Below are 55813 nucleotides of genomic sequence, written 5' to 3'. Positions count from 1 at the left end.
CCCGGGGCGCTCCGAGCGCACCCCCTTCCGGGTCTGCGCAAGCCCGTCCGCTCGCCCCGGCGCGCCCCTAGGGTGAGGCCATGACCGATCCCGGCGCGGCCCGCCACGACGTCCTCATCATCGGCGGCGGCAACGCCGGACTCTCGACCGCGGGACGGCTGCGGCGCTCCGGAGTGGACGACGTCGCGGTGATCGAGCCCCGGTCGACCCACGTCTACCAGCCGATGCTCTCCCACGTCGCGGGCGGCACAGCACCCGCCTCCGCGGCGACCCGGCCCCAGGGCTCGGTGACGCCGAAGGGGGTCGTCTGGATCCAGGACCGCGTCGAGACGCTCGACCCGGTCGCGCACACGGTCACCCTCCTCTCCGGCCGCACCGTCGGCTACGGGCAGCTCGTCGTCTGCCCCGGGATCCAGAAGGACTGGGCCGCGGTCCCCGGGCTCCAGGAGGCGATGGACTCGCCGTTCGGAGTGTCCAACTACGAGTACGAGTACGCCCGCAAGGCGTCGCAGGTGCTCCGCGAGGTCCGCTCCGGCACCGTCGTCTTCACGCAGCCCGGCGGCCCCGGCACCTGCTCCGGCGCCTCGCAGAAGCCGATGTACCTCGCCTGCGACTACTGGCGCGCGACCGGCGTCCTCGACCGCATCCGCGTCGTGCTCGTCGTGCCGACCCCCACCCTGTTCGGGATGCCGCTGATCGACTCCGAGCTCGAGCGGAAGGTGGCGGAGTACGGGATCGAGGTCCGCTACGGCCGCGAGCTGGTCGAGGTCGACGCGGCCGAGCGGAGGGTCGTCCTCGCCGTCGACGAGCGCGCGACCGCCCTCCCCGGCCCCGACCGCGCGCGGCGCTCGACCGACGGCCCGCGCGAGACGCTGTCGTACGACGTGCTGCACGCCGTGCCCCCGCAGTCGGCCCCCGACTGGCTGGCCGGCACCGGACTGGCCGCCGAGGGCGACGAGGGCGGCTTCGTCGAGGTCGACCCGCTGACCCTGCGGCACCCGCGGTTCCCCGACGTGTGGGCGCTCGGCGACGCGGCGGCCACGGTCAACTCGAAGTCCGGAGGAGCACTGCGCCAGCAGACCACCACGCTCGCGAAGAACCTCGTCGCCGCGCAGAAGGGCCGCCCGCTCCCCCGCGTCTACAACGGCTACTCCGTCTGCCCCTTCGTGGTCTCGCGGTCGAGCGTGGTGTTCGCCGAGTTCGACGACCGCTACCGCCCGAAGCCGACCGTCCCCTTCTGGACGGGCCTGGCGAAGGAGCGGCGCCTCACCTACCTCGCCGACCGCCGCGTCCTGCCGTGGGTGTACTGGAACCTGATCCTGCAGGGACGGGCCTGAGCGTCCTCTTCCGGACATGTCCGGAAGAGGCGCTTGCCGCTGCCGGAGGCGCTCCCGAGACTGAGGGGTCGGCACCACCGTCAGACGTGCCCCCTCGTCTCCTGGAGGACCCGATGCGGCCCAGCCCGACTCCCGACCGCTCCGGCACCGCGCGATGACGACCGCGCAGGACTGGGGGCCCTCGACCGACGCGGACTCCGCCGGCGGTCCGCCCGCGTCGCGGAGGCAGCGCGTGCGCGCCTGGATGCGCGGCGGCTCCTTCGGGCCGACCGGCCTCACCCGGCGCGGCTGCCTCCTGGTGCTGGCGTCGGTGCTCGTGGTGGCGGTGCCGGTCGTCGCGCTGACGCTCGCGCATGTCGATCCGCACGCGTCGCTCAAGGTCTGGATCCTGGCGATCACGCTGATCGCGCTGGTCGGAGCGCTGCTCCGGGTCGTCGCCGACGCCGGTCCGGACCCGCAGGCCGACCTCGACCGCGCGGGCAAGGCGGTCGGAGCAGTGGCCGCGGCCTACACGGCGCTGGCCGTGATCATCGACTGGGGGATGCTGCACCTCTGAGGCGCGGTCAGCGGGCCTCGTCGCGCGGGTCGTCCGTGCCGTCGGGAGCGCTGCCGATCACGTCCGGTGTGCCGCCGGTGCCGCCCTGCGCGCTCCCGGTCCCGCCCTGCGCCGCTCGCTCGTCCTCGCGCCGGCTGAGCCAGCCCGGGCCCTCGCGCCGCAGCCGCTCCGCCTCCGGACTCGGGACGGGCGGCGCCGCCGGCCGCCGCAGGAGCCGCACCTGCCGGACCGCGCCGAGCACCACTCCGGCGCCGAACAGCGGCAGGCCGAGCAGGAGCACCAGCCACAGCGGCGCGTGCCGGCGTCCGCCGCCGACGACCGCGCCGAGATCCCAGCCCGCGTCCGCCGCCAGCCAGAGCATCCCCGCCACGAAGACGGCGCTGACCAGCGAGAGCGCCCAGGGCTGCGCGAGGAGGAGCGCCTGCGTGCGCTCCGTGCGGAAACCCTTCGCCATGCGCCGATCCCAGGCGGGCTTCAGCCGGCGAGGATCCGGTCGACCAGCCCCTGCGCGTCGCCCTCCGCGGGAACGATCTGCACGGTGTCGCCCTCGATCGGCTGCATGACGGAGAGCGCCGACTCGACCCGGTCGCCCACGCGGAGGAGGAGCCGGGCGTCGGCCCCCTCGTCGATGGCCGCCTGCGAGCCGCGGCGCAGGAGGGCGGCGCCCGCCTCGTCGAACCGGACGTCGACGACCCCCGTGCTCGGATCGGCCTCGACCGCGGCGACGCCCGCGCGGGTGAAGTCCTCGGGATCGACGAGGACGTCCTGCCCGCCGACCGGGACGCACTGCGGATCGGAGCCGGGCTCGCAGAGCGCCGAGACGGCGACCCCGAGGCCGCCGACGGGCTCCGGAGTGGCGGACGGGGACGCCGCGGGCGACGACCCGGCGGAGCAGCCGGTCAGGGCGAGCAGGAGGAGCGCGGCGGCTCCGGGGGCGGTGCGGCGGATCACGGGATCTCCTCGGGTCGCGTCGGAGCGCGCCACGATACCGAGGCTCCGGCGATGCGGCCACTCGGCGGCACGGCTCGGGCGGAGCAGCTGCGGGCGGAGCAGCTGCGGGCGGAGCGGCCGGTCCGCGGCACGGCGGGGCAGGCGGCGGCGACCCGCCCCTCAGAGGCGGACGACCAGCTTCACCGCCGACACACCCTCGTGCAGCTGGTCGAGGGCGGGCTGCAGCGCGGCGAGCCCCTCACCCACCACCTCGGGCGCCGGGGCGCAGACGTGACGGCCCTCGGCGAGCGCCGCCGGCAGGTGGTCGCGCCACAGCATCGGCCCCACCTCGTTCGTCATCAGCGAGCCTCCCCAGACGAAGCGGGCGCGGATGCCGCGGCGCCGGGCCGCGATCTGCAGCGCCGCGGTGCCGCCCACCACGCGCAGCATCGTCCGCACGAAGGCGGCGCTGAGACCGCGCCGACGCGGGAGCGAGCCGAACGAGACGGAGGGGCTGGCCAGGGCGACGCGTCGCGCTCCGGTGCCCGCGGCCACCGCCACCGACGGGGCACCGGAGCCCGTCCCGATCGCGAGCACCCCCGCGACCTCGTGGCCCGCGAGCGCCGCCACCAGGTCGGCGACGACGGTGGGGCTGCGGTAGTCGAGCACGATCTCGGCGCCCAGCTCGCGCATCCGATCGTGGTTGCGGGGCGACGCGGTCGTCGCCACGCGGTGCCCGGAGGCGACGGCGAGCTGGATCGCGTTGCTCCCCACGCTCGTCGTCCCACCCCAGACCACGACCGTCCTGCCCGTCGGCCGGACCGGCACGCTCGGGTGCGGCAGGGCGAGGTGGTCCCGCTGGAACAGCGCCGTCGCCGCCGTCGAGACCGCGAGCGGCAGCACCGCCGCCTCCTCGAAGCCCAGCCGGTCGGGGATCGGCGCCGCCAGGTCCTCGCGCACGACCGTGTACTCCTGGAAGGCGCCCTCGTCGCGGTTCCGCCGCCCGCGCTCCATCCCGACCGCGTACGCGACGACCCGGTCGCCGACGGCGAAGCGCGTCGCTCCAGGGCCGACCGCCTCGACCACTCCGGCCACGTCCTCCCCGAGCACCGCCGGGTACGGCACCCACCGGAACATCAGATCGCCCGTCCACTGCTTCATCTCGTCGACCGGGTTCACGGCCAGGGCGCGGTTGCGCAGCAGGACCTCCCCCGGACCGGGGACGGGCATCGGAGCGGGGCGGACGACGAGGTCGGCCCGCGGGGCGGTCAGCAGGGCGGCGGCGTTCTCGGGCACGGGCGGCTCCAGTCGGAAGTGATGGCAGGACGTGTCGTCACACTACTCCTGATGACACGTCGTGTCGTCAGCTATCCTGGGCGGATGTCACGCTGGGCCCCCGACGCCGCCCTCCGCCTCGAGCAGGCGGCGATGGAGCTCTTCGCCGAGCACGGCTACGCGGGCACCACCGTCCCCGCGATCGCGGAGCGCGCCGGGCTCACTACCCGCACCTTCTTCCGCCACTTCGCCGACAAGCGCGACGTCCTCTTCCTCCGCGAGCGCGAGTTCCCCGAGATCGTCGGCCGCCTGCTCGCCGGCGCCCCCGCCGGCCTCGCGCCGATGGACCTCGTGATGCACGGCCTCGAGGCGGCCGCCTCGGGCGACCTCCAGACCTGGCGCGCTCCGATCGCCGCCCGCCGTGCCGTCGTGCGCTCCGAGCCGCAGCTGCGCGAGCGCGAGCTCCTGAAGTCGGCCGCCCTCGCCGAGAGCATGCGCGCCGCCCTCGTCGACGCCGGAGTCGCGCCGGAGGACGCGGCCCTCGCCGCCCTCGCGGCCTCCGCCCTCTTCGACCTCGCCCTGGAGCGCTGGCTCGCCGCGCCCGAGGGCTCCCTCCTGGTCGACGTCCTCCGCGCCGAGCGCGCACGCCTCGGCGCGCTGCTCGCGCGCTGACCCCGCACGACGCTGTCGAGGCGTCGCGAACGGTCGTCCTCCGCGGCGGGAGGCGACCGTTCGCGACGCCTCGGACCGGCGAGCGGGGGACGATCCGCTCAGAGCGCCCAGGGGAACGCGGGGGCGTTCGAGCGGGCGCCCTGCGCGGCCTTCGAGCGGCCGGGCTCGCCGAGCTCGGCGAGCAGCGCCTCCGACTCGCCGACGAGGACCGCCAGCGCGCCGGGCGTGAACCAGTCGGGGCGCAGGGCGAACAGGAGGTCCTCGGTCGCCGTGTTGCCGCTGGCGCCCGGCGCGAAGGGGCAGCCGCCGAGGCCGCCGAGCGCGCCGTCGACCACCGCGGCCCCGGCCTGCACGGCGGCGATCGCGTTCGCGACGCCCGAGCCCCAGGTGTCGTGCCCGTGGAACACGATCTCGCGAGGCGGGGTCTCCGCGGCCACGCGCGAGACGAGCGACGCCACCTGGCCGGCGTGCGCCTGCCCGAGCGTGTCGCAGACGACCACGTCGGCCGCTCCCTCCGCTCGCGTGTCGCGCGCGATCGCGAGCACGCGCTCCGGGTCGACCGGGCCCTCGAACGGGCAGGTGAAGGAGGTGGCGATGCACAGCTGGATCCGCCCGCCGACGCTCTCGGCGAGCGCGACCGCCTCCGGCATCGCGGCCATGCTCGCCTCGGTCGGCCTGCCGACGTTGGCGAGGTTGTGCGAGTCGGACGCCGAGAAGCAGTACTGGAAGCGGCGCGCCCCCGCGGCGGCCGCACGCTCGACGTGGCGCGGAGTCGCGACCCACACCCAGCACCGCTCCAGCTCCTCGGGAGTGAGCGCGGCGATCACGTCGAGGGTGTCGGCCATCGGAGGGACGAGGTCGCCGCGCGCGAGCGAGCCGATCTCGAGCTCGGGCACTCCCGCGGCGAGCAGCGTGCGCGCGAGGTCGACCTTGCGCTCGGTCGTCAGGAGCTTGCCGGTGAGCTGCAGGCCGTCGCGGAGGGTGACGTCGCGCAGGCGCGCGGAGGCGAGCGCGGTCACCGGCCGGCCTCCTCGGCAGCGGCGGCGGAGGGAGCAGCAGCAGCCCCGCCGGCGGAGGGAGCAGCGGGACCGGTGCGCCGGAGCATCCCCAGCACCTCCTCGGTGTCCTGGCCCAGGTCGGGCGCGAGCGAGCGGATGGGGAGGGAGCGGCCGCCGAGCACCGGCACGATCCCCGGGAAGCCCACGCCGCGCAGGGTGCCGCCGGCGTCCTCGACGTCGAAGGCCTGGATCATGTCGCGCGCCGCGTACTGCTCGCTCGCGCTGATGTCGGCGGCCGTGTAGATCGGGCCGGAGGGGACGCCCTCGTCGTCGAGGACCGCGAGCGCCTCGGCGGCGGTGCGGCCCGCCGTCCACGCGCCGATCGCCGCGTCCAGCTCGTCGCGCCGGGCCCAGCGCTGCTCGTTCGAGGCGAGCGCCGGGTCCCCGCCCAGGTCGGCGCGGCCGATCACCGCCATCAGCCGCTGGAAGATCGCGTCCGCGTTCCCCGCGATCACGATGCTCGCCCCGTCGGCGCAGGTGTAGGCGTTGGTCGGGGCGATGCCCTCCATCCGCCCGCCGACGCGCTCCCGGACGATGCCGTGCGCCTGGAAGTCGGGGATCAGCGACTCCGTCATCGAGAACATCGCCTCGTGCAGCGCCACGTCGACGACCCGCTCCGCCAGCGGTGCCGGATCCAGCCCGGCGGAGCGGCGGGTCTCGCGCTGGAACAGCGCCATCATCACTCCGTAGCCCGCGTACAGCCCGGCGATCGAGTCGCCGATCGAGACGCCGACGCGCACGGGCGGCCGATCCGGGTCGCCGACCAGCTCGCGGAACCCGCCCATCGCCTCCGCGACCGCCGCGAACCCGGGCCGGGCCGACAGCGGGCCGGTCTGCCCGAACGCGGAGATGCGGCCGATCACGATGCCGGGCCGGGCCTCGTCGAGCACGTCCGGTCCGATCCCCCAGCGCTCGAGCGTGCCGGGCCGGAAGTTCTCGAGCACCACATCGCACTCGGCGACCAGGCGGCGGACGGCGTCGCGCCCCTCGTCCGTGCGCAGGTCGAGCGCGATCGAGCGCTTGTTGCGGTTGATCGTGTGGAAGAGGAGCGAGGTTTCGGACCCCTCGTGCAGCCGCCAGCGGCGCAGCTCGTCCCCCGTGCCGGGCCGCTCCACCTTGATCACCTCGGCGCCGAAGTCGGCGAGCAGCCGGCCCGCGGTGGGCGCCGCGATGAAGTTGCCGAGCTCGAGGACGCGGACGCCCGCGAGCGGGAGGGGTGCGGTCATGGCACGGCCTTTCGCTCCCGTCGAGGCTAGCGCGGAGGACGGCGCCACCCCCTGCCCTCACGCGGACGCCCGACCTACACTTGCCGGACATCATGCGCAGACACACCCTCACTCCGCGACCGGACTGGCGAGCCCGCTGCGACGAGATCGGCTTCAGCTTCTACGACCTCCCCTCCGAGGGCGGCCGCCCCTACTGGAACGAGTCCGCGGCGTACTCCTTCGAGCCCGCCGAGATCGACCTGCTCGAGCGCACGACCTCGGAGCTCTTCGACCTCTGCATGGAGGCGTGCGAGCTCGTGGTGCGGAAGGGCCGCTTCGCCGAGTTCGGCATCCCGCCCCGCTTCCACGAGCTGGTGCGCACCTCGTGGGACGAGGACGACCCCACGGTCTACGGCCGCTTCGACCTCGCCTACGACGGCGCGGGCGCGGTGAAGCTGCTCGAGTTCAACGCCGACACTCCGACCTCGCTGGTCGAGACCGCCGCGGCCCAGTGGCAGTGGCTCGTCGAGACGAAGGGGCCCGACGCCGACCAGTTCAACAGCCTGCACGAGCAGCTCGTCGAGCAGTGGCGCCACCTCCGCCTCGAGCGCTGGAGCCTCGACGAGGGCGCCCGGCTGCACCTCGCGTCGCTGCACGACTCCGGAGACGGCGAGCTGATCGTCGAGGACGCCGACACCGTCGCCTACATGGCCGAGACCGCGGCGCAGGCCGGCTTCGACCCCAAGCTGATCTTCGTCGAGGACATCCGCTACGAGCTCGACGGCGCCGGCTTCCTCGACGGCGACGGCGAGCCGATCCGCCACGTCTTCAAGCTGTACCCGTGGGAGTGGATGCTCGGCGAGCAGTTCGGCGGCCTGCTCCTCGACCGGCGCGAGCGCACCCGCTGGGTCGAGCCGGCGTGGAAGCTCCTGCTCAGCAACAAGCAGCTGCTGGTGGTGCTGTGGGAGATGTTCCGCGGCCACCCGAACCTGCTGCCCGCCTCCGTGCATCCGCTGCCCGGCACCGCCCAGGTGCGCAAGCCGCGCCTGGGCCGGGAGGGCGCCAACGTGACGGTCCTCGACGCCGACGGCTCGGTCGTCGCCGAGAACGGCGGGAGCTACGGCGCCGAGGGCTTCATCCACCAGGAGCGCGCCGAGCTGGCCCGGGTCGACGGGAAGACCGTCGTCATCGGCAGCTGGATCGTCGGCGAGACCCCGGCCGGCATCGACGTGCGCGAGACGAGCGGCCTGATCACCGGCGACCTGGCGGAGTTCGTCCCCCACTACATCGAGGGCGGACGGAGCGACGGGGCAGCGACGGACGCGGACGCCGCGTCGGCCGCCTCCCGCCCCGGGCACGGCGCCGCCCCCGCCTACGGCGCTCCCGCGCCCGGCACCCCCGCGCCCGAGTACGGCGCCCCCGAGCACGACCGGCCGCAGGACACCCGCGCGGCCCGCCCGCAGGACGAGGAGACCCGATGACGGACGACGACCGCACCCCCGGCGATTCGGGGACGCCGAGCTCCGGGAACGACTGGGGCAGCCGCGAGCCCGCGGCGGGCTCCGGCACGCCGAGCGGCGGCTCGAGCGGCGGCACCGGCCGCGGCGACGGCTCCACCCGCACCGCTCCCCACCGCTCCCGGAGCGTCGGCATCAGCGGCATCGCGAAGAACCGCCGCGGCCTGCTCATCGGCGGCGCGGTCGCGGTCGGCGCGGTCGGCCTCGCCGTGGCCCTCGCGAACGGCGGCCCCTCGACCGACGGCGTCGTCGCCACGGGAGCCGACGGCCAGGACTACGTCATCCCCGAGAACGCCGAGCGCCCCGTCTACGCGAGCCGTGAGGACTGCCTCGCCGACGTGCGGGAGCAGATCGCCCAGCTCCAGGCGCAGGGCGAGGAGGTCGGCGACGACCCCGAGCAGCTGTGCGAGGCGACCGACGAGTACCGCGGGCACTACGCCGGCGGCTTCTGGCTCGGTCCGCTGATCTTCGCGTCCTCGCGCTGGAACTCGACGCGGGCGACCAGCTGGGCGCCCGTCGCGTCCGGCGGCTTCGCGGCCCGCGGAGCGACCCAGCCCGACGTCGTGCAGCGCGCACCGGCCGGCTCGACCGTCGGCTCGAAGGCGACCCTCTCGGGCGGCTTCGGCTCCTCCGGCAAGTCCGGCTTCGGCTCCACCGTCGGCGGCTGACCGCGGCGCACCTCCGCCCTCGCGCCCGAGACGCGCGGCGAGGCGTCCGCGTGCCGCCGAGAGACCGCTCGCAGGCCGGCGTCTCGACGATGACGGGGACGGCTCGCCGCCGCTCCCTCTCTCAGGAGGAGGGTGTCGCGCTCGGGAAGAAGTGCCGCTCGACGGGATCGCCGTCGGCGTGGGTCAGCGCCGCCGCGCGGATCTCGCGGTCGCGGCCGGTCAGCCGCTGGGTCTCCTGCCGCCGGAACTCGCCCCACGAGGGCACCATGAACGTCTCCAGCTGCACGTCGGCCTCCTCCCCGCTCCGGTAGAGCGCCCACCGCGAGGCGCCGGTCCGGCGGCGGGAGCTCTCCAGCAGCCGCATGGCCGATCGGAAGTCCGCGAGGGAGTCGGGGCGGACCGTCCACGAGATCTGCACCATCACCGGCCCGTCCGTCGGCTCCGGCTCGAACACCAGCGTGGGCGTGGGCCACGACATCGAGATGCTGCGGTCGACGGTGCCCGTCCCCGGCAGCAGGGGCAGCACCCGCACGCTGGCCGCCACGAGGAGGAGCAGAGCGGCCGCCGCGGCGTACGCGGGCGCGGTGCCGAGCACCTGCGCGGCTAGGCCCCAGCCGATCGAGCCGACCGCCATGGTCCCCATGAAGACCAGGATGTAGATCGAGGCTCCGCGGGACCGCACCCACTGCGGCAGCGTGAGCTGCAGCGCCGCGTTCAGCACGGTGAGGGTGCCGATCCAGGCCAGCCCCGCGAGGACCAGCAGCAGCAGCGCCGGGACGAGGGGCAGGAAGGCCGCCGCGAGCGTCCCCGCCGCGAACAGCACGGCGCTCGCCCCGATGACGACGTCGTCCGAGAGCTTCCGGCGGGCGAGCGGCAGGGCGAAGACGCCGAGCACGGCACCGGCCCCGAGGGCCCCGAGGAGGAAGCCGTAGCCGCTGGAGTCGAGCTGGAGGCGCTTCGCGGTGAGCGGCAGCAGCGCCCAGAGCGCACTGGCCGGCAGGGCGAAGAGCGCGGAGCGGAGGAGGATCCGGCGGACGAGGTGCGCGGAGGCGACGTACCGGATCCCTCCCTTCAGCGCGGCGCCGAACTGCTCGCGGTCGTCGAGGCCGGTCTGCGCCGGCCGCTTCCACCAGAGCAGAGCGAGCACCGCGCCGATGAAGCTCAGGGCGTTGATGCCGAAGACCACCGGAGCGCCGAACGCCGAGAGGACGACGCCCGCCAGGGCCGGGCCGACCGCGCGCGCGCCGTTCACCGTCACCCCTCCGAGGGCCGACGACGCCGCGATCAGGTTCCGGGGCACGAGCTCCGGCTGGATCGCCTGCCAGGCGGGCGAGGTCAGGGTGGAGGTGATGCCGAGGAGGAAGGTGAAGGCCAGGATCGTCCACGGCGTCAGCGCGCCGACCGCCGCCACGACCGTCAGAGCGGCCGCCAGCAGCGCGCTGGCCGACGACCCCCAGATGAGCAGCCGCCGCCGGTCGAGCGAGTCGGCCAGCACGCCCGCGGGGAGGGCGACGAGGATCGAGGGCGCCAGGCTCGCCGTCTGCACGAGCGCGACGACCGCCGCGCCCGCGGCCGCCTCGACCAGGTACCACTGGGCTCCGACGGTCTGCATCCAGGTGCCGATGTTGCTGCCCAGCTGGGCGAACCACAGCACCCGGAAGGCGGTGATCGCCATGGGCGCCCAGGCCGACGGCTGCGCCGGCGCGGACGTCTGCGCCGGGGCGGCGGGTGCCGGAGCGACGTCCTCAGTCACGGGGCACGGCCTGCCGCACCGAGAAGAGGTTGCCGAACGGGTCCAGCAGCTGGCACAGCCGCTCCCCCGTGAACACCGTCTTCGGACCGCGGTGGGCGACGGCGCCGTTCGCCGTCCAGTCGGCGACGACGGCGTCGACGTCGGGGACCGTCCAGTACGGGCTCGTGCCGTCGGGTCCGGGCCGGTTCAGCTCGTCCCGCTCGTGCAGCGTCAGGCGGGTGCCGTCCAGGTCGTAGGCCACGAGCGCCCCGCCGCGGACGACGGGCTCGCGCCCGAGCCGCGCCGAGTACCAGGCGATCGCGGCGTCGAGGTCGTCGACGAAGTAGAAGACGTTTCCGACTCCGGCGAACTCCGTCGTCGTCATGCTCGGGCCGGCGGGAGGGCGTCGCGGAGGAAGGCGAGCGAGGGGCCGATGGCCGCCTCCGTGTACCCCTCGGCGTGACGGGTGCCCGGGATCAGCTGCAGCGTGCTGGCGACTCCGACCGCGGAGAGCGCCGCCTGCATAGCCTGCGCGTCGCTCACGGGGACGAACTCGCCGAGCGAGTTGGCCAGGAACACCGGCCCGCCGTCCGGGGAGGCGTGGCGCGTCGTGGAGGCGGCGGTGAGCAGCCCGCGGTCGCCCCCGACCTCGTTGAGGATCGTCCAGCGCAGGAAGGCGTCGTTCCGGCCGGTCTGGTTGATGTCGGCGCTCTTCATGGCGTCGAGGTCCTGCGTCGTCGGCGTGGCCGGGAGGTCGTCGGTCGCCTCGACGATGCCGAGGAGGTCGAACATCCCCGACCAGCTGACGGCGGGCCGGCCGGTGGCGATCGCGGCCTCCACGACCAGGTTCCCGCCCGCCGATCCGCCGAAGAACGCCAGCCTGCTCCGGTCGAACGCCCACTCGGACGCGACCGCCCACCGCTCCGCGGCGAGCACGTCGTCCCTGCTGGCCGGGAAGACCGAGTCCGGAGCCTCGCGGTAGTCCGCCGCGAACACGAGGTAGCCGGCGTCGACCAGCATCGTCGCGAGCGCCCGCTCCTTGCTCTTGTCCCCCCGGAACCACCCGCCGCCGTGGATCAGCACGACGGCCGGCCGAGCGGCGTCCTCGGCCGGGGACACCGACCTGCTGTACACGTCCAGCACCTGCGGCGACGACCCCCCTTCGACGTACGGAACCCCGATGCTCACTGACGGCTCGTCCGACACGGTGACCCCCTCCGGTCCAGATTCTCGACTGCAGTCAGACCGTAGGAGCCGGGGGCGGCGCGAGCCAGGCCCTGCCGGGGTCACCCAGGAGCGCGCCCGCAGGCCCGCCTCCCGCGGCTGGGCGGATCGCGACTAGCCTCGGAGGGTGTTCCTGACCGAGCCGTACGGCTTCCGCGACCGCTCCGCCCTCGACGAGCGCCGTGCCCTGCTCGAGGACGAGCCCTCGGTGCAGCCCCTCCGGGCGTTCCGCGAGGAGCTCCTCGCCCGGCGCACCCGCAGGCATCCGGGTGCCGTGGTGCCCGACTTCGACCCTGCCGAGGCCGGCGTCGAGGCGCGTGCGCTCATCGTGCTGGAGGCCCCGGGACCGATGTCGACCGGCCCCGACGGCTCCGGCTTCGTCTCGGTCGACAACGACGACGCGACTGCCGCCTCGACCTGGACCCTCCGCGACGAGGTCGGACTGCACGCCCGCACCCTGGTCTGGAACATCGTGCCGTGGCAGCTCGACGGCGCCCCCGACGCGGACGAGGTGCGGCAGGGCGCGATGGAGCTGCGCCGGCTCCTGCCGCTGCTCCCCGACCTGCGGGTCGTCGTCAACGCCGGGACCGCGCCGACCAGCGGCTGGAAGAAGAACATCGAGCCGTACCTGGTCGACGGCCCGACGGTCATCGACTCGTGGAGCCCCGGCCAGCGGGCGATGAGCCAGCCCCGCAAGCGCGACGAGCTGAAGCGCGCCTTCGAGCGCGCGACGCACCTGGTCGGCTGAGCCCCCGGGGCTTCGAGGCGTCACGAACGGTCGTCATCGGAGCCGGGAGGCGGCCCTTCGCGACGCCTCGACCGCCGGCGGGCGGTCCGCTCAGGCCGAGCGGGCGTCCCGCAGCGCGTCGGCCGACTGCTGCGCGGCGCGGCGGACGTCGCGGTCCGGGTCGCGGAGCATGCCCGTCAGGACGGCCTCGACGCTCGCCGCGAACTCGCCCTTCGCATCGCGACCGGAGGAGATCCCCGCCAGAGCGGCCGCCACGAGAGCGCGCGCTCCTGCCGCGCGGACCCGGGGGTGCTCGTCGGTGGTCAGGCGGGACAGCTTCTTCTGCCCGCCCAGCACGCGCTCGGCGCAGACGCGGGCGCACATCTCGCGGACGCGCCAGGAGGGGTTCGCGAGTCCGGCGGTCACCGCGTCGGCTGCGTCGTCGTCCCAGACGTAGAGGAGCGCGCGGGCGCCCCAGAGCTCGGGCCAGTAGAGGGAGGGCGCTCCCTTGAGGATCCCGTCGGCGTGCTCGCCGCCCACGGTGAGGAGGAAGGACTCGCCCTCGTACCCGCCGGTGAGCAGGGCCGCGGATCGCAGAGCGACGTTGCGCTCCCCCTCGCGGGCGACCTGCGCGCGCAGGCGCTCCTCGAGCGGATCGGTGAGGGTGACGGTCGGTTCGTTGTCGCGTGCCATGAGGCTCCCGAGAGTACTCGCCCGCCCCGCGCCTTCGAAGACCCGCAGCGTTCGGCGCCGCGGCGGTCGGCCCTCTCCGTCCTGCGGCGATGGTCCGATCAGCACTCGTGCCACCTGCTGGTCGAGTGGCGCCGCAGGGACCACGGCTGAGGGACGCCTGGTAGATTCGATCCGATCGACCCCCTCCCAAGCCTCTCCGCGATGCTCACATGGGAGGGGCCTTTTTCTTCGGCACCGAGGTACTGCGATGGCACGGAAACCGAGCCTGTCGTGGAAGCAGCAGGTCCAGCTCCTCCGTGACCGCGGGCTCGGCATCGCCGACGGGGAGGCCTGCACGAGCTACCTGGCCGCGCAGAACTACTACCGCTTCTCCGGGTACGCCCGCTACTTCCAGCGGGCTCCGCACGACGGGGACGACTCGTTCGCGGACGGAGTCTCGTTCGAGGACGTCCGAGCGGTCTGCGACGCAGATGAAGCGCTGCGGCAGAGCCTGCGTGCTCGACTGGCTCGTGCCGAGATCCTTCTCCGCAGCCGTACGGCTCATGTCATCGCTCGTGAGCACGGCCCGTACGAGTGCTATCTCGAGAAGAGCTTCTACTCCGAGTCTCCGAACGCGGAGTCGACAGTCGATTCGTGCCTCCGCGACATCGAGCGCAGCAGGCAACGGCATGTCCTCCGCTTCACGGAGCTCCCCGGCGGCAGGGGCGCGGCCGCCTTCGGCGAGCTACCGGTGTGGTCGGCCGTCGAGGCCTGGTCCTTCGGAACTCTGTCGAGATGCATCGAGCGAGGGGCACGAGGATCGCTTGCGGGGGACGTCGCGTCCGGTCTGGGAGTCGCCCGAGCCGGTTTCGCCTACCGGGTCCGCGCACTCGTCTACCTGCGCAACCGGTGCGCTCACCACAGCCGGCTCTGGAACCACTCCGTGATCGATGCGGGCCCCACGCCCAACAACGTCCGCGCGAAGGCGAAACGTCTCGCCGGGCAGTTCACTCCGCGCTCGGTCGTGGACGTCATCGCTTCGTTGGACGACATCCTCCTACGAGGAGCGGACGCGGCCCCGATCCTTCCGGAGCTCGTCGCCGAGCATTCCCTGCACGACGTGTTCTGGCGAGGGCTCACGACGCCCCGGAGCCCCCTCGATCATCGAGGACCGCAGTGAGAGCGACGCGACCGGGACGGTCCCGCCCGCCCCGCGCCACGGCGGATCCCGCAGCGGAACGGACGATGCCCGCCCGCTCAGGAGGCGCCCACCGGGAGGTCGGCCCCGCCTGACTATGCTGGTGCCACCCCCGGCAGCCGAGCCCTCTGAGCCTCGTCCGCGCCGGGGTGGCGCGGCTCACCCGCCCGGGGAGCGGAGGAGGTCCTCTCATGGCCGATCGGCCGAACCTCCGCCATGTCGCGGCGGTCGCGGGCGTCTCGCACATGACCGTGTCGCGCGTGCTCAGCGGGCACCCCAACATCAAGGAGTCGACCCGCCAGAAGGTCCTCGAGGCGGTCGACGAGCTCAACTACCGGCCGAACATCGCCGCCCGCTCCCTCGTCACGCAGCGCACCGACCGCATCGGCGTGATGATCGAGAGCGGCGCCGAGTACGGGCCGTCGAGCACCCTCCGCGCGATCGAGCGCGCCGCCCGCGAGAAGGGGTACTCGATCACCTCCGTCGCGCTGCGGCCGGACCTCGAGATGACCCCCACCGACGCGATCGACCACCTGATGGGCCTCGGGATCGACGCGCTCTGCGTGATCGCGCCGCGCTCCTCCTCCGTGGCGACCCTCCGCACCGTCGAGATCGGCGTGCCGACGCTCGTGGTGAAGAGCGACAAGGATCCGAGCTTCCTCACCGTCTCGGTCGACCAGCAGGCCGGCATGTTCCAGGCCGTCGACCACCTGGGCAACCTCGGCCACCGCGACGTGCTGCACCTCTCCGGCCCCCTCGACTGGCTCGACGCGCGCGCCCGCGAGCGCGCCTTCCACAGCCGCGCGAAGTCGTGGGGGATGCACGAGCGCCCCATCGTCATCGGCGACTGGACCCCGGACTCCGGGTACGACTTCGCCGCGAGCCTGCAGTCGGTGCCCGACTTCACCGCGATGGTCGTCGCGAACGACGAGATGGCGCTCGGAGTGATCCACGGCCTCGTCGAGCGCGGGATCCGCGTGCCCGAGGACGTGAGCATCGTCGGCTTCGACGACCTGCCCACCGCCCGCCACTTCCTCCCGCCGCTGACGACGGTCCGCCAGGACTTCGACAAGCTGGGGACGACGGTCGCCGAGGTGATCCACGCGAGGATCCGCGGCCAGGAGATCCCGCAGCGCACCCGGATCCCCACGGAGCTGGTGATCCGCTCCTCCACGGCCGCTCCCCGATCGTGACCCTCCTGTTCCCGTCCCGCCGCATGCGCTCGCGTATCATCGGCGGCAGCCCCTGGCACGCCGGACCCTGACGGCGCGCCGCACACGAACCGAGGACGGCACGTGGCGATCTCATCGAGGACGACCCGGAGCTCCGCGGCACCCGTCGTCGAGATGACCGGCATCCGCGTCTCCTTCGCCTCCGGACCCGCTCTGAAGGACGGGAACCTGCGGCTGGTGCCGGGCGAGATCCACGGGCTGATGGGCGAGAACGGCGCGGGCAAGTCCACGCTGATCAAGACGCTGACCGGCATCCACCAGCCCGACGCGGGCGAGATCCTCGTCGACGGCGTCGCCCGGCGCTTCAGCGGCCCGGCGGAGGCGAAGGCAGCGGGCATCACGGCCGTGTTCCAGGACGAGCGCCTCACCGACAACCTCAGCATCGGCGAGAACGTGATGCTCGGCCACGAGGTCCGCGGCCGCTTCGGCATCTCCTGGTCGCGCACCCACCACCGCGCGGCCGAGATGCTCGCCGAGCTGGGCCTGGAGGACCTCGATCCGCACCTGCCGCTGCGCTCGCTCTCGCCGGCGATCCGCCAGCTGGTCGCGATCAGCCGCGCGATGGTCGACCGTCCGCGCGTGCTCGTGCTCGACGAGCCCACCTCCAGCCTCGACCTCAGCGACGTGGCCCGCCTCTTCACGGTGCTGCGGAGGCTGCGCGACCAGGGCGTCGCGATCCTGTTCGTCTCGCACTTCCTCGAGCAGGTCCTCACCCTCAGCGACCGGCTGACGGTGCTCCGCGACGGCGGCACCGTCGGCGAGTACCCGGCGCACACCATGGACCGCGCCGAGCTGATCGCGAAGATGATCGGCAAGGACATCGACGCGCTGCGGCAGATCGGCTCCGACCGCCGCGAGCACCGCCGCCAGCCGGTCGGCCCGGCGATCTACCGCGCGCACGGGATCGGCCGCCGCGGCGCCGTGGGCCCGACCGATCTGGAGCTGCACCGCGGCGAGATCGTGGGCTTCGCGGGCCTGCGCGGCTCGGGGCGCACTGAGCTGGCGTCGCTGGTGAGCGGGGTCGAGAAGCCGGACACCGGCGAGGTGCTGATCGACGGCCAGCCCGCGCACATCTCCGACCCGGTGTCGGGCCTGCGCCACCGCATCGCCCACTCGAGCGAGAACCGCCGCGAGGACGGGATCATCGGCGACCTCTCCCTCCGCGAGAACCTCGTGCTGGGCCTGCAGGCTCTGCGCGGCTGGGCGCACCCGCTGTCGGCCGCCGAGACCGACACCCTGGTGCGCACCTACGTCGAGGCGCTGAACATCTCGCCGGCCGACCCGGACATCCCGGTGAAGTACCTCTCCGGAGGCAACCAGCAGAAGGTGGTCCTCGCGCGGTGGCTCGCGACCCGTCCGCGGCTGCTCGTGCTCGACGAGCCGGCGCGCGGGATCGACGTGGCGTCGAAGGTCGAGATCCAGGCGCACATCGCGCAGCTCGCGAAGGAGGGGGTGACCGTCGTCTACATCTCGTCCGAGCTGGAGGAGGTGGTGCGCCTCAGCGACCGCATCGTCGTGTTCAAGGACCGCGAGAAGATCGGCGAGGTCAGCAACGGCCCCTGGCTCACCGTCGACACGATCGTCGAGATGATCGCCGCCGACCGCGACGACGACCTCGACGACGACGACGACTGACCTCCCCCGCCGGCCGAGCGGCCGCACCGTCCACCGGGTCTCGATGAGCCGTCCGGGCTGCTCGACCGCCAGGACCTCGACGCGCCGGCGGGTCCCGCTCGGGCGCCGGGCCTGCGAGGATCCGGGGGTGGACGATCAGCGACCGGACGAGCTCGCGGAGCTGCAGCGGCGCGCGTACGGCCGAGGCTCCGACATCGAGCGGGACCCCGGCGCGCTCGCCCGGCTCTCCGCGCTCGAGGCCCGCGTCCGTCCCGCCCTCGGCACCGCACTGCCGGACGCGGTGGTTCCCGTGGACTCCGGGGACGCGGCGCCGGAGGACGCGGCACCTCCCGCGGACGCCTCCGCCGACGAGGCGTCCGACCCCCTCGGCCACGTCCCGCCCCGCCGCTCCCGTCGGCGCGGCCTCCTCCTCCTCGCCGCGCTTGCCGCGACGGCCGCCGTCGCCGCGGGGGCCACCCTCCTCGCCACCGCCGGAGACGGACAGCCCGGCCGCGAGGTCGCCGTGCTGCCGCTGTCGAACGGCACCGACCTCCCCGGCTGGGAGGGACTGGGTTTCGACGGATCGGTCACCACCGAGGACTTCGGCGGGCTCACCGTCGTGCGGCAGAGCCTGCCCGCCGACACGGGGCTCACCGTCGTCCGGCAGCGCCGCTCCTCGAGCGCCGGCTCGTGCCTCTTCATCGTGCGGACCGCCGAGCCGCAGGACGGCCTGTTCTTCCAGGGCTGCACGGCCGGAGCGTTCCCCGCGGTCGCGCAGTTCACCGTGACGTCGGCGGCGCCGGAGGCCCTGCGCGAGCGGTTCCCGATCGGCACGTCCCTGCGGTTCGCCCTCGAGGGCGACGAGATCCGCGTCCGATCCGACGCACCCTGACCACTCAGATCCCCGTCCGCCCGTGCGGATCGCCCACCTTCTTCGACTCGCTCGACCCGCGCTCGCGCAGGAACACGGCGAGCGCCGCCATGCTGCCCACCGCGAGGAACTCCGACTGCCAGTTCTGGAGCGTCCGGTTCCAGAAGTCGGCGGAGGAGACGTAGCCGAGCCAGTCGACGGGCGCCTCCAGGCTCGTCAGCTGCTCCTCGTTGTAGGCCACGACGCCCGTCACCGACTGCGCCGCCCAGGACAGCAGGAACACCGCCCCCATCACCAGCAGCAGCGAGTGCGAGAACAGCGCCTGCCGCAGGCCGCCGGCAGAGGCCGAGGGCGGCGAGTCGTCCTCCGCGGACGCCCCCGCCTTCTGCTGCTCGTCGGTCTCGAGGCCCTCCTCGCCCACCCGCTTCGACTCGGGCGAGCCGCGCTGCACGAGCCAGACGGTCGCGCCGATGTAGAGGAAGAACTGGAGGTACTCCGACTGCCAGTTCTCGGCGACGTCGATCGCGAAGTCGGAGGAGGTGACGAAGCGCCAGTAGCCGACCTCCCGCAGCCCCTCCGCGACCTGGGTGTCGTTGTAGGCGGCGAGCCCGGCGAACGACTGCCCGAGGAGAGCGAGCAGGAAGATCGCGAGGAAGAACAGCGAGAGCCCGTTCTCGCGCAGGAAGCGGCGCATCCGGCTCACCTCCCGAGGATCCCGACGGCGAAGAACCCGATCAGGCCGAGCACGATCACGGCGTAGTACAGGGCGGAGGCGGTGCGCACGTCAGCTCCCGTCCAGGACGCAGTCGAAGGGCGCGTCCGCCACCGGCGTGCACCCCGCCGCGCGCACCAGCCAGCCGTCGTCGCCCGGGGTGAGGAACACCGCGCTGCCGCCGGAGCGCACGATCGCCGCCCGGCCGTAGACCTCGGCGTCCCCTGCTCCGTCTTCCGCGATCCGGAGCTCCAGCACGCCGCCGGGGCAGTCGCCCTCCCGGTCCTCCACGGCCTCGCGGGCGGAGTCGGTGAGCAGGGCGCATGCCGCGCGGCCGTCGCCGTCGGCGAGCGCGGAGAGGAAGGCGTCGGCCGCGTGGCGGGCCGCCGTGCCGTCCGCGGAGCATCCGCAGAGCGCGAGCACGAGGGCCGCTGTCGCGGCCGTCGCGGGGACGGAGCGCGATCGAGGGAGCATCATGGCCAGGGAAGCTACTCCCGGGCCCGACCACCGGGCAGAGGGTTGCCATCGGGCCCTGCGGGGCCCCGCGACCGGATCGTTACCGAAGCGCACCGCCGTGCTGTTGCGTCACAAGAATTGTTCACGGTAACATTTCGACGCGGCGCTGCTTCGGCCGGCGCCCACTGCACATCCTGCACTCACCGCACCTCGGGCCGCTAGGCCCGCATTCGAGGCCCTTCGGGGTCCACCATCTCGGGCGCGCTCTTCGTGCCCGCGATCTCAAGGAGGAGATCTATGTCCAAGACGAGGCGTATCGGCCAGTTCCTGGGTTTCGCAGCAGTCGGCGCACTCGCGTTCGGACTCGCAGGCTGCTCGGGCGGTTCCGGCTCCGATTCGGGCTCCGGCTCGAGCGGTGACCTCACCACCGTCGGCTTCGTGGCCGTCGGCCCCGAGGGCGCGTGGCGCCAGGCGAACGAGACCAACATCGAGGACACGTTCACCAAGGACGCCGGCTTCGACCTGAAGTACGCACCCGCCACCAACGGAGACCAGAAGTCGCAGATCGACTCCTTCACCTCCTTCGTGGACGAGGGCGTCGACATCATCCTGCTCTCCGCCACGGAGGGCTCCGGCTGGGAGGACTCGCTCGAGCGCGCCCAGGAGGCCGAGATCCCGGTCATCCTGATCGACCGCGGCATCGAGCCGGACAACACCGACCTCTACGTGACCCGCATCGCGCCCGACAACATCGCGGTCAGCACCTCGGTCGCCGACTGGGCCAAGACCACCTTCCCGAGCGGCGCGAAGTACTTCACGCTCGAGGGCCCCGCGGGCGTCTCGGTCGTCAACGAGCGCAACGAGGGCTGGGACGAGGTCATCGGCGCCGACTCGAAGTTCACCAAGATCGGCGCGCAGACCGCGAACTGGTCCACCGAGGAGGCCAAGAGCGTCTTCGAGACCGTCCTGAAGTCGAACAACAACGACGTCCAGCTGGTCTTCGCCCAGAACGACGAGATGGGCCTCGGCGCCGTCCAGGCCGTCCAGGAGGCCGGCCTCACCCCCGGCACCGACGTCAAGATCGCCACGATCGACGGCACCAAGAACGCCCTGCAGGCGCTGGCCGACGGCGAGCTGAGCTTCGTCGCCGAGTACAACCCGCTGTTCGGCGAGACCGCCCTCGACGCGGTCGAGAAGACCCTGGCCGGCGAGACGGTCGAGTCCTCGATCGTCGTCCCGAGCGAGACCTTCGACTCGCCCGAGGCCGCCGCCACCGCGCTGCCCGACCGCAAGTTCTAGTCGCTCAGCACCACCGGTCGCCCGGCGTCGTCCTCGACGCGGCACCACTCCCCCGGAGCGACCGGGGCCGGCCCTCCCGCCGGTCCCGGTCGCTCCGACCCTTCGGCGCACCTGTTCGGCTGCGCCCCGCTCGAGAACGGAACGACGCGACATGACAGGTTCGCCTCCGATCGTCGAGATGAAGAACATCTCGATCAGCTTCCCCGGCGTGAAAGCCCTCGACGGCGTCGACTTCCGCCTGTTCCCGGGCGAGGTCCACACCCTCATGGGTGAGAACGGCGCCGGCAAGTCCACGCTCATCAAGGCCCTCACCGGCGTCTACCGCATCGATAGCGGAGACATCGTGATCGACGGGGAGACCCGTCGCCTGACCGGCACCGCCGACTCGCAGGCCGCGGGCATCTCCACCGTGTACCAGGAGGTCAACCTGGTCACGAACCTCTCCATCGGAGAGAACGTGATGCTCGGCTACGAGGTCCGCGGACCCTTCGGCATCAACTGGAAGGCCACCCACCAGGCCGCGAAGGTCGCGCTCGAGAAGCTCGGCCTCGGCCACCTCAACACGCGCCAGTCGCTCGCCTCGCTCTCGATCGCGATGCAGCAGCTGGTCGCGATCAGCCGCTCGACGGTGAGCGACTCCAAGGTGCTCATCCTCGACGAGCCGACCTCGAGCCTGGACGCGAACGAGGTCGAGAACCTCTTCGTCGTCATCCGCCGCCTCCGTGCGGAGGGCGTCGCGATCCTCTTCGTCTCGCACTTCCTCGACCAGGTCTACGCGATCAGCGACCGCCTGACGGTGCTGCGCAACGGCACCTTCGTCGGCGAGTACCTGACCCACGAGCTCGACCGCACCTCGCTGATCTCGAAGATGATCGGCAAGGACATCGCCGCGCTGCGCTCCCTCGACTCCGAGCGCGAGAGCCAGGACCACCTCTACCGCGACGCCCCGCTCTACACCGCGAAGGGCATCGGCAAGAAGGGCTCCATCGAGAGCACCGACCTGACGCTGCACCGCGGCGAGGTCGTCGGCTTCGCCGGGCTCCTCGGCTCCGGCCGCACCGAGCTCGCGCGCCTGATCTACGGCGTCGACAAGCCCGACACCGGCGAGATCACGATGCACGGCAAGAAGATCGACGTCCCGACGCCGACCGCCGGTCTCGCCCACAAGATCGCGTTCTCGAGCGAGAACCGCCGCGACGAGGGCATCATCCGCGACCTCTCGGTCCGCGAGAACCTCATCCTCGGCGTGCAGGCCAAGCGCGGCTGGGCCCGCCCCCTCTCCAAGAAGGAGAAGGACGAGATCGTCGGCAAGTACCTCGTCGAGCTCAACGTGCGCCCGGCCGACCCCGACCGCCCGATCAGCAAGCTCTCCGGCGGCAACCAGCAGAAGGTCCTCCTCGGCCGCTGGCTCGCCACCGCCCCCGAGATCCTCATCCTCGACGAGCCGACCCGCGGCATCGACGTCGGAGCGAAGGCCGAGATCCAGGAGAAGGTCGTCGCCCTCGCCGGCGAGGGCGTCGCCGTGGTCTTCATCTCGTCCGAGCTCGACGAGGTCGTCCGCCTCAGCGACCGCATCATCGTCCTGAAGGACCACCGCGTGATCGCGGAGATCCTCAACGGTCCCGCTGTCACTGCGGAGTCGATCGTCACTACCATCGCCGCAGAGGGAGTCGTCGACGAGGACGTCGTCGTCCTCGAGAGCGCCACGCAGGAGGCCGCATCATGAGCAGCGACACCCGACCCGCCCGGGGATCCGTCCTCGGCGGGATCATCCGCCGCCAGTACTTCTGGGGAGTCGTGGCTATCGCCCTGCTCCTCCTCGTCAACGTCGTCAAGGACCCGGGCTACCTGGCCGTCTCGGTCAGCCCGACCACCGGCTACCTCGTCGGCAACGTCATCGACATCGCCCGCGCCGCCGCTCCGATCCTGATGATCGCCGTCGGCATGTGCCTGGTCGTCGCGACCGGGGGCATCGACCTCTCGGTCGGCTCGATCATGGTCGTCGCCGGCGCCGTCTCGATGGAGTTCCTCAACTCCGCGGGAGCGCCCGACTCGCTCGGCGCCGCAGCGGGTGCCTTCGCACTCGCCCTCCTCGTGGCCGCCGTGCTCGGAGCCGTGAACGGCGTCCTGGTCTCGGTGGTGGGCCTCCAGCCCTTCATCAGCACGCTGGTCGTGATGCTCGCGGGCCGCGGCCTGGCGAAGGTCATCACCGGCGGCCAGAACACCGCCGCCACCAACGAGCCCTTCCGCTGGCTCGCGAACGGGTACGTCTTCGGGCTCCCGGTCGTGTTCCTCCTCGCCATCGCCATCGTCGTGGTCGTCGGAGTCCTGGTGCGCCGCAGCGCCCTCGGCCTGATGATCGAGGCCATCGGCATGGACCCGAAGGCGGCCCGCCTCGCGGGCATCAACCGCCGGGGCCTGCTGATGACCGCCTACATCGGCAGCGGCATCCTCGCCGGAGTCGCGGGCGTGTTCGCCACGGCGAGCGTGATGACGGTCGACGTCTCGCGCACCGGCTACCAGCTCGAGCTCGACGCGATCCTCGCGGTCGTCATCGGCGGCACCTCGCTCGCCGGCGGCAAGTTCAACATCACCGGTGCCGCCGTGGGCGCGATCCTGATCGCCACCCTCGACAAGACCGTCGTGTTCCTCGGAGTCTCGTCCTCCGCGACGCCCGCCTTCAAGGCGATCGTCATCGTCGCGCTCTGCCTCCTGCAGTCCGAGCGCGTCCGCTCCGCCTTCAAGTCCCGTCGCGAGGCGCGCCGCAGCGTCCCGCAGAAAGAGGCGATCCCCGCATGAGTGCCGTGATGACCCGCTCCGCCCCTCCGGCGAGCACCAAGCGCACCTCCGGGGCGCGCGGCTGGCTGAGCCAGCACCTGGACAAGCTGCCCACCCTGGCCGCGCTGATCATCTTCTTCGGGATGATCGTCTACGGCGAGGCCGCCTACGGCCGGATCCTGCAGGCGAGCACGATCTCGAACCTGCTGGTCAACAACGCGCACCTGATCATCCTCGCCGTGGGCCTCACCTTCGTGATCCTCACCGGCGGCATCGACCTCTCGGTCGGCGCAGTGATCGCGTTCAGCAGCGTGAGCGGCGTGCTCCTGATCAACGCCGGCTGGAACCCCTGGCTCGTGATGGTCCTGATGGTCGTGATCGGCGCCCTGTTCGGCGTGATCTCCGGCGTCCTGATCCAGTACTTCAACGTGCAGCCGTTCATCGCGACGCTCGCGATGATGTTCCTGGCCCGCGGTCTCGCCTCCATGCTGAGCACCGTCCCGGAGCGCCTCCCCGAGGACTCGGCCGTGCTGAGCCTGGCCACGCCGATCAAGCTGATCGACGGCCCCAAGGTCAACGACTTCGTCATCAGCCCCGGCGTGATCATCGCGATCCTCGTCGTGGCCGGCGCGTTCTTCGTGCTGCACCGCACCCGCCTGGGCCGCACGGTCTACGCGATGGGCGGCTCCGAGCAGTCGGCGGCCCTGATGGGCCTCCCGGTGGTGCGGACCAAGCTGTTCATCTACATCATCAGCGGCACGCTCGCCGGTCTCGCCGGTGTGGTCTACACCGCCCGCCTCGGCAGCGCGCAGAACATCACCGGCACCGGCTGGGAGCTCGACGCCATCGCGGCGACCGTCATCGGCGGCACGCTGCTCACCGGCGGCGTCGGCTTCGTGCTCGGCTCGGTGGTCGGCGCCCTGGTGCTCGGCCTGATGAACGTCCTGATCACCCGCGACGGCGGCATCCCGCCGGAGGCGACCACGATCATCACCGGAGGCATCCTCCTGGTCTTCGTCCTCCTCCAGCGCGCCGTCATGGCCCGCAGCAAGACCTGACCGGGCTCCCGCCCGATCTCCCCCGGCGCCCCCTCGTCCCTCCGCGGACGAGGGGGCGTCGTCGTGTCCGACGGCGCTCCGCCGACCTCAGGAGGCGGAGCGGCTGAGCGTCAGTGCGGCCTGCTCGCGGGTGCCGTAGCCGCACTCCTCGGCGAGGCGGGCGAAGTCGGCAGGGCCCCGCCGCCGCAGGCCGATGCGGCGCCGGAGGGTGCCCGCCCGTCGTGTCGCGATCTCCTCCGCCGGCGTGCGGCCGAGGAACGCGAACGCCTCCGCGAGCATGCGAGGGGAGACGAGCAGCTCCCGGGCGAGCACCGCGGCGGAGAACGCCGGGTCGCGGTGGCGTGCCTCGATCACCGGGATCGCCTCCGCGTAGACCTGGTCGGCGCCCCGGGTCCGGACCCGCGGAGCGCTGTGCTCGACGATCCCCTCCAGCAGCAGCTCGCTCGCCCGCCTCACGCCGGCGGCCCCGAGCACGGCCGGATCGCCCTCGATCAGACTGTTCGCGAGGGCGCGGGCAGGCGTCCAGACCGACTCGCGCACCGGCACGACCTCGTTGATCCGCTCGCGGACCCACCGGTGCTCGAGCACGGCGGCGTCGAAGCTCCAGGTGTACGAGAGGGTGGGCCGCCGGCAGTCGATGCGCACCGGGACCCTGGCGTCGAGGAGCAGGACGCTGTTCGGCGTCGCCTCGAGCACGCCCTCGTCGAGGACGACCTCGCCCCCGCCCTCGACGATCAGGGAGATGTGAACGCCCGCCGGCCTGTCCGCCCTGTCGACCGACGGCGAGAGGGCGACCCTGATCCCGTTCGGCCCCCACACTCGCGTCAGCGCGAGTCCCGGTCCGTCCGCTGCGTCCATCCGCAGACCGGGAGCGCCCGTCCCGCGCTCGTCCCCTGCGCGAGCGAACGCCTGCATCCGCTCCTCTGCGGCCCCCATCTCCCGCCTCCTCCGCGTCGAACGAACAGAATCCCTCATCTGTCGATCACCGCCGGACGTTCGCACGGATCTCCCAGGCCTCCGCGCCTCGCGCTCGGAATCCGGCCGCTCGCCGTCGCCGGACCGGGAGGTCGGCCGCGAGGACCGCACGGTCAGCGGCGCTGGGAGAGCCGCCGCAGCGCGCGGTGAGCGCTCCCCTCGGAGGCGAAGCCCGCCTCCTCGGCTGCGCGCGCGAAGTCGACGGTCGCCAGGGACCGCCCGCCGATCAGGAGCAGGAGGGACCCCGCCCGGCGCCGCTCGAGCTCGTCGTCCGCCGTGCGTCCGAGGAAGGAGAACGCGCGAGCCAGCGTCAGCTCCGACACCAGGAGCTCGCGGGCGAGCCGGGCGGCGGTGAAGGCAGGATCGCGGTGGCGCTCCTCGATCAGGGCCATGGCCTCCCCGTAGACCTCCTCGACTCGGGGACGCCTGCGCGGCGCGGAGCCCTCGACCAGCTCCTTCAGGAAGGCCTCGCCCGCCCGGGCGACGGCGGGCTGCTCCGCCAGAGCGGGGTCGCCGTCGAGGAGACCGTCCATCAGCGCCCGTGCCGGAGCCAGGAAGGAGTCGGCGACCGGCAGGACCTCGCCGAAGCGCTCGGTGACCCAGCGCTGCTCCCGCGCCCGCTCGCCGAGCACCCAGGCGTAGATCACGGTCGAGCGGGGGAAGCACGCCTCGATCCGCGGCTCCGCGTCGAGGATCACCAGATCACCGCGGCCGCACTCGAGCATCCGTCCGTCCTGTCGGATGCGTCCTCCGCCCTCGACGATCAGCAGCAGATCCGCGCCCGGCGGGCAGCGCGACTGCGGCTTCTGCTCGAGGACGGAGCCCCCGGGGATCCACAGTCTGGCGATCTCGAAGCCGGGCGAGCCCGTCCCCTCGACCCGCAGTCCGGACGCACGGGCCTCCATGCCGTTCCAGTGCTCGGCCATCCGCCGGTACATCTCGGCCGATCTCGACCCCATCGGGTGCCCCCTCCTCGCGGGCACGCTGACGCCTCACCACGGGAGTGATTCGCGGCCCCCGCGCACTCCGTTTGTCACCGGACCGGTCACAGCGGGCGGCGACGCTCACGCTCACCGCACCGGCGGCGCCCCGGCGGCGTCGGGCGACCGACGGGATCACCCGGTCAGGAGGGCCATCGCGACTGCGAACGGCGCCGGAGCACACCACTCCCTCCTCACGGCGGCGCCACTTCCTCCTCACCTGCCCCCGAGCGCTTGGGCAGACCGACCGCCCGCGGGAAGACTCCCCAGCGGTACGGCGCCCGTCGTACCCGCCGAAGCGACCGAGCGGACGACGACCGTCCTCCAGCCGGCCGTCGGCGAGAAGACAGACCGAGGAGCTTCACTGTGACTTCCGACAACTCTCCCGCTGAACAGGGTCCGCTGAGGCGACGCACCGTCGTCGCCGGCGCCACCTGGTCCCTGCCCGTGATCGCCGCAGCGACGGCCACCCCGGCCGCCGCGGCCTCGGCCACGCAGACCCTCGTGTTCAGCTCCATCCCGTCGAACATGATCGCGTGCACGCCCTCCACGGCGCCGATCACGATGACCCTCTCCGGCGGCACCGTCGCGAACGTCCCCGTGCGGGTGACGCTTCCGCCCGGCTTCAGCTTCGGAGGGGGCGCGACCGGCATCTTCGTGACCGACGCGAACGGAGTCGCCACCATCCCGGCCGGCGGCGTCATCGCCGGCCCCGCGACCGGCTCGGCCCTCGCCTCCGGCGGCTCTGCGCGGACGAGCGGCTCGTTCCCGGTCCGCCAGACCGGCGACCTGCAGTACAGCACGGGCCTCGCCACTGTTCCCGAGAACTCCGGATTCATCCACACCTCCTCGCAGGGTGTGAACGGCAACGTCTCCGTCAAGGCGAACGGCGACATCTGGCAGTACCGGCGGTCCGACGGCTGGCAGAAGCTCGGCACGGGCGCCTCCACGGAGCCCAGCACGTCCGGGCTCACGCAGCAGCCGGACGGAACCTACAACGCGCACTGGATCAAGGACGGAGTCCTCCAGTACGGCAAGGCGCTCGCGACCGTTCCGAACAACTCCGGATTCGTCCGCACCTACGGTCAGGGCGCGGACGGGAACGTCTCCATCAAGTCGAACGGCGACGTCTGGCGGTACAACCGCCAGGCCAACGAGTGGACCCTTCTGGGCACCGGCGCCAGCACCGAGCCGAGCGCGGCCGGCATCTCCGCGAACCCGGCCGGGACCCTGAACGTCCACTGGATCAAGAACGGAGTCCTGCAGTACGGCACCGCAGCGGCCACCGTGCCGACCAACTCCGGATTCGTCCGCGTCTACGGCCTCGGCACCCGCGGCACGATCGCCGTGAAGTCGAACGGCGACATCTGGCGGTACACCCCGCAGGGCAACGTCTGGGACCTCGTCGGCACCGGAGCCAGCACCGAGCCGAGCGCCGCCGGGCTGACCCAGCGGCCGGGCGGGACGTTCGAGATCCACTGGATCAAGGACGGGGTCCTGCAGTACGGCACCCGGCTCGCGACCGTCCCGGAGAACTCCGGGTTCGTCCGCACCTACGGTCAGGGAGCGGATGGGAACGTCTCCGTGAAGGCGAACGGCGACATCTGGTACTACAGCCCGGCGCAGAACACGTGGACCAAGATCGGCTCCGGTGCCAGCACCGGCCCCGATGCGGCCGGGATCACCGCCCAGGGAGACAACACGCTGAACCCCCACTGGATCAAGGCGAGAACCGACTGCCGCTGATCCGCGCCCGGCGGCCCTCTCCGCCCGCGTCCTGCCGGACCGCGGGCGAGGAGGGCCGCCTCCACCCTCCCGCCGAGGACGGGCGCCTCCTCCGAGGAGGAACGCGCCACCCCGTCTCGGCACCCCTTCCCCCGGCCTAACGTGGTCACCGCCCGCGCACCCCGTCCCCGCTGCGAAGGAGCCCGGTGACCGCTTCCGAGCAGCCGGCCGCCCCGCGCGGTCTCGTCGAGACGCTGCAGCTGAGCGGTCCCCGCGTGGAGGCGTGGCTGAGGAGCCTCGGCTGGGCGAGCGACGGAGCTCCGCCCCTGCACCTCGCCGGGGACGTGCTCGCCGTCGACGGCTTCCGGCTGAGCCGCCTCTGGCACACGCCCGGCACGCTCCGGACCGACCCGCCCCTCCCCGCTCCCGACCGGGCCGAGGTCGACCTGATCGTCCCGGTCGCCGGCGAGATCGTCGTCGACGGCCCTCTCGAGGCGGCTCGTCTGCGGCCCGGCGGGCTCGCCCTCCTCCGACGCGACGACTCCGCTCGGTTCCGGGCGGAGGAGGACTCCGCCTGGCTGGCGCTGAGGACGTCCTGGGGCAGGCTCGGCCTCACGAGCGCACAGTCCGGCGGGCCGTCCTGCACGCTGCTCGCCGCCGACAGCTACAGCGGCGCCTTCGTCTCCCTCGTCAACGCGACCCTCAACGCGGACCTCTCGGCGGGCGATCCCGGCTTCAGCGAGCTGCGCCGGGCGCTCGAGGCGACCGCGTCGGCCCTGATCAAGCAGAGCCTGCCGCCTGCCCGTCCCGAGGACGGACTCGAGGGCGTCCTCCTCCGCGCGATCGCCGTCATCGACGCGGAGGCGGGTGATGCGGACTTCACCGCCGGCGTTCTCGCGATGCGGCTCGGCGTCTCACGGGCGACACTGGACCGCGCCTTCCACCGCCGGGGCACGACCGTGGCCGCGACCCTCCGCGAGCGGCGCGTGCACTTCGCCGCGTCGCTGCTCGCCGCGAGCCCATCGCTCTCGCCCTCGGCTCGCGCGGCCGTGGCCGAGCGGGCCGGCTTCCGGACGCTGAGGGCGATGGACCGCGCGCTGAGCCGTTCGCGCGACGTCGACCGCGGTTGATCCGACCGGACATCGGCGTCCGCGTCGCTCCAGGATGCGCTCGGGATTCGTCGAACCGGTTCGCCTCTTCTCTGGAGTGTCGGGAAATGATCCGGTTAGGCTCTTCACGTTGACGTCAACATAGTGTTACCGTGAACATCGCCGCGCACGAAGCCGGCACACTCCCTCCCCTCAGCAATGGTGCCGACCCTGGAGCAAAGCGCGATGAAGCCTTTCCTGCGACCACTCGTCCTCGTGACGGCCGTGGCCCTCACCGTCCCCCTTCTGACGGCCCAGTCGGCGAGCGCAGCTCCCTCCGACAGCCTCGTTCTGCGCTACGCGCTCGACGAGACGAGCGGCACGACCGTCGCCGACAGCTCGGGCAAGGGCCGCACCGGCACGCTCGTCAACGGAGCCGCTCCTCGCGGAGCCGCGGGCGTCGCCCTCGACGGGACCGACGACTACGTCAAGCTGCCCGACGACCTGCTCGCAGGCCTGAACTCGATCACGGTCAGCACCGAGGTCCTGGTGAACGCGAACCAGGGCACGCCCTACTTCATCTGGGGCCTCGGCAACACGACGAACGGCGCGGGGAACGGCTACCTCTACACGACGGGCAACGGCTACAAGGCTTCGATCGCCACCGGCAACTGGACCACCGAGCAGACCGTCAACTCCAACGCGAACCTCGCGCGCAGCGTCTGGAAGACCCTCACCTACACGCTCGACGACGCGAGCGACACCGCACGCCTCTACCTCGACGGCACCCAGGTCGCGCAGCAGACAGGAGTGACCATCACTCCCGCCGCGATCGGCAACGGCACCACCACAGCGAACGCGATCGGCCGCTCCGTCTACACGGCGGACAAGACCCTCGCCGGCTCGGTCCGCGACTTCCGCGTCTACAGCACGGCGCTCAGCGCGGCCGACGTCGCGACCCTCCAGGCCCCGGACAGCACGCGCGTCTCCCGCGACTCCGCCGCCCTGGACCTCGGGAGCCTCTCCTCGGTCTCCGCGAACCTCACCCTCCCGACGACCGGCCCCAACGGCTCCGCCATCGCCTGGGCCTCGAGCAACTCCGCGGTCGTCTCGACCAGCGGAGTCGTCACGCCGCCCGCGACCGGGGTCGCCTCGGTCGAGCTGACCGCCACGACGACCCGCGGCTCGGCCACGGCCACCCGCACCTTCACCGCCACCGTGCCCGCCAAGGACGTGAACGCCGACGCCCAGAAGGCGCTGGACGCCCTCTCGATCGTCAACTCCGGCGACGTCCGCGGCAATGTGACGCTGCCCGCGAAGGCCGGCTCCTACGACGTCGCCTGGGCCTCCTCGAACTCGGCCGTGCTCAGCACGACCGGCGTCGTGAAGCGCCGGTCCGCCGCCACGCCCGTCACGCTCACCGCGACGATCGCCGGCACGACCGCGACCCGGCAGCTGCCCGTCACGGTGACCGCGGCTCCCGCGGACCTCGACACCGAGTACGACGCGGGCTACCTCTGGACCCACTTCGCCTCGACCGACTACGAGAAGATCTACTTCGGCTCCAGCACCGACGGTCTGCACTGGTCGAAGCTCAACAACGACAAGGCCGTGCTCGCCAACCTCGGCGGCACCCTCGGCGTCCGCGATCCGCACCTCGTGCGCTCCCCCACCGGCGACGAGTACTGGATCATCGGCACCGACCTGCACGCCGAGGGCACCGCTCCCGGCGGCACCTGGGACCAGGTCAACGCGAGCCAGAAGCTCGTCGTCTGGCGCTCGACCGACCTCGTGAACTGGAGCGACCAGAGCCTCGTCTTCGCCGGAGCGGCGAACGCGGGCAACGTCTGGGCACCCGAGGCGATCTGGGACGAGACCACCGGCCAGTACTACGTCTACTGGTCGGGCCGCGACAAGACGCAGGTGAACACCGACGACTGGGCGCTGCGCGTCTACGTCAGCACCACCCGCGACTTCGTGAACTTCTCGACCCCGACGGTCTGGCTCGACGAGAACTCCTCGACCAACAACGCCGACGGCCCGAACATCATCGACACGACCATCGCGAAGGAGGGGAGCACCTACTACCGCTTCTCCACCTCCGACTGGCGCACCGTCGTCGACAAGGCGACCAGCCTGGCCGGCCCCTGGACCCGCATCATCGCTCGTGGCGAGGAGAAGTCCCGCGGCCTCTCCGACCACCTCGAGGGCCTCACCGTCTACCAGCTGCCCGACGGCCGATGGGTCGTCATGGGCGACTCGTTCGGCTACTCCGCCTACGTCACCGACACCCTCGCGGACATGCGGTTCACGGCCCTGCCCGTCGGCACCACCGGCGCGAACACGTACTCGTTCTCGAAGCCCTTCCGCCACGGCTCGGTGCTCCGTCTCTCGAGCGCCGAGGAGGCGCGCCTGACGGCCGCCTACGGCACCAGCAGCACCGGCCCCGCCGCGAAGCCGGTCAACGCGGCGGGCGAGATCCTCCGCTACACCTTCGACGGCGGCTCGGGCACCACGGTGCGCGACAGCTCGGGCAACAACCAGAACGGCACGCTGCCCTCGGGCGGCACCTGGAAGGACGGCGCCCTGCAGCTCGACGGCACCGACGACTACGTCAAGCTGCCGAACGACCTGCTCGCCGGAGTGACGGACCTCACCATCCAGTCCGACGTCTGGATCGACCCCGCGCAGGGCGGCGCCTACTTCCTCTACGGCCTGGGCAACACCACGAACGGCGCCGGCGACGGCTACCTCTTCACCTCGGGCAACAACTACCGCACCAGCATCGCGACCGGGAACTACACCACCGAGCAGACCGTCGCCGGCGGCTCGGCCCTCCCCCGCGGCACCTGGGCGCACCTGACGTACACGCTCTCCGGCACCACCGGCACGATCTACCTCGACGGAGTGAAGGTCGCCAGCGGCACCGTCACGACCGACCCGAAGGACATCGGCGGCGGCTCCACCTCGGCGAACTACATCGGGCGCTCGAACTACGACGCCGACAACCGCTTCCGCGGCCAGATCCGCGAGTTCTCGGTCTACAACCGGGCCCTCAGCGCCTCCGAGGTGCTCGCCGCCTCCGGCAACACGTCGGCCCTGGTCGACCTGTCGCTCAGCGGCGACGTCCTGAAGACGGCCCCGATCGTCGACTCGGCGAGCAAAACGGTCACCTTCCCCGTGAAGCCGGGGACCGACCTGACGAAGCTCACCCCGACCTTCTCCACCGCGGCCGGCGTCACGGCGAGCCCCGCCTCCGGCACCGTCCGCGACCTCTCCACCCCGCAGACGGTCGTGCTCACGCCCGCCGCCGGCGGCACCGCGACCACCTGGACCCTGAAGGCCGTCGTCATGAAGTCCCCCGTCCTCGCAGGCCTGAACGCCGACCCGAACATCGCGGTCTTCGGCGACACCTACTACCTGTACGCGACCTCGGACGGCTTCGCCGGCTGGGGCGGAAAGACCTTCTACGCCTGGTCCTCGAAGAACCTCATCGACTGGACCCGCTCGGAGCAGCCCTTCCTGACGCTCGACGGCGCGAACGGCAACGTGCCGTGGGCGACCGGCAACGCCTGGGCGCCGACGATCATCGAGAAGAACGGGAAGTACTACTTCTACTTCTCCGGCGAGAACTCCTCGCTGAACCGCAAGACGATCGGAGTCGCCGTCTCGGACAGCCCGATGGGCCCGTTCACGGCGCAGCCGACCGCGATGATCACCAACGGCGAGTCCGTGCGGTCCGGCCAGGCGATCGACCCCGCCGCGTTCACCGACCCGAAGACCGGCAAGAGCTACCTCTTCTGGGGCAACGGCGACCCGCTCTACGGGGAGCTGTCCGACGACATGCTCTCGATCAAGACCGGCACGATCAAGAAGATCAGCGGTCTGACCGACTTCCGCGAGGGCTCGTTCCTCAACTACCGCGACGGTCTGTACCACCTCACCTACTCGATCGACGACACCGGCTCCGAGAACTACAAGGTCGGCTATGCGACCTCGACCAGCGTCGACGGACCGTGGACCTACCGTGGCGTGATCCTCGAGAAGGACCCGTCGCAGGGCATCCTCGCCACGGGCCACAACTCGATCGTCAACGTGCCCGGCACGGACGACTGGTACATCGCCTACCACCGCTTCGCCATCCCCGGCGGAGACGGCCAGCACCGCGAGACGACGATCGACCGGGTGACCTTCGACAAGACGACCGGTCTCATGCAGAAGGTCGTCCCGACCCTCACCAGCGTCGCGGCGCAGACGATCGTCGACACCGCGCCGCTCGCGGCCTCGATCACGGGGAAGGCGACGGTGGGCAGCACGCTGACCGCCTCCGCCTCCTCCCCGTGGACGGCGACCGGCTTCCAGTGGAAGCGCGGCGGGACCGCGATCAGCGGGGCGACGGCGTCGAGCTACACGCTCACCGCCGCCGACCGCGGAGCGACGATCTCGGTGGCCGTGACCGCCGCGAAGCCGCAGTGGACGCCGGCGACGGCCTCCGCCTCCGTCGGTCCCGTGACCGACTCGGCACCCGCGATCGCCGTGACCACGACCTCCACGACGCGCTGCGTCGCCGGGAGGATCGTCGTCACCGCGACCGCCACGAACCCGAACGCCTTCGCTGCGAAGATCGTGATCGGCACGACGTGGGGCTCCAAGAGCTTCGCCGACGTCGCTCCCGGCGCCACCGTCTCGGCCGCCTTCACCACCCGGGCGACGAGCGTGACCGACGGATCCGCGACCGCCACGGCGACCGCGTTCGTCAACGGGAAGCCGGCCACGGCCTCCTCGACCGCCCCCTACTCCGCGGCCGGCTGCAGCTGACCCGCGGGCACGACCCACACCCACTGAGATCGAGCCGGCGACGACGCCGGCCGGAGAACGGAGAACACCCGACATGAACACCCGATCCCTTCTGATCCGCGGAGCCGCCGGACTGGCCGGAGGCGTCCTCCTGCTCGGAGTCGCCGGAACGGCCTTCGCCGCCGACACCAACTACGGCAGCGACGACGTCGACGTCAACGTCGACATCGCCGACCTCCCCGGGACCGGCGCCCTCTCGATGACCGTCGCCGGCGACTCGACGACCCTGGCCGAGGACGGCTCGGACAACGTCCGCCGCCAGTTCACCGGCACCCTGCCGACCGTCACGGTCACCGACACCCGTGACGCCGAGGACGTCTCCCCCGACTCCGCCTGGTACGTCCTCGGCACCGCCGACGACTTCACCTCGGCCGACGGCTCCGTCATCGGCGCCGAGAACCTGGGCTGGGCCCCGGCTCTCGTCGACGGCGGCGAGCTGGGCGAGGTCGCCGCGGGCCAGGTCGTCGACACCGCCATCGACGGCGGCGCCAACGGCCAGGGCCTGAAGGGCGAGGAGCTGCTCGCGATCGTCGCCAGCAACTCCCAGCAGATCAACCCCGAGGGCTCCTGGAGCGCCGACGCCGACCTCTTCCTCCGCACCCCCGTGAACGTGGACGCCGGCGCGTACTCGTCCACCATCACCCTGTCGCTCTTCGAGTGACCCGTCGCGGCCGGGGGACGCACTCCCTCGGCCGCGACCCCACCACGGCCGACGCGGCCGGGCCCGCCCGCCCGGCCGCGTCGTGCTTCCCCCGTGCGACCATGAGGTTCTGATGACTGCTCCGCGCCGCTCCGCCGCTCCACGCCGCCCGCTCCTCCCCGCGCTGCTCGCGCTGATCGTCGCGCTCCTCGGCGTGGGGGTCGCTCCGGCGGCCGTCGCGGCCGACGGAGCGATCACCTGGGCGGTCAGCCCCTCCACCGACGGCGTCCCCGACAAGCGCGCGTGGGTCGAGCTCGAGCTCGCCCCCGGCGCGAGCGCCTCGGACGAGGCGGTCGTGCGGAACCTCAGCGACCAGCCCGTGACCTTCAGCATCACCAGCGCCGACGGCTACTTCACCGACACCGGCCGCTTCAACATGCTCAACTCGGACCAGGAGTCGGTCGACGCCGGGCTGTGGATCTCCGCCCCCGAGACCGTGACCGTCGATCCGGGCAGCAGCGGCGTGGTGCCGTTCACCGTGACGGTCCCCGACAACGCCACCCCCGGCGACCACGCCGCCGGCATCGCCGCCTCCGTGCTCTCGCAGGGCACCGAGGCGGGAGGCGCGAACGTCGGAGTGGAGAGCCGCATCGGCTTCCGCGTGATGACCCGCGTGACCGGCGAGGTGACCCCCTCCTTCTCCGTCGAGGACCTGGCCAGCGACTACCGCCTCTCCTGGAACCCGTTCCAGCCCGGCTCCCTCTCGCTCGTCGCCGACGTGGTGAACACCGGCAACGTGCGCCTGCTGCTCGACGGCACGGCGAGCGCCCAGGGCGCCACCGCCCCCGTCGTCGCGGCCGACGCGCCCCAGCAGGAGCTGCTGCCCGGCGACCGGCGCAGCGTCTCGGTGCAGCTCGACGGCATCTGGCCCCTCTTCGGAGTCGGCGCCGACCTGACCATCGCACCGACCGTCGCCGCCGCCGATCAGGAGCCGGTCGCCACCGCTCCCGTGACGGAGTCGATCACGGTCGCCGCCGTGCCGGTCCCGCAGCTGCTCGTGATCCTCGGCGTCGCCCTCATCCTCGCGGCGCTGCTCGCCGGGCGCTCGCGCTCGCGCCGCCGCATCGCCGCCCTGGTGCAGCAGGCCAAGGAGGAGGGCCTGCGCGAGGGCGCGCGCGTCTCCTCCTGAGCACCCCCTCCGCACGCTCCCTCCCCCCTCCCTGCCGCCGAGGGGCCCCGGGCCGTCGAGGGGACCCGCTACACCGGGTTCCCCCGACGGTCCAGGGTTCGCTCACCGCGCGGCCATGCGTCAGAGTGAGCGGATGACCACCACCTCCCTGGAGGCGCCGACTCGGCGTCTCGGCCTCATCGCGCTCATCGCGACCCTCGGCGGCCTCCTCTTCGGCTACGACACCGGCGTCATCAACGGCGCCCTGGAGCCGATGTCGACCGAGCTGGGCCTCACCGCGCTGACCGAGGGGGTCGTCACCAGCTCGCTCCTCTTCGCCGCCGCGATCGGCGCGATCTCGGGCGGACGCCTCGCCGACGCCCTCGGGAGGCGGACCACGATCCGCCTGCTCGCCGTGCTCTTCCTCGTCGGCGCCCTGGTCTGCGTGGTGGCGCCGGGCTTCGGCGTGATGGTCCTCGGGCGGGCGGTCCTCGGACTGGCCGTCGGCGGCGCCTCGGTGGTCGTGCCGATCTACCTCTCCGAGATCTCCCCCTCCGAGATCCGCGGCTCGCTCGCCGGCCGCAACGAGCTGATGATCGTGATCGGCCAGCTCGCCGCCTTCGTGGCCAACGCCGTCATCGGCACCGTCTGGGGCGAGCTGCCCGGCGTCTGGCGGATCATGCTCGCCGTCGCCGCGCTCCCCGCCGCCGCCCTCCTGCTCGGCATGACCCGGGTCCCGGAGTCGCCGCGCTGGCTGATCGCGCACGGCCGCCGCGACGAGGCGCTCGGCGTGCTCACGACCATCCGGACGCCCGACCGGGCCCATGCGGAGGCGGAGACCATCGCCCGCTCGATCGGCGCGAAGGACGGCCCGAGGATCCCCCTGCTGCAGGCGCTGCGCGAGCGCTGGGCGGTGCGCATCCTGCTGGTGGGCATCGGGATCGGAGTCGCCCAGCAGCTCACCGGCATCAACTCGATCATGTACTACGGCCAGTCGGTGCTGAAGGAGGCGGGCTTCGACCACGACGGCGCGCTCGTCGCCAACATCGCGCCCGGGGCGATCGCCGTGATCGGCGGCCTGATCGGGCTGCGGCTCATGCAGACGATGAACCGCCGCACGACCCTCCTGCTCGGCTACTCCCTGACCACCGCGATGCACTTCCTGATCGGCATCGCCTCCGTCGCGCTCCCCGTGGGGAACCCGGCGCGGCCGTACGTGATCCTGGTGCTGGTCGTCGCGTTCGTGGGGAGCATGCAGACGTTCCTCAACATCGTCACCTGGGTGATGCTGTCCGAGATCTTCCCGCTGCGGATCCGCGGCGTCGGCGTCGGCATCGCGATCTTCTGCCACTGGATCACGAACGCGGTGCTCGGCCTGTTCTTCCCCACCCTCGTCTCCGGCGTCGGCATCACCGGAACGTTCTTCCTGTTCGGCGCCGTCGGCCTGCTCGCGCTCGTCTTCATCTGGAAGCGCGTGCCCGAGACCCGCGGCCGAGCCCTCGAGGAGGTCGAGGCGGGCGTCGTCTCCGGCGAGCTCCTGCGCCGCTGACGCCCGCCCTCGGGATCCGCCTACTGGTAGGTGACGAGGTCGGGGAGGGGGCGCACCTCGGCCATGGTCTCGGCGGGGGTGAGCATGGGCGCGTCCTCGTCGTAGAAGTTCTTCCAGCCCCAGCCGATGCCCTCGGGGGCGCCCTCGTGCAGCGCGTCCCAGGTCGCCTGCTTGTCGGGCTGCGAGCCCTGGCCGTCGACGTGGATGAGGAACTCCAGCTCGGGCCGGTCGCGGCGGATGCTGTCGCGGTCCTGCAGCATCGACAGCCGGAACTGGTGCAGCACGAACATCTTCGGCGGCAGCCCCTCGCTCTGCACCAGGTCGGCCAGCCACTCCGACACGCTGTCGACCTCGGCGGCCGAGACGCGCCCGATCTGCTCCAGCGGCTTCTGGCCGGGCAGCAGGCGCCACTCCGGGTCGAGCGCGAGGCCGACGTTGGGCAGCGTCAGCAGATCCGCGTACTGCTTCGCCTGAGTGAGGAAGTCGGTGAGCCCCGACTGCAGGTCGAGCACCACGTACATCCCGGCCGCCTGCGCCGCGTCGATGTAGGGGCGGATGTCGGCGGCGTCGAGCTCGTTGGAGTAGTCGCCGTCCTTGCCGGGGTCGCCCGCCGCGACCGTGGTGATGATCTCGAGGCTCGGCACGACCTGCTTGTCGGTGAGCGCCCGGTACGGCTCGGCCACCGCCTCCGCCCGCGCGATCGTGGGCTCGAGGCCCTGCTCCCCCAGCACGCCGAGGACGGGAGCGCCCGGAGTGCCGTAGATCGCGACGAAGAGGTGCCCGCCGAACATCCGCTGGCCGCCGCCCGGCAGCTGCCAGCCGCTCGCGGCCGCGCGCACGGCCCACTCGGGCTCGGGCTGCGCGGCGAGCACGGGGCCGAGCAGCAGCGTGCAGGAGGCGTCGGCCTCGGCGATCGCGGTCACGGCTGCGCCCGAGGCGAGCAGGTCGTCGCCGTCGATCACGGTGACGGGCACGCCGGCCGCGCGGGCGGTCGCCAGAGCGGCGACGTCGGCGTCCTGCGCGCGGGCGAGGGCGTGCAGGCCGGTCAGGGCGTCGGCCCGGGCCGGGAGGGCGCCGAAGGGAGCGTCGGAGGCGGTGGACGGCGCGGCGGCGGCGAGGTCGGCGAGCGCCAGGTCGGTCACGGTCACGCCGGACGCGGTGCTGAGGGCGGCCGCGTCGGAGGCGGAGGCGACGACGTCGACGCCCTCGGGCGCGGTGACGTCGCCGATCGCGAGCACGCGGGTCACGCCGAGGCGGGCGAACTCGGCGGCGAGGGCCTCGGAGGTCGGAGCGGTGGAGGACGGAGCGACGGACGGGGTCGCGGAGTCGGACGGCGTCGCCGAGTCCGACGGCGTCGCGGAGTCGGACGGCGTCTCGGAAGCCGTGGATCCCGCGGCCGCGGCGTCCGCGGTCGGGGCGGCCGTCGCTCCGGATCCCGCCGAGCCGACCAGCAGCGGCACGCCCCAGGCGATGCTCACCTGGGCGGCGCGCAGGCGCGACTCGGCGACGTCCTCGACCAGGACGACCAGCGGAGCCGCGGCGAACAGGGCCGCGCTCGCGGCGAGCGCGTCCGGGGCGAGCGCCACCGGCCCGCTCGGAGCCGCGGTGCGGGTGCGGGGCGCCTCCTGCTGGGCGTCGTCCGGAGCGGAGGAGTCGGGCGTGCAGGCGCTGAGCAGCGGGAGCACCGCGAGACCGCCGATCACGACGCTGCGGCGCGAGAGCCCGGAGCGGGAGGGGACGGAACGGGGTGTCGAGGGCATGGCAGGCCTCTCCTCTCGGAGCCCGATCGGGGCTCTCTGGTGCGTGGCTGGTCCTCTCGACTATCGCAGGCCCGGCGGCGGTGAGCGCCGAGGGGGCCGTCCCGGGCGCGCCTCCGAGGCCGTCCGGACATGCAGAAGGGGAGCGGCGCCGCAGCACCGCTCCCCTTCGAGAGGCTGGATCAGACCGTGCGGGGAGCCTTCGCGAGGTTGGCCTCGAGCTCCTCGCGGTTCTGCCGCACCACGTAGGCGGGGCGGTCGCGCTCGACCCGCCACGACTCGCTCAGCGGCGTGATCGCGACGGTGTCGAAGCCGATCCGGTCGTAGAGGTCGGTCACGAAGTGGATCGCCTCGGGGTAGTCGCTCGACGTCGCGAGAGCGCGGCGGTCGGGCGTGCCGGCCGGGGTGCCGTCGGTGGTGATGTCGGCGGCCATGATGTGGTTGAACGCCTTGACGACCTTCGACTCCGGGAGGTGCTGCTGGAGCATCTCGCTGGTCGTGGTCTCGCCCTTGTCGAGCGCCTCGATGCGGCCGTCGCGCTCGAAGTAGTAGTTGTTCGTGTCGAGGACGATCCTGCCGGCGAGCGGGGCGACCGGCACCTCCTCGAGGTTCTTCAGCGGCACCGTCACCACGGCGATCTCGGCGGCCTCGGCCGCCTCCTGTGCCGTGGCGGCGCGGGCCTTCGGGCCGAGCTCCGCGATGAGGTCGGCGAGGGTCTCGGGGCCGCGCGAGTTCGCGATGACCACCTCGTCCCCGAGGGCGATGACCGCCCGTGCGACCTGGCTGCCGATGTTGCCTGCTCCGATGATTCCGTACGTCGTCATGCTGAGGAGAACGCGGAGGGTGCCCAGGCATTCCGCTCTGCGGCGTTCTCCCACGCCGCACCCAGGTGGGCCCGTGCCTCCAGTAGCCTCGATCCTCGGGCGCCGCTGCCCGAGAAGGAGTCCGTGATGCCGCAGTACGACCTCCCGCTCGACCTCCTCGAGCAGTACGCCCCCGAGATCGCCGAGCCCGCCGGGTTCGCCGAGTTCTGGCGCGACACGATCGCCGAGGCGAGGGCCGTCGCGACCGAGCCGCGCCTCGAGCGGGTCGACGCCGGCTTCGGACTGCTCGACACCTTCGACGTCACCTACTCCGGCTTCGGCGGCCACCCGATCCGCGCGTGGCTGATCCTCCCCCGCGGCGTCGAGGGTCCCCTCCCCGGGCTCGTGACCTTCATCGGCTACGGAGGCGGCCGCGGGCAGCTCGCGGAGTGGACCGCGATGTCGGCCGCCGGCTACGCGCACCTGGTCATGGACACCCGCGGCCAGGGGTCCGGGCACCGCTCCGGAGCCACGCCCGACCCGGTGGGCAGCGGGCCGCACGTCTCCGGCTTCATGACGCAGGGCATCGAGTCGCCCGCGGAGCACTTCTACCGCCGCGTCTTCACCGACGCCGTCCGCGCGCTCGACGTGCTGCGCGCGCACCCCGCGGTCGACGCCCCCCGCGTGGCCGTCTCGGGCGGCAGCCAGGGAGGCGGGATCGCCCTGGCCGTCACGGGGATCCTTGGCCTGCTCGGCGAGTCGGAGTCGGCGCGCGCGGCGATCGTCGACGTGCCGTTCCTCTCCCACATCCCGCACGCCGTGCGGCTGGTCGACACGATGCCGTACGGCGAGATCGTGCAGTACCTGCACACCCACCGCGGCGCCGAGGCGCGCGTGTTCGACACCCTCTCGTACTTCGACGGCACCTCCTTCGCCCCCTACGCGCAGTCCCCCGCGCTGTTCTCGGTGGCGCTCCGCGACGACATCTGCCCGCCGTCCACCGTCTACGCCTCCTACAACCGCTACGCCGGACCCCGCGAGATCCGGGTCTACCCCTTCAACGGCCACGAGGGCGGCGAGGCGTTCCAGATCGGCGAGCACGTGCGCTTCCTGGGGCGCGAGCTGGCGTAGGAGGAGGAGCCGCCCGGTCTGCGGACGGGGGCGGTGCGCCCCGGCGCATCACCCGTTCCGACTCTCGATCATCGCGCTGCCGATGCGGTCCTCGAGGTCGGCCAGCTCGTCGAGGACGTCGCCGACCACCCAGACCTGCCGGGCGCCTCGACGGGCGTCGCATTGTGACGCCGTGCGTCGCGCTCGGTACCCGTTCGCGGCTCCGCTGGGCACTATCGACTCCATGACCCGCCAGATCCGCTTCAACGCCTTCGACATGAACTGCGTCGCCCACCAGTCCTCGGGCATGTGGCGCCACCCCCAGGACCAGTCCTGGCGGTACAAGGACCTCTCGTACTGGACCGACCTGGCGAAGCTGCTCGAGCGCGGCACGTTCGACGGGATCTTCATCGCCGACGTGCTCGGCACCTACGACGTCTACGGCGGCTCGAACGAGGCGGCGATCCGCCACGGCGCGCAGGTCCCCGTCAACGACCCGATCCTCCTCGTCTCGGCGATGGCCGCCGCGACCGAGCACCTCGGCTTCGGCATCACCGCGGGCACCGCCTACGAGCACCCGTACCCGTTCGCGCGGCGCATGTCGACGCTCGACCACCTGACGAAGGGCCGCGTGGGCTGGAACGTCGTCACCGGCTACCTCCCCAGCGCCGCCCGCAACATGGGCCACGAGGACCAGCTCGAGCACGACGACCGCTACGACGTCGCCGACGAGTACCTCGAGGTGCTCTACAAGCTGTGGGAGGGGTCGTGGGAGGACGACGCCGTCGTCCGCGACCGCGAGTCCGGCGTGTTCACCGACCCGGCGAAGGTGCACGAGATCGGGCACCGCGGCAAGAACTTCACCGTCCCCGGCATCCACCTCTCGGAGCCGTCGGTGCAGCGGACCCCCGTCATCTACCAGGCGGGAGCGTCGCCGCGCGGCATCCGCTTCGCGGCGGGCAACGCGGAGGCGATCTTCGTCGCGTCCTCGACGAAGGCCGGCCTGAAGGCGACCGTCTCGCGCATCCGCGACGCCCTCGAGGCGGCCGGCCGCGACCGCTACTCCGCGAAGATCTACACGCTGCTGACGATCATCACCGCCGAGACCAGCGAGGCCGCGCACGAGAAGCACCGCGACTACCTCTCCTACGGGAGCGAGGAGGGGGCGCTGGTCTTCATGTCGGGCTGGATGGGCATCGACCTGTCGCAGTACGACCTCGACGAGCCGATCGGCAACGTGAAGAGCAACGCGATCCAGTCGGCCGTCGCCAACTTCCAGGAGGCGAACGAGGACGGCTCGGAGTGGAAGGTCCGCGACATCGCGAAGCTCAGCGTGATCGGCGGGCTCGGCCCGTTCGTCGTCGGCTCGCCCGCAGAGGTGGCCGACCACCTGCAGGAGTGGGTCGAGGAGACCGACGTGGACGGATTCAACCTCGCCTACGCGATCACGCCCGGCACCTTCGAGGACGTGGTGGAGTTCATCGTGCCGGAGCTGCGCCGCCGCGGCGCGTACCCGGAGGAGTACGTCGAGGGCAGCCTCCGCCAGAAGCTGCACGGCCGCGGCGACCGGCTGCCGGAGGAGCACCTCGGCGCCGGCTTCCGCTACGCGCCGGCGGCGGTCTGACGACAGGGGGCGCCGGGCGGCCGGTGGGGGCGGGGGTCTCGATACGCCGCTCCGCGGCCGCGCCGGACGCACGAGCACCCCGCCGCGATGCGCGACGGGGTGCTCGTGACGTGCGGAGGGGCTCAGCCCTCGAAGGTGGCGTCGAGCGTGATGTCGACTCCGGTGAGCGCCTTGCTGACGGGGCAGGTCTCCTTGGCCTCGTCGGCGGCCTTGAGGAAGGCGGCCTCGTCGATGCCGGAGACCTCGCCGCTCACGATGAGCTTGATGCCGGTGAGCTTGAATCCGCCGGCCGAGTCCGGGCCGAGCGAGACGTCGGCGCGGACGTCGAGCGCCTCGACGGTGCCGCCGGCCTGGCCGAGGACGGCCGAGAACTGCATCGCGTAGCAGGCGGAGTGGGCGGCCGCGAGGAGCTCCTCGGGGCTGGTCGAGCCGTTGGCGTCGTCGGCGGCGCGCTTGGGGAACGAGACGTCGTAGGTGCCGATCTTCGAGCTCGAGAGCTCGACCTGGCCCTCGCCGGTCTCGAGCGAGCCGTTCCAGGCGGTGCGTGCGGTACGAGTGGGCATGAGTCCTCCTTGGGGGGCGGGGAGAACCGTAGAACGATCGTTCTCCCCTGATGCGCCGAGCCTAGGTGGAACGCGCGGCGTCCTGCAACCACCGGCCTCGGACCCTCGGCGAGATGCCAGTCCGGCGCGCCTCCGTCGGCGTGTCGCGTACGGGAGCGGCCTGTCGCGGAGGAGAGGACGGGGCCTCGGTTCAGTGCACGAGCTTCAGGCCGACGACGCAGCCGACGATCCCGAGGACCAGCAGCGTGCGCACGAGCGAGAAGCCCTCGCCGCCGAAGAACATGCCGTAGAGGACGGTCAGCGAAGCGCCGATCCCGACCCAGACCGCGTACGCGGTGCCGGTGGGCAGCTCGCGCATCGCGTAGGCGAGGCCGGCCATGCTCGCGACGACGCCGACCCCGAATACGACCGACGGGCCGAGCCGGGTGAACCCCTCCGACTTGCCGAGGGCGGTGGCCCACACGGCCTCGAGGACACCGGAGAGGATGAGGACGATCCAGGACATGACAGCTCCTACGAGTCAGTCTTGTCGCGTTCCGGGTACTGCTCCCTCGTCCGGTCGCCGTCATCGGCTCCGGACAGTCTGCCCGCGCGCGCTGGGCAGGCCCTGGACAGCGCGCGACGGGAGCGGAGCCGCCGCGACCGCGACTCCGCCCGCCGCCGTCAGCGCGGCTGAGCCGGGTTCGTCGGCACTCCGTGCGAGGGCGGGTTGATCGGCGGACCGGACGTAGCCGGAGAGACCGGCGATCCGGACGACGAGCGGGACACCTCGGGCAGCGACTCCGGCACGCTGCCCGCCGGCTCCGCTCCCCCGCGCAGCTGTTCGAGGCGCGAGTGCAGGATCGTCGTCACCGGCAGGCGGTGCCCGTGCGCCTCCTCGTAGGCGAGCAGCGCGCCGAGGCCGGCCTCGTCGAGCGGGCGGATGCGCTCCGCGAGCGTGCCGAGCGGGATGTCGTTCCAGTCGGGGAGCGGCAGCTCCTCGCGGGAGGGTGTGTCGGTCATTCGTGCTCCTTCCGTTCCCTCCATCCCACGCCCCGGGCGGCTGTCCGCCCAGGGGCTTGACCGGTCGCGGGGCGAGCGCGGCGGTCGGGAGGGACGGTCCGGCGGAGCGGCGGCCCCGCCGGGACCGTCAGCGGATCAGGCGGTGCGGCGGGACGAGCGACGGGTCGCCAGGTGCACGAGGACTCCGACCACGAGGAGGATCCCCGCGTAGAGCCAGACGATCGGGTCCTGCTGGCTGAGGAGCAGCACGCACGAGGCGATGCCGAGCACGGGGATCGCCGTCCACACGCGGAAGTGGTCGTGCTCGACCTTGTCGCGCCGCAGCACGAGCACCGAGACGTTCGTGCTGATGAACACCAGCAGGAGGAGCAGCACCACGGTCTCGGCGAGGGTCGCCAGATCGCCGACCAGGGTCAGGAGGCACGCCGCCAGCGTGGTCACCGCGATGGCCACCCACGGCGTCCGGCGCTTCGGCAGCACGCGGCCGAGCACGTCCGGGAGGAGGCCGTCCTTCGCCATGCCGTAGGTGACACGGCTCGCCATGATCATGGTCAGCAGCGCTCCGTTGGCGACCGCGACGAGCGCGATCAGGCTGAACAGCCACGCCGGCACCCCGGCTCCGCTCGCCGTCACGACGTCGAGCAGCGGGGCGGAGGATCCGGACAGCTCGTCGGCGGGCAGCGCGATCGAGCTCGCGAGGCCGACCAGGACGTACACCGCACCGGCCGTCAGCAGCGAGCCGAACAGCGCGCGCGGGTAGACGCGGCTGGGGTCGCGGATCTCCTCGGCGATGTTGGCCGAGGTCTCGAAGCCGACGAAGGAGTAGTACGCGATGATCGCCGCGCCGAGCACCGCCAGCGCCGGCGCCTGCTCGGAGCTGAGCTCGACCGTGCGGGCGAGGTCGCCGCCTCCGCCCGCCACCAGCAGCGCGACGCATCCGATCACGATCAGCAGGCCGCCGACCTCGATCACGGTCATCACCGTGTTGCTGAGCAGCGACTCCGCGACTCCCCGCGCGTTGAGGCACGCAACGAGGATCAGGAAGACGATGGCCGTCGGCACGGTCGGCACGTCGAGGAAGGTGCCGAGGTAGTCGCCGGCGAACGCGAGCGACAGACCGGCCGCGCTGGTCACTCCGGCCGCGAGCATGGCGAAGCCGACCAGGAACGAGACGATCGGGCGCTTGAACGCCCGCTGCGCGAACACCGCCGCGCCTCCCGCCTTCGGGTACTTGGTCACCAGCTCGGCGTAGGAGCCGGCGGTCAGCAGCGCGAGGCCGAGCGCGAGCAGGAGGGGCATCCAGACGGCACCGCCGACCTCCGCCGAGAGCGTGCCCATGAGGGCGTAGATGCCCGCGCCGAGGACGTCGCCGAGGATGAAGAAGTAGAGCAGCGGGCCGGTGATGCGGCGGCGCAGGGAGGTGCCGCCGGCCTCTCCGGTCGCGGGGGCGTCGCTCGTGGTGGCCATGTCGTCCTCTCGTCGCGCGCTCGGGAGCGAGCACGACGGGCCACGCTAGGGAGGAGGGGGCCGGGAGGTCGAGAAGGTTGACCGGGCGGGGTCGAGGGCGCTACACGCGCGGGACGGGGCGTCTGCGGAGCGGGCGCCTGCGGGCCGGGCGCGTCCCCCGGCCGGGCACCGCAGGCCGCGCCCCGCGCCGGCCGCTAGCCGAGGACGACGTGCTCCCCGCCGCGCTGCTCGGCGATCTCCTCGCCGACCTCCTCCGCCTCCTGGCGCGACTCGTGGTGGCTCAGCGGGACCCGGGCGTGGGCGATGCGGTTGTGCCAGCCCTGCTCGTCGGAGTAGGTCTCGATGGGGAGGACGGTCGTGGTGCTCATGGTGCTCCTTCGTGGTGGTCCCTCCATGGCACCTCGCGCGCCCCGCCGCACGGGAGAGGGTTGACGCGAGCCCGTGTCTCGCGCAGGAGGGAGGCGGCTCGGCGGCCCAGCAGCGAGCGGCGGCGCCGCGGCGCGTCAGGGCGAGACCATGCCGCCGTTCACGTTGAGGGTCTCGCCGGCGACGAAGCTCGACTCGGCGGACGCCAGGAACACGTAGGCCGGGGCCTGCTCGGCGGGCTGGGCGGCACGGCCCATCGGCGACTCGCTGGAGCCGAAGTCGGGCAGGCTCTCGGGGTCGACGCCGCCGCTCACCTGCAGGGCGGTCCACGTCGGGCCGGGCGCCACGACGTTCACGCGGATGCCCTTCGCGGCGAGCTGCTGCGCGAGGCCCTTCGAGAGGTTGTTGATCGCGCCCTTCGTCATCGCGTAGTCGAGGCGGTCGGGGGCGGGCTTGTGCGCCTCCGCCGACGCTGTGTTGATGATGGTGGCGCCCGCGGGCAGGTGCGGGAGGGCCGCGCGGATGATCCGGAACGGAGCGAAGACGTTGACCGCGAAGGTCGCCTCGAACTGCTCGTCGGTGATGTCGAGCAGGTCCTCCTTCCATATCTGCTTCCCGGCCACGTTGACCACCGCGTCGAGCCCGCCGAGGCCCTCGACCGCCTCCGCCACGAGCCGCGTGCAGTACTCGGCACTCGTGAGATCGCCGGGGATCGGCACGGCGGTGCGCCCCTCCGCGCGGATCAGCCCGATCACGTGCTGCGCGTCCTCCTCCTCGCTCGGGAGGTAGGCGAGGGCGACGTCGGCCCCCTCGCGGGCGAAGGCGATGGCCACGGCTGCGCCGATCCCGGAGTCGGCTCCCGTGATGAGCGCGCGGCGGCCCGCGAGCCTGCCGGTGCCGCGGTAGCTCTCCTCGCCGAGGTCCGGCACCGGGGTCATCCGCGACTGCAGCCCGGGCTCGGGCTGCTGCTGGACCGGCGGAGTCACGTCCGGGTACTGGGTGGCGGGGTTCGTGAACGTGTACTGGTCGGGCATTGCTCCTCCGTCCGCGGCACCCGGATCGGGCCGCTCCCCTCCATCCCAGGCGAGCCGCGCCTCCGGGGCCACCCCGTGCACGGGCGGGCGGCGCTGTGGTAGCCGGCGCCGCGCCTGCTCGGAGGACCGGCACGGCGACCCGGACGTGCCGGTGCTCCGCTCCGCGGATGAACACCGGACGACAGTGGGCTCCCCCGCGCGCCGACGCCGCGCGGGCGTGCGAGGCTTGATGGTCGTCCCCCTCCCGCCCGCCCCCGACCTCAGGACACCGTGAACCCTCAGGACACCGCGAAAGCCCCCGCCTTCCCCTGGATCGGCCTGCTCACGCTCGCCGGCGCCGTCTTCGTCTCCGTGACGAGCGAGTTCCTCCCGACCGGGCTCATCCCCGACATGTCGCGCGACCTCGGGGTGAGCATCTCGCTCACCGGCCAGCTCGTCACGATCTTCGCCGCGACCGTCGTCGTCGCGACGACTCCGCTGACCCTGGTGACCCAGCGCTTCTCGCGCAAGAGCCTCCTCCTCGTGGCGCTGTGCACCATCGCGGTCGCCAACGTCCTCGCCGCGCTCGCCCCCACCTTCGGGCTGCTCATCGGCGCGCGCATCCTCGGCGGGCTCGCCCACGGCCTCTTCTGGGCGATCGTCGCCGCCTACTCCGCGCACCTCGTCGCTCCGGAGCAGCTCGGCCGCGCTACCGCGATCACGGCGGGCGGCGGATCCGCGGCCTTCGTCCTCGGCGTCCCCCTGGGCACGGCGCTCGGGCACGCGTTCGGCTGGCGGCCCACCTTCGCGATCCTCGGCGGCGTCGTGCTCGTGCTCGCGCTGATCGTGGTGAAGTTCCTGCCCGCGGTCGACCACCACATCCCGCTGCGGACCGGCGAGATCCGCCTGCCGGCGCGGAAGGACCGGACGCTCCCCCGCATCATCGGCGTCTGCGTCGTCATCCTGCTGGTGCTGATCGGCCAGAACACCCTCTCGACCTACATCACGCCCTGGCTCGAGAACGCCTCCTTCGCCCCCGACACGGTGCCGCTCGTGCTCTTCGCGTTCGGCGGCGCAGGGGCGGTCGGACTCGTCCTGGCCGGCTTCGCGACCGACCGGTTCCCCCGCTCGGGCTTCGTGGTCGCCGCGATCGCTGTCGTGCTGGCGCTCGCGGGCCTGGCCGTCGCCGCAGGCACCGGCGCCGCCACGGCCGTGGTCGTCGCCGCGGTGATCTGGAACATCGCGTTCGGCGGCATCCCGGCGATGCTGCAGACCCGGATGCTGCGCACCTCCTCCTTCCAGCTGCGGAGCCTCGCCGCGGCGCTCCAGACGACGGCGTTCAACATCGGCATCGGCGGCGGCGCGGTCGTCGGCGGACTGGCGATCGACGCGAGCGGGCTCGACGTGCTGCCGTGGGTCGCGATCGTCATCGTCGCGGTGGGGCTCGTCGTCAGCCTGATCGTCGACGCCCGGGCGACGGCGGCGGTGAGGGCGGAGGCGGTCCCTACTCGCTGATCGTGTTCATGACGGAGGAAGAACGCGTTCCGGCGCATGCCGATCCGCGTGTTCGCGCTCGAGTCGGAACGTTCTTCCTCCGTTGTGAAGACGGCGGCCTTCGGCTTCGTGAATGCAGCGGCCTCCAGCTTCGTGAACTCGGCGGTGTTCCAGCGCTGTGAGCACGGCAACCTTCGCGGGTCGTGGACACGGCGGCCTCCTGGGTCCTGAACACCGCGACGTTCCTCCGGTGCGGTCACGGGGATGTCGTCCGCACGGCCGACGCGGCGCCGCGGGGAGCAGGGGATACGGTCGAGGGATGAGAGACGGAACCCGATGAGCCCGAGCACCCTCGAGCCGCCGCTGACCCTCCCCTACTACGGGGCTCCGCCGATGGCGGCGCTCCGCCGCTTCTTCGGCAACTACCTCCGCTTCCGCGGGAGGGCGAGCCGGGCCGAGTACTGGTGGATCATCCTCCTCGGCAGCGTCCTCACGGGGCTGCTGCAGCTGGCCGACGGCGGTCCGTGGCGCCTCGACTTCACGCTGACGCCGTACCCGAGCGGCGCGCCGTTCCAGACCTTCTGGGTGTCGCTCGCCGCGGGCGCGATCGCCCTGGCGACGTTCCTTCCGTCGCTCTCGCTGATCTGGCGGCGACTGCACGACGTGAACCGCAGCGGGCTCTGGATCCTCGCGATCCTCGTGCCGATCGCCGGCTACGTGTTCCTGCTGATCCTGTTCGTGCTGCCGCCGCGGCCGGAGGGCGCGCGGTTCGACTGAGCGGCGGACGCCTCGGCGGTGGGGGGCCGGACCCGGTCGACGAGTCGGCAGCCGTCAGACCGGCCGGCACGTCGGCAGTCAGGTCGACGAGCCGGTCGCCAAGCCCGCCCCCTACGCGCACCAGTCGCGCGAGCGCCCGTTGACACTGCGCGCGGTGTCGCCGGTGCCGAGGTCGACGAGCACGGTCGAGGTCGCGCTGAAGCCCGGCTCGCCCGGGTAGTCGTCCGGCCGGCCCTCGACCGAGACGGTCTCGACGGCGAGGTACTGCCCGTTCGGCGAGAGGCAGACGCCGCGGATGCGCCCCGTCGGCGAGGTGCGGAACACCTCCGAGGTGCCCGACGCGTCGACGCGGACGACGGAGTACTGGGTCGCGCCCGTCTCCGGCGCGTACTCGGCCTCGAGCTCGACGTAGCTCCCGGAGTCGAGGAGCAGGATCTGCACGGGCGTCGCGGTCGCGCTCACATCGGCCGGCGGGAGGGCGAGCGTCTCGACCGAGCCGTCGGCCAGGTCGATCAGCGAGCCCGACTCCGGATCGGCGACCACGAGCCGGTTCGCGCCGGGCACGAATCCGCGCAGCTCCGCGTGCTGCCCGAACGGGCTGATCGAGCCGGGCGTCAGCAGGTCGAGCAGGAGCACCGTGTCGTCGAGCGAGTGGGTGACGACCGAGGTGGTGCCCGGCACGAACATCCAGTCGCGCGCCCGCAGCGGCCCGCCGTCTATCCCGAGCACGGCGACCGCCTCGGCCTTCTGGTCGGTCAGGTCGTAGGAGTAGAGGGCGCGGTCGAGCGGGCCCGACGGCGCCTGCCCGGTGAAGGTCCAGCCGAGCACGCCCTTCTCGGGCGAGGAGTGCAGCTCGCGCACGGTCCCGGGGCCGGGCAGCGGGATGACGCCCTCGGAGCCGGTGTCGAGCGTGACCGTGCGGAGGAGGTTCGTGTCGTCCGGCTCGATGGTCACGACGACCAGCACCGGGCCGACGACGGCGTAGTCCTGGATCCGGTCGGCCGTGACGAGGACCCGGGCGTCGCCTCCGGAGAGCGGGCGGACGCGGACGGCGTCGGGCTGCGAGGGGTCGTCGGCGGTGCGGTCGAGGGTGAAGAGGTCGGGGTCCTTCGTGGTGAAGGAGGCGGAGACGTCGGCGGCCGAGCCGGTCGCGGCGCTGCGGGCGTCGTCGATCCCGATCTCGTAGCGGGTGGCGTAGCGGAGGGTGTCGGTGAAGGTGACGGTGAGCACGCCGCCGTCGAGCTCGGCGGTGTGCGGGGCGTCCGGAGCGACGCGGACGCGGTCGAGCGCGTCGGGCTCGAGCGCCTGGTCGAGGTGCAGGCGGGCGCGGGATCCGTCGCGCTCGACCACGCCGTCGGTGCTGACCTCGAGGGAGGCGACCCGGGGCCCCTTCGCGACGGTGGCGGCGGTCAGGCCTCCGACCGCGAGGACGAGCACCGCGACGACCGCCCAGAAGAGCCGTGGGAAGCGGGAGGCGCCTGCGGAGTCGAGGCCGGGAGCCCGCCGCGCCCCGCCTTCGGACCGTCGCCCGCTCTGCGCCGACGTGCCGCGCTCGGGAGACGCGCCGGGCTCGAGAGACGCGCCGTCCTCCGGAGACGCGCCGCGCTCAGTAGACATACGGCATCGCAGGCTCGTCGATCGGAGTGAGCGCCTCCGGCTCCAGCACGACCGCCTCGGCGCTGGTGACGCTCGGGTTCGCGCCGAAGCCGCCGCTCGCCTCCAGCCACTGCCCCTCCGACCAGGTGTCGGCCCAGCCGGCCTGGTACACCGGCACGCCCACCGGCTGGGCGTCCACCGCGCAGCAGGTGACGACGAAGCGGGCGATGTAGAAGACGTTCTCGGGGTCGGAGGCGTCGGGGGTCACGAATCCGCTCACCGTGGCCGTGCGGCCGGCGAGGAACTGCTCGCTCGCGCCCTGACGCAGCAGGGTCGCCCAGTCGCGCACGCTGAAGGAGGCCGTGTCGCCGGTGGGCGCAGCGGCGGTCACGGAGGCGTCGACGGCGCTCGTGTTGACCTCGCGCTGCGTCGCGGTCGAGGCGGTGAGGGCGGCCGGCGGGAGCACGAGCAGGGCGACGGCGGCGGAGGCGATCACCGCGACTCCGGCTGCTACCGCGACCACCCGGCGCCAGGGGCGGGCGGGCGCGGGGGCGTGGAGGTGCTCGACGTCGTCCTCGTGCTCGTGCTCGTAGGCGTCCTCCTCGGCGCCCGGCACGACCGCGAACGCCGCGATCAGCAGCACTCCGGCGATCACCGCGAGCACCACCGAGAACTCGAAGTAGCGGGGGTGGATGTAGAGGCCGAGCCGGCCGGTCGCCGCGAGCCACAGGGTCGAGACGACGCCGATCAGGCTGAGGACGACGCCCTTCCAGCGGGCGAGGAGGCGCTCAGAGCGCATAGTTCACCGCCAGTCCCAGCACGGCGGCGGCGAGGGCGACCAGCACGGTGACGCGCACCAGCGTCGCGGCCGAGAACGTGGTGCGCAGCAGCGCGAGCATCTTGACGTCGATCATCGGGCCGAAGACGAGGAATGCGATGATGCCTCCCGGCAGGAACGTGGAGCCGAACGAGAGCACGAAGAACGCGTCGACGTTCGAGCAGATCGAGATGACGAACGCGAGCACCATCAGCGCCAGCACCGACCAGAGCGGGTCGCCGCCGAGCGTGGTCAGCACGTCGCGCGAGACGCCGACCTGGATCAGCCCCGCGATGGCGGCGCCGACGAACAGCGCCGGCATCATCGCCCCGGTCTCCTCGGCGAACAGCAGCACGCTGCGCCGGGAGCGGTCGCGGAGGGAGCGGGAGGGCCGCTCGCCCGCCTCGCAGGCAGCGCGGAAGCGGTCGGTGAGCAGGCTCATCGGCTCGGAGTGGCGGCTGAAGATCCAGCCGACGAGGTTCGCGATCGCGAAGCCGCCGACGATGCGCCAGACGAGGATCCCGTCGGCCCAGCCGAAGGCCTGGTAGGTCGTGACGATGGTGATCGGATTCACGATCGGCGCGGCGAGCAGGAACGTCATCGACTCCGACACCGAGAGGCCCTTGACGATCAGCCCGCGGGCGAGCGGCACGTTGCCGCACTCGCAGACCGGGAGGAGCACGCCGAGCAGCGAGATCACGAGGCGCCGCGGGAGCGCCCGCTTCGGCAGGATCCTCAGCAGCACGGCCTCGGGCACCCACAGCTGCACCGCGATCGAGAGGACGATGCCGAGGAACACGAACGGCAGCGACTCGATGACGACGCTGATCGAGAGGGTGAGGAAGTCGCGCACCGCGTCCGAGAGGGCGTCGCCCGCCGCGTCCGGGGCGAGCAGGCGCGTCGCCACGAGGACGGCGACCAGGGCGAGCCCGAGGAGCGGCCCGCGCCGCGACCGCCGGGCGCCCGGGGACGCGCGGGTCGGGGCGGCGAGCGCGGATTCGGGGGACATCCCGACCCATCGTAGGCGGGGGCCCTGCGCGGGCCGGGGCGGGGCGCGGCTGCGACGTACCCGGCGAGTGCGAGCCCGGCCCCGCGAGGTCCGGCCGACCGCGAGTGTCCGATGGTCGTCGCGCTCGCGCTCGAGTGCGACGACTTCTGGACACTCGGTGCGAGGGCGGGCGCCGAGGGTCGCGGGAGGCGGGCGCGGCACTCGCGCAGCGGCCCTCCGGGTGCAGGATGAGCGCATGCCCGCCTCCCCCGCGCACCCCCTCCGCGTGCGGATGCAGCCGCGCGCGATCGACGAGGCGCACCGCGTCTCGAGTCCGCTCGAGCTGCTCGTCGACCTGACCTTCGTCGTCGCGATCGCGCAGATCGCCCAGCAGCTCGCCCACGCCACCGAGGAGGGGCACCTCGCCGAGGGGCTCCTCCCCTTCGGCATGGTGTTCTTCGCGATCTGGTGGGCGTGGATGAACTTCACCTGGTTCGCGTCCGGGTACGACACCGACGATGTGCCGTACCGGCTGCTGACCCTCGCCCAGATGGCCGGCGTCCTGGTGCTCGCGGCGGGAGTGCCGGCCGGCTTCGAGGAGGGCGACTACCGGGCGATCACCATCGGCTACGCGATCATGCGGTTCGCGCTGGTGAGCCAGTGGATCCGCGTCGCCGTGTCCACTCCGGAGCACCGCACCTCCGCCGTGCGCAACGCCGTCGGCTTCTCGATCGTGCAGGTCGGCTGGCTGCTGCGGCTGCTCCTGCCCGAGGAGGTCGGAGTGGTGAGCTTCCTGCTCCTGGTCGTCTGCGAGCTGGCGGTGCCCCTCTGGGCGCAGCGGGCGGGGGATGCGAACTGGCATCCGCACCACGTCGCCGAGCGGTACGGGCTGTTCACGATCATCCTGCTCGGCGAGGGCGTCCTCGCGGCGGTGATGGGCGTGCAGCGCGCGGTGACGGAGGCGGGCGTCAGCACCTCGCTCGTGCTGGTCGCGGCCTGCGGGCTGGTGATCGTGTTCGCGCTGTGGTGGCTGTCGTTCTCGCATCCCTCCGGCGAGCTGCTGGAGCGGCGGCGCGGCCTCTCCTACCGCTGGGGCTACGCGCACTTCGCGGCGTTCGCGGCCCTCGCGGCGCTGGGATCCGGGCTGGAGGCGGCCGTCGCCGCGACCGCGGGCCACCTCGAGGCGTCCGACACGGTGATCGGCGCGGCCGTCGCGGTCCCGGTCGCGGTCTTCGTCCTGACCCTGTGGGCGGTGCACGCGCCGCTCGGCGAGCACCAGCCGATGCCCGCGCGCCTGGCGCTCCCCGGTGTCGCGCTGGCGCTCGCGACTCCGCTCGTGGCGGGACTGCTCGGCGTGGGCGGGGTTCTGGTCGCGCTGGCCGCGGTGTCGGCGGGGCTGGTCGCCGCGGTGGTGGGGCGCGGGCGCACCGCGGAGTGACGGGGTCGGCGGGCGAGGCGCGTCGCCGTCGCGAGAGGCGCGTCCGGCGCCTCGAGACACCGCCCTCCTCGGCGAGACGCCGGCCTGGCGGCGGTGTCCCGGCGGTAGCGGACGCCTCGGCGAGCGCGCCGCGGCAGCGGCTACCCCCGGCGCGGCAGCGGCTCCGGGCGGCGGGGCACCCAGCAGCGGACGCGCGAGCGGTAGCGCTCGAAGTCGGCGCCGAAGCGGACGGCGAGGTCCGCCTCCTCCAGCGGGCGCACGGCCCGGTTCCAGACGACGGCGCCGAGGAGCGCGTACAGCACGACCAGCCACGACGAGAGCAGCAGCCCGACCGCCGCTCCCTGCACGATGCCGGCGACCGCCATCGGGTTGCGGACCCAGCGGTAGGGGCCGGCGATCACCAGCCGGTTGGTCATCGCGATCGGCAGCGGCGTGCCGTCGCCGAGGAGCGACATCGTGAGCCCCGACCAGATCCCGAGCGCGCTCGCCGCGACCAGCAGCAGGACGCCGACGCCGACGACCGCGGGCGGCGCCGCTCCGAGGCTCACGCCCCAGCGCTCCTCCAGCGCGGCGATCACCAGCGGGATGACGACCAGCGCGCCTCCCCAGAACACCGCGATCTGCCCGAGGGTCGCGGCGAGGTGCGATCCGGGCCGGCGGCCGGCGGTCGCGACGCGGAAGGTGAAGGGACCGGAGGCGATCCAGCGCGTGGGCACCCGGCCGAGCAGGAGCAGGCACGCCGCCACGACGGAGCCGCCCGCCGCGGCGAGCATCGCGACGACGCCCCAGCCCGCCTCCCCCGTCAGGGTGGCCCAGACGGCCAGGGCGACCGCGACGAGGAGCGTCCAGGCCGTCGCGGTGACGGCCGCCCAGCGGATCCCGGCCGCGGCCAGAGCGGAGGCGCCGACGAACAGCGGGAGGTCGAGAGCCGCGACAGGGACGGGATCGAGGCTGCCGAGCGTCGCGATCCGCACGGCGGGGACGAGCGCCACGGCGACCCACCAGGCCGCGCCGCCGAGGGCCTGCACGGCGAAGTAGAGGCGTCCCCAGGGCATGGCTGCACGGTACTTCATAGCTGAACCCAAGGAACGACCCAGGGCGTTGACGGGCTCGGCGCCCTAGGCTCGAATCAGTTCCCGCCGCCTCCACGAGAAGCGGCCCACCACGACGCCAAGGACGACGCCGATGAACCGCACGACCGTGATCACCGCACTCGCCTGCGGGC

General features: G+C 72.8%; 52 protein-coding genes and 1 riboswitch (1 of these 53 running past the window's edge). Of the genes, 26 read left to right on the top strand and 26 right to left on the bottom strand.

Going from position 1 to position 55813, the window contains the following annotated elements; genetic code table 11:
- Window positions 1–80 precede the first annotated feature (80 nt).
- On the top strand, window positions 81–1337 hold the full coding sequence (locus GTU71_RS14320) for an FAD/NAD(P)-binding oxidoreductase (protein WP_104269292.1): 1257 nt from the start codon (window positions 81–83) through the stop codon (window positions 1335–1337).
- A 154-nt stretch (window positions 1338–1491) separates the two neighbouring features.
- Window positions 1492–1893 carry a hypothetical protein gene (locus tag GTU71_RS14315; RefSeq protein ID WP_104226999.1) on the top strand — a complete coding sequence of 134 codons (402 nt, stop codon included), beginning with the start codon at window positions 1492–1494 and terminating at the stop codon, window positions 1891–1893.
- 7 nt (window positions 1894–1900) lie between these two features.
- Here GTU71_RS14315 and GTU71_RS14310 read toward each other — a convergent pair whose 3' ends face one another.
- The 3 genes from GTU71_RS14310 to GTU71_RS14300 form a co-directional block, all read right to left on the bottom strand.
- Window positions 1901–2347: a hypothetical protein gene (locus GTU71_RS14310; RefSeq protein WP_104247793.1), complete on the bottom strand. Its 447-nt coding sequence runs from the start codon at window positions 2345–2347 to the stop codon at window positions 1901–1903.
- Between the two features lie 20 nt (window positions 2348–2367).
- Window positions 2368–2844 carry a hypothetical protein gene (locus GTU71_RS14305; protein ID WP_104234350.1) on the bottom strand — a complete coding sequence of 159 codons (477 nt, stop codon included), beginning with the start codon at window positions 2842–2844 and terminating at the stop codon, window positions 2368–2370.
- Between the two features lie 159 nt (window positions 2845–3003).
- Complete coding sequence (locus GTU71_RS14300) at window positions 3004–4119, bottom strand: zinc-binding alcohol dehydrogenase family protein (RefSeq protein ID WP_159940695.1); 1116 nt, start codon at window positions 4117–4119, stop codon at window positions 3004–3006.
- An 84-nt stretch (window positions 4120–4203) separates the two neighbouring features.
- Here GTU71_RS14300 and GTU71_RS14295 point away from each other — a divergent pair, with 84 nt between their 5' ends.
- Window positions 4204–4770 carry a TetR/AcrR family transcriptional regulator gene (locus tag GTU71_RS14295; RefSeq protein WP_159940693.1) on the top strand — a complete coding sequence of 189 codons (567 nt, stop codon included), beginning with the start codon at window positions 4204–4206 and terminating at the stop codon, window positions 4768–4770.
- Between the two features lie 98 nt (window positions 4771–4868).
- Here the strand turns inward: GTU71_RS14295 and GTU71_RS14290 are convergent, their stop codons facing one another.
- Window positions 4869–5789 (bottom strand): hydroxymethylglutaryl-CoA lyase, encoded by a 921-nt coding sequence (locus GTU71_RS14290; RefSeq protein WP_181133767.1) that lies wholly within the window; start codon window positions 5787–5789, stop codon window positions 4869–4871.
- Window positions 5786–7054 (bottom strand): CoA transferase, encoded by a 1269-nt coding sequence (locus GTU71_RS14285; RefSeq protein WP_159940691.1) that lies wholly within the window; start codon window positions 7052–7054, stop codon window positions 5786–5788. Before GTU71_RS14285 ends, GTU71_RS14290 begins: the two co-directional genes overlap by 4 nt.
- A 92-nt stretch (window positions 7055–7146) precedes the next feature.
- Between GTU71_RS14285 and GTU71_RS14280 the strand changes: the two genes are divergently transcribed.
- Together GTU71_RS14280 and GTU71_RS14275 are read left to right on the top strand one after the other, a co-directional pair.
- The gene (locus tag GTU71_RS14280; RefSeq protein ID WP_208543593.1) at window positions 7147–8514 is read left to right on the top strand and encodes a glutathionylspermidine synthase family protein; all 1368 of its coding nucleotides are present in this window, start codon (window positions 7147–7149) and stop codon (window positions 8512–8514) included.
- Window positions 8511–9218 (top strand): hypothetical protein, encoded by a 708-nt coding sequence (locus tag GTU71_RS14275; RefSeq protein WP_104222404.1) that lies wholly within the window; start codon window positions 8511–8513, stop codon window positions 9216–9218. Before GTU71_RS14280 ends, GTU71_RS14275 begins: the two co-directional genes overlap by 4 nt.
- A 121-nt stretch (window positions 9219–9339) precedes the next feature.
- Here the strand turns inward: GTU71_RS14275 and GTU71_RS14270 are convergent, their stop codons facing one another.
- From GTU71_RS14270 to GTU71_RS14260, 3 genes are read right to left on the bottom strand one after another with little or no spacing between them, the layout of a single operon-like run.
- The gene (locus GTU71_RS14270) at window positions 9340–10971 is read right to left on the bottom strand and encodes an MFS transporter (protein WP_244230571.1); all 1632 of its coding nucleotides are present in this window, start codon (window positions 10969–10971) and stop codon (window positions 9340–9342) included.
- Entirely contained in the window at window positions 10964–11335 is a 372-nt protein-coding gene (locus tag GTU71_RS14265; protein WP_104250023.1) for a VOC family protein, read from the bottom strand. Before GTU71_RS14265 ends, GTU71_RS14270 begins: the two co-directional genes overlap by 8 nt.
- Window positions 11332–12069, bottom strand: a complete 738-nt coding sequence (locus GTU71_RS14260) for an alpha/beta hydrolase (RefSeq protein ID WP_159940689.1) — start codon at window positions 12067–12069, stop codon at window positions 11332–11334. The genes GTU71_RS14265 and GTU71_RS14260 overlap by 4 nt, the downstream gene beginning before the upstream one ends.
- A gap of 232 nt (window positions 12070–12301) precedes the next feature.
- On the opposite strand from GTU71_RS14260, the gene GTU71_RS14255 reads away from it, so the two are divergent.
- On the top strand, window positions 12302–12922 hold the full coding sequence (locus tag GTU71_RS14255; RefSeq protein ID WP_104255600.1) for a hypothetical protein: 621 nt from the start codon (window positions 12302–12304) through the stop codon (window positions 12920–12922).
- A 90-nt stretch (window positions 12923–13012) separates the two neighbouring features.
- Here GTU71_RS14255 and GTU71_RS14250 read toward each other — a convergent pair whose 3' ends face one another.
- The gene (locus GTU71_RS14250; RefSeq protein WP_244230570.1) at window positions 13013–13594 is read right to left on the bottom strand and encodes a HEAT repeat domain-containing protein; all 582 of its coding nucleotides are present in this window, start codon (window positions 13592–13594) and stop codon (window positions 13013–13015) included.
- 247 nt (window positions 13595–13841) lie between these two features.
- On the opposite strand from GTU71_RS14250, the gene GTU71_RS14245 reads away from it, so the two are divergent.
- From GTU71_RS14245 to GTU71_RS14230, 4 genes are all read left to right on the top strand, one after another.
- Entirely contained in the window at window positions 13842–14753 is a 912-nt protein-coding gene (locus GTU71_RS14245) for an Abi family protein (protein WP_159940687.1), read from the top strand.
- Between the two features lie 209 nt (window positions 14754–14962).
- Complete coding sequence (locus GTU71_RS14240) at window positions 14963–15964, top strand: LacI family DNA-binding transcriptional regulator (RefSeq protein WP_104238662.1); 1002 nt, start codon at window positions 14963–14965, stop codon at window positions 15962–15964.
- Window positions 15965–16066: 102 nt separating this feature from the next.
- Complete coding sequence (locus tag GTU71_RS14235; RefSeq protein ID WP_308470794.1) at window positions 16067–17638, top strand: sugar ABC transporter ATP-binding protein; 1572 nt, start codon at window positions 16067–16069, stop codon at window positions 17636–17638.
- Between the two features lie 127 nt (window positions 17639–17765).
- Window positions 17766–18509 carry a hypothetical protein gene (locus GTU71_RS14230; RefSeq protein WP_159940685.1) on the top strand — a complete coding sequence of 248 codons (744 nt, stop codon included), beginning with the start codon at window positions 17766–17768 and terminating at the stop codon, window positions 18507–18509.
- Between the two features lie 4 nt (window positions 18510–18513).
- Here the strand turns inward: GTU71_RS14230 and GTU71_RS14225 are convergent, their stop codons facing one another.
- Window positions 18514–19182, bottom strand: a complete 669-nt coding sequence (locus tag GTU71_RS14225) for a DUF6766 family protein (protein WP_104227010.1) — start codon at window positions 19180–19182, stop codon at window positions 18514–18516.
- 90 nt (window positions 19183–19272) lie between these two features.
- Window positions 19273–19677 carry a hypothetical protein gene (locus GTU71_RS14220; RefSeq protein ID WP_159940683.1) on the bottom strand — a complete coding sequence of 135 codons (405 nt, stop codon included), beginning with the start codon at window positions 19675–19677 and terminating at the stop codon, window positions 19273–19275.
- 276 nt (window positions 19678–19953) lie between these two features.
- On the opposite strand from GTU71_RS14220, the gene GTU71_RS14215 reads away from it, so the two are divergent.
- The 4 genes from GTU71_RS14215 (at window position 19954) to GTU71_RS14200 (ending at window position 24791) form a co-directional block, all read left to right on the top strand.
- Window positions 19954–20955: an ABC transporter substrate-binding protein gene (locus tag GTU71_RS14215; RefSeq protein ID WP_104238659.1), complete on the top strand. Its 1002-nt coding sequence runs from the start codon at window positions 19954–19956 to the stop codon at window positions 20953–20955.
- 151 nt (window positions 20956–21106) lie between these two features.
- On the top strand, window positions 21107–22681 hold the full coding sequence (locus GTU71_RS14210) for a sugar ABC transporter ATP-binding protein (protein WP_104222393.1): 1575 nt from the start codon (window positions 21107–21109) through the stop codon (window positions 22679–22681).
- Window positions 22678–23754, top strand: a complete 1077-nt coding sequence (locus GTU71_RS14205; RefSeq protein WP_104273673.1) for an ABC transporter permease — start codon at window positions 22678–22680, stop codon at window positions 23752–23754. The genes GTU71_RS14210 and GTU71_RS14205 overlap by 4 nt, the downstream gene beginning before the upstream one ends.
- Window positions 23751–24791 (top strand): sugar ABC transporter permease, encoded by a 1041-nt coding sequence (locus GTU71_RS14200; protein WP_104222391.1) that lies wholly within the window; start codon window positions 23751–23753, stop codon window positions 24789–24791. The genes GTU71_RS14205 and GTU71_RS14200 overlap by 4 nt, the downstream gene beginning before the upstream one ends.
- Window positions 24792–24878: 87 nt before the next feature.
- On the opposite strand, the gene GTU71_RS14195 is transcribed toward GTU71_RS14200, so the two are convergent.
- Window positions 24879–25727, bottom strand: a complete 849-nt coding sequence (locus GTU71_RS14195; RefSeq protein ID WP_159940681.1) for a hypothetical protein — start codon at window positions 25725–25727, stop codon at window positions 24879–24881.
- A gap of 152 nt (window positions 25728–25879) precedes the next feature.
- On the bottom strand, window positions 25880–26725 hold the full coding sequence (locus tag GTU71_RS14190) for a hypothetical protein (RefSeq protein WP_159940679.1): 846 nt from the start codon (window positions 26723–26725) through the stop codon (window positions 25880–25882).
- Window positions 26726–27112: 387 nt separating this feature from the next.
- Here GTU71_RS14190 and GTU71_RS14185 point away from each other — a divergent pair, with 387 nt between their 5' ends.
- The 6 genes from GTU71_RS14185 to GTU71_RS14160 all read left to right on the top strand — a co-directional run bounded on the left by GTU71_RS14185 (window position 27113) and on the right by GTU71_RS14160 (window position 37773).
- Window positions 27113–28492: a hypothetical protein gene (locus tag GTU71_RS14185; protein ID WP_104329233.1), complete on the top strand. Its 1380-nt coding sequence runs from the start codon at window positions 27113–27115 to the stop codon at window positions 28490–28492.
- A 185-nt stretch (window positions 28493–28677) separates the two neighbouring features.
- Window positions 28678–29601, top strand: a complete 924-nt coding sequence (locus GTU71_RS14180; protein WP_159940677.1) for a helix-turn-helix domain-containing protein — start codon at window positions 28678–28680, stop codon at window positions 29599–29601.
- Between the two features lie 204 nt (window positions 29602–29805).
- Window positions 29806–34377, top strand: coding sequence for a family 43 glycosylhydrolase (locus GTU71_RS14175; RefSeq protein WP_159940675.1), 4572 nt, complete (start codon window positions 29806–29808; stop codon window positions 34375–34377).
- Between the two features lie 73 nt (window positions 34378–34450).
- Window positions 34451–35077 (top strand): hypothetical protein, encoded by a 627-nt coding sequence (locus GTU71_RS14170; protein ID WP_159940673.1) that lies wholly within the window; start codon window positions 34451–34453, stop codon window positions 35075–35077.
- A 112-nt stretch (window positions 35078–35189) separates the two neighbouring features.
- The gene (locus GTU71_RS14165) at window positions 35190–36245 is read left to right on the top strand and encodes a DUF916 domain-containing protein (protein WP_104333443.1); all 1056 of its coding nucleotides are present in this window, start codon (window positions 35190–35192) and stop codon (window positions 36243–36245) included.
- 133 nt (window positions 36246–36378) lie between these two features.
- The gene (locus tag GTU71_RS14160) at window positions 36379–37773 is read left to right on the top strand and encodes a sugar porter family MFS transporter (RefSeq protein WP_244230569.1); all 1395 of its coding nucleotides are present in this window, start codon (window positions 36379–36381) and stop codon (window positions 37771–37773) included.
- Between the two features lie 20 nt (window positions 37774–37793).
- Here the strand turns inward: GTU71_RS14160 and GTU71_RS14155 are convergent, their stop codons facing one another.
- Window positions 37794–39533, bottom strand: a complete 1740-nt coding sequence (locus GTU71_RS14155; RefSeq protein WP_159940669.1) for a hypothetical protein — start codon at window positions 39531–39533, stop codon at window positions 37794–37796.
- A 179-nt stretch (window positions 39534–39712) separates the two neighbouring features.
- Window positions 39713–40354: an NAD(P)-binding domain-containing protein gene (locus GTU71_RS14150; protein ID WP_159940667.1), complete on the bottom strand. Its 642-nt coding sequence runs from the start codon at window positions 40352–40354 to the stop codon at window positions 39713–39715.
- 126 nt (window positions 40355–40480) lie between these two features.
- Between GTU71_RS14150 and GTU71_RS14145 the strand changes: the two genes are divergently transcribed.
- A complete protein-coding gene (locus tag GTU71_RS14145) occupies window positions 40481–41464 on the top strand; it encodes an acetylxylan esterase (RefSeq protein ID WP_159940665.1) in 984 nt (327 codons plus the stop codon).
- 48 nt (window positions 41465–41512) lie between these two features.
- Here the strand turns inward: GTU71_RS14145 and GTU71_RS14140 are convergent, their stop codons facing one another.
- Entirely contained in the window at window positions 41513–41677 is a 165-nt protein-coding gene (locus GTU71_RS14140; RefSeq protein WP_159940663.1) for a hypothetical protein, read from the bottom strand.
- A gap of 10 nt (window positions 41678–41687) precedes the next feature.
- Between GTU71_RS14140 and GTU71_RS14135 the strand changes: the two genes are divergently transcribed.
- Window positions 41688–43067: an LLM class flavin-dependent oxidoreductase gene (locus GTU71_RS14135; protein ID WP_104247810.1), complete on the top strand. Its 1380-nt coding sequence runs from the start codon at window positions 41688–41690 to the stop codon at window positions 43065–43067.
- Between the two features lie 122 nt (window positions 43068–43189).
- Here GTU71_RS14135 and GTU71_RS14130 read toward each other — a convergent pair whose 3' ends face one another.
- The 6 genes from GTU71_RS14130 to GTU71_RS14105 form a co-directional block, all read right to left on the bottom strand.
- Window positions 43190–43630: an OsmC family peroxiredoxin gene (locus GTU71_RS14130; RefSeq protein WP_104222378.1), complete on the bottom strand. Its 441-nt coding sequence runs from the start codon at window positions 43628–43630 to the stop codon at window positions 43190–43192.
- Between the two features lie 190 nt (window positions 43631–43820).
- The gene (locus GTU71_RS14125; protein WP_104222377.1) at window positions 43821–44135 is read right to left on the bottom strand and encodes a multidrug efflux SMR transporter; all 315 of its coding nucleotides are present in this window, start codon (window positions 44133–44135) and stop codon (window positions 43821–43823) included.
- Between the two features lie 9 nt (window positions 44136–44144).
- Window positions 44145–44208: riboswitch (guanidine-III (ykkC-III) riboswitch) on the bottom strand.
- 85 nt (window positions 44209–44293) lie between these two features.
- Entirely contained in the window at window positions 44294–44632 is a 339-nt protein-coding gene (locus GTU71_RS14120) for a hypothetical protein (RefSeq protein WP_104257715.1), read from the bottom strand.
- A 135-nt stretch (window positions 44633–44767) separates the two neighbouring features.
- The gene (locus tag GTU71_RS14115; protein ID WP_104355208.1) at window positions 44768–46099 is read right to left on the bottom strand and encodes an APC family permease; all 1332 of its coding nucleotides are present in this window, start codon (window positions 46097–46099) and stop codon (window positions 44768–44770) included.
- Window positions 46100–46293: 194 nt separating this feature from the next.
- On the bottom strand, window positions 46294–46467 hold the full coding sequence (locus GTU71_RS14110) for a DUF2188 domain-containing protein (RefSeq protein WP_159940661.1): 174 nt from the start codon (window positions 46465–46467) through the stop codon (window positions 46294–46296).
- Between the two features lie 135 nt (window positions 46468–46602).
- On the bottom strand, window positions 46603–47499 hold the full coding sequence (locus tag GTU71_RS14105; RefSeq protein WP_104227027.1) for an SDR family oxidoreductase: 897 nt from the start codon (window positions 47497–47499) through the stop codon (window positions 46603–46605).
- A gap of 270 nt (window positions 47500–47769) precedes the next feature.
- Here GTU71_RS14105 and GTU71_RS14100 point away from each other — a divergent pair, with 270 nt between their 5' ends.
- Window positions 47770–48993, top strand: coding sequence for an MFS transporter (locus GTU71_RS14100; protein WP_104226411.1), 1224 nt, complete (start codon window positions 47770–47772; stop codon window positions 48991–48993).
- A 315-nt stretch (window positions 48994–49308) separates the two neighbouring features.
- Window positions 49309–49749, top strand: coding sequence for a DUF805 domain-containing protein (locus GTU71_RS14095; RefSeq protein ID WP_104250042.1), 441 nt, complete (start codon window positions 49309–49311; stop codon window positions 49747–49749).
- Window positions 49750–49860: 111 nt separating this feature from the next.
- Here GTU71_RS14095 and GTU71_RS14090 read toward each other — a convergent pair whose 3' ends face one another.
- The 3 genes from GTU71_RS14090 to GTU71_RS14080 are packed head-to-tail and all read right to left on the bottom strand — an operon-like array spanning window position 49861 to window position 53171.
- Window positions 49861–51366 (bottom strand): hypothetical protein, encoded by a 1506-nt coding sequence (locus tag GTU71_RS14090; RefSeq protein WP_159940659.1) that lies wholly within the window; start codon window positions 51364–51366, stop codon window positions 49861–49863.
- Window positions 51356–52144: a TIGR03943 family protein gene (locus GTU71_RS14085; protein WP_159940657.1), complete on the bottom strand. Its 789-nt coding sequence runs from the start codon at window positions 52142–52144 to the stop codon at window positions 51356–51358. The genes GTU71_RS14090 and GTU71_RS14085 overlap by 11 nt, the downstream gene beginning before the upstream one ends.
- Complete coding sequence (locus GTU71_RS14080; protein ID WP_104223382.1) at window positions 52134–53171, bottom strand: permease; 1038 nt, start codon at window positions 53169–53171, stop codon at window positions 52134–52136. The genes GTU71_RS14085 and GTU71_RS14080 overlap by 11 nt, the downstream gene beginning before the upstream one ends.
- 235 nt (window positions 53172–53406) lie before the next feature.
- Between GTU71_RS14080 and GTU71_RS14075 the strand changes: the two genes are divergently transcribed.
- A complete protein-coding gene (locus GTU71_RS14075; RefSeq protein ID WP_208543592.1) occupies window positions 53407–54588 on the top strand; it encodes a low temperature requirement protein A in 1182 nt (393 codons plus the stop codon).
- Between the two features lie 140 nt (window positions 54589–54728).
- Here the strand turns inward: GTU71_RS14075 and GTU71_RS14070 are convergent, their stop codons facing one another.
- On the bottom strand, window positions 54729–55643 hold the full coding sequence (locus GTU71_RS14070; protein ID WP_159940655.1) for a methyltransferase: 915 nt from the start codon (window positions 55641–55643) through the stop codon (window positions 54729–54731).
- 130 nt (window positions 55644–55773) lie between these two features.
- Here GTU71_RS14070 and GTU71_RS14065 point away from each other — a divergent pair, with 130 nt between their 5' ends.
- Window positions 55774–55813: the 5' portion of a hypothetical protein gene (locus tag GTU71_RS14065; protein ID WP_104223384.1), read on the top strand. 152 nt of this gene lie beyond the right edge of the window; 40 of the gene's 192 nt are visible here — the first part of the coding sequence; the start codon lies at window positions 55774–55776; its stop codon lies beyond the right edge, outside the window.

The sequence above is a fragment of the Rathayibacter sp. VKM Ac-2762 genome (assembly GCF_009866585.1).
Taxonomy (GTDB): domain Bacteria; phylum Actinomycetota; class Actinomycetes; order Actinomycetales; family Microbacteriaceae; genus Rathayibacter.
This window is presented reverse-complemented; position numbering and strand designations above follow the sequence as displayed.

Excerpts from the sequence above, each read along its gene's own strand:
- GTU71_RS14115 (WP_104355208.1), bottom strand. The coding sequence starts at position 46,099 with ATGGCCACCACGAGCGACGCCCCCGCGACCGGAGAGGCCGGCGGCACC.
- GTU71_RS14145 (WP_159940665.1), top strand. The coding sequence starts at position 40,481 with ATGCCGCAGTACGACCTCCCGCTCGACCTCCTCGAGCAGTACGCCCCC.
- GTU71_RS14220 (WP_159940683.1), bottom strand. The coding sequence starts at position 19,677 with ATGATGCTCCCTCGATCGCGCTCCGTCCCCGCGACGGCCGCGACAGCG.
- GTU71_RS14070 (WP_159940655.1), bottom strand. The coding sequence starts at position 55,643 with ATGCCCTGGGGACGCCTCTACTTCGCCGTGCAGGCCCTCGGCGGCGCG.
- GTU71_RS14165 (WP_104333443.1), top strand. The coding sequence starts at position 35,190 with ATGACTGCTCCGCGCCGCTCCGCCGCTCCACGCCGCCCGCTCCTCCCC.
- GTU71_RS14200 (WP_104222391.1), top strand. The coding sequence starts at position 23,751 with ATGAGTGCCGTGATGACCCGCTCCGCCCCTCCGGCGAGCACCAAGCGC.
- GTU71_RS14265 (WP_104250023.1), bottom strand. The coding sequence starts at position 11,335 with ATGACGACGACGGAGTTCGCCGGAGTCGGAAACGTCTTCTACTTCGTC.
- GTU71_RS14075 (WP_208543592.1), top strand. The coding sequence starts at position 53,407 with ATGCCCGCCTCCCCCGCGCACCCCCTCCGCGTGCGGATGCAGCCGCGC.
- GTU71_RS14095 (WP_104250042.1), top strand. The coding sequence starts at position 49,309 with ATGAGCCCGAGCACCCTCGAGCCGCCGCTGACCCTCCCCTACTACGGG.
- GTU71_RS14195 (WP_159940681.1), bottom strand. The coding sequence starts at position 25,727 with ATGGGGGCCGCAGAGGAGCGGATGCAGGCGTTCGCTCGCGCAGGGGAC.
- GTU71_RS14120 (WP_104257715.1), bottom strand. The coding sequence starts at position 44,632 with ATGACCGACACACCCTCCCGCGAGGAGCTGCCGCTCCCCGACTGGAAC.
- GTU71_RS14105 (WP_104227027.1), bottom strand. The coding sequence starts at position 47,499 with ATGCCCGACCAGTACACGTTCACGAACCCCGCCACCCAGTACCCGGAC.
- GTU71_RS14225 (WP_104227010.1), bottom strand. The coding sequence starts at position 19,182 with ATGCGCCGCTTCCTGCGCGAGAACGGGCTCTCGCTGTTCTTCCTCGCG.
- GTU71_RS14320 (WP_104269292.1), top strand. The coding sequence starts at position 81 with ATGACCGATCCCGGCGCGGCCCGCCACGACGTCCTCATCATCGGCGGC.
- GTU71_RS14280 (WP_208543593.1), top strand. The coding sequence starts at position 7,147 with ATGCGCAGACACACCCTCACTCCGCGACCGGACTGGCGAGCCCGCTGC.
- GTU71_RS14085 (WP_159940657.1), bottom strand. The coding sequence starts at position 52,144 with ATGCGCTCTGAGCGCCTCCTCGCCCGCTGGAAGGGCGTCGTCCTCAGC.
- GTU71_RS14315 (WP_104226999.1), top strand. The coding sequence starts at position 1,492 with ATGACGACCGCGCAGGACTGGGGGCCCTCGACCGACGCGGACTCCGCC.
- GTU71_RS14135 (WP_104247810.1), top strand. The coding sequence starts at position 41,688 with ATGACCCGCCAGATCCGCTTCAACGCCTTCGACATGAACTGCGTCGCC.
- GTU71_RS14275 (WP_104222404.1), top strand. The coding sequence starts at position 8,511 with ATGACGGACGACGACCGCACCCCCGGCGATTCGGGGACGCCGAGCTCC.
- GTU71_RS14155 (WP_159940669.1), bottom strand. The coding sequence starts at position 39,533 with ATGCCCTCGACACCCCGTTCCGTCCCCTCCCGCTCCGGGCTCTCGCGC.
- GTU71_RS14240 (WP_104238662.1), top strand. The coding sequence starts at position 14,963 with ATGGCCGATCGGCCGAACCTCCGCCATGTCGCGGCGGTCGCGGGCGTC.
- GTU71_RS14110 (WP_159940661.1), bottom strand. The coding sequence starts at position 46,467 with ATGAGCACCACGACCGTCCTCCCCATCGAGACCTACTCCGACGAGCAG.
- GTU71_RS14310 (WP_104247793.1), bottom strand. The coding sequence starts at position 2,347 with ATGGCGAAGGGTTTCCGCACGGAGCGCACGCAGGCGCTCCTCCTCGCG.
- GTU71_RS14160 (WP_244230569.1), top strand. The coding sequence starts at position 36,379 with ATGACCACCACCTCCCTGGAGGCGCCGACTCGGCGTCTCGGCCTCATC.
- GTU71_RS14245 (WP_159940687.1), top strand. The coding sequence starts at position 13,842 with ATGGCACGGAAACCGAGCCTGTCGTGGAAGCAGCAGGTCCAGCTCCTC.
- GTU71_RS14285 (WP_159940691.1), bottom strand. The coding sequence starts at position 7,054 with ATGACCGCACCCCTCCCGCTCGCGGGCGTCCGCGTCCTCGAGCTCGGC.
- GTU71_RS14190 (WP_159940679.1), bottom strand. The coding sequence starts at position 26,725 with ATGGGGTCGAGATCGGCCGAGATGTACCGGCGGATGGCCGAGCACTGG.
- GTU71_RS14125 (WP_104222377.1), bottom strand. The coding sequence starts at position 44,135 with ATGTCCTGGATCGTCCTCATCCTCTCCGGTGTCCTCGAGGCCGTGTGG.
- GTU71_RS14210 (WP_104222393.1), top strand. The coding sequence starts at position 21,107 with ATGACAGGTTCGCCTCCGATCGTCGAGATGAAGAACATCTCGATCAGC.
- GTU71_RS14295 (WP_159940693.1), top strand. The coding sequence starts at position 4,204 with ATGTCACGCTGGGCCCCCGACGCCGCCCTCCGCCTCGAGCAGGCGGCG.
- GTU71_RS14175 (WP_159940675.1), top strand. The coding sequence starts at position 29,806 with ATGAAGCCTTTCCTGCGACCACTCGTCCTCGTGACGGCCGTGGCCCTC.
- GTU71_RS14150 (WP_159940667.1), bottom strand. The coding sequence starts at position 40,354 with ATGACGACGTACGGAATCATCGGAGCAGGCAACATCGGCAGCCAGGTC.
- GTU71_RS14130 (WP_104222378.1), bottom strand. The coding sequence starts at position 43,630 with ATGCCCACTCGTACCGCACGCACCGCCTGGAACGGCTCGCTCGAGACC.
- GTU71_RS14250 (WP_244230570.1), bottom strand. The coding sequence starts at position 13,594 with ATGGCACGCGACAACGAACCGACCGTCACCCTCACCGATCCGCTCGAG.
- GTU71_RS14090 (WP_159940659.1), bottom strand. The coding sequence starts at position 51,366 with ATGTCTACTGAGCGCGGCGCGTCTCCGGAGGACGGCGCGTCTCTCGAG.
- GTU71_RS14205 (WP_104273673.1), top strand. The coding sequence starts at position 22,678 with ATGAGCAGCGACACCCGACCCGCCCGGGGATCCGTCCTCGGCGGGATC.
- GTU71_RS14215 (WP_104238659.1), top strand. The coding sequence starts at position 19,954 with ATGTCCAAGACGAGGCGTATCGGCCAGTTCCTGGGTTTCGCAGCAGTC.
- GTU71_RS14080 (WP_104223382.1), bottom strand. The coding sequence starts at position 53,171 with ATGTCCCCCGAATCCGCGCTCGCCGCCCCGACCCGCGCGTCCCCGGGC.
- GTU71_RS14170 (WP_159940673.1), top strand. The coding sequence starts at position 34,451 with ATGAACACCCGATCCCTTCTGATCCGCGGAGCCGCCGGACTGGCCGGA.